Origin of the sequence: Pantoea sp. SM3640, from assembly GCF_015654165.1 — a bacterium.
Classification (GTDB): Bacteria; Pseudomonadota; Gammaproteobacteria; order Enterobacterales; family Enterobacteriaceae; genus Pantoea; species Pantoea vagans.
The window spans coordinates 804,267-861,937 of record NZ_CP064872.1 but is presented as its reverse complement, the minus strand read 5'-3'; the positions used below and the strand labels follow the sequence as shown (position 1 = coordinate 861,937).

49 protein-coding genes (1 of these 49 only partly in view) are annotated in these 57,671 nt (G+C 56.4%); 9 read left to right on the top strand and 40 right to left on the bottom strand.

Annotated elements, in window-relative coordinates; translation table 11 throughout:
- Positions 1-84 precede the first annotated feature (84 nt).
- From bamB to IV493_RS04020, 10 genes are all read right to left on the bottom strand, one after another.
- Positions 85-1,266: an outer membrane protein assembly factor BamB gene (gene bamB / locus IV493_RS04065; RefSeq protein ID WP_013358724.1), complete on the bottom strand. Its 1,182-nt coding sequence runs from the start codon at positions 1,264-1,266 to the stop codon at positions 85-87.
- A 19-nt stretch (positions 1,267-1,285) separates the two neighbouring features.
- Positions 1,286-1,903 (bottom strand): YfgM family protein, encoded by a 618-nt coding sequence (locus IV493_RS04060; protein ID WP_013358725.1) that lies wholly within the window; start codon positions 1,901-1,903, stop codon positions 1,286-1,288.
- Between the two features lie 39 nt (positions 1,904-1,942).
- Positions 1,943-3,217: a histidine--tRNA ligase gene (hisS, locus tag IV493_RS04055; protein ID WP_195857770.1), complete on the bottom strand. Its 1,275-nt coding sequence runs from the start codon at positions 3,215-3,217 to the stop codon at positions 1,943-1,945.
- Positions 3,218-3,322: 105 nt separating this feature from the next.
- Positions 3,323-4,444 carry a flavodoxin-dependent (E)-4-hydroxy-3-methylbut-2-enyl-diphosphate synthase gene (gene ispG, locus IV493_RS04050; protein WP_003848692.1) on the bottom strand — a complete coding sequence of 374 codons (1,122 nt, stop codon included), beginning with the start codon at positions 4,442-4,444 and terminating at the stop codon, positions 3,323-3,325.
- 37 nt (positions 4,445-4,481) lie between these two features.
- Positions 4,482-5,495 (bottom strand): cytoskeleton protein RodZ, encoded by a 1,014-nt coding sequence (rodZ, locus tag IV493_RS04045; RefSeq protein WP_195857769.1) that lies wholly within the window; start codon positions 5,493-5,495, stop codon positions 4,482-4,484.
- On the bottom strand, positions 5,485-6,219 hold the full coding sequence (pilW, locus tag IV493_RS04040) for a type IV pilus biogenesis/stability protein PilW (RefSeq protein ID WP_147789526.1): 735 nt from the start codon (positions 6,217-6,219) through the stop codon (positions 5,485-5,487). The genes rodZ and pilW overlap by 11 nt, the downstream gene beginning before the upstream one ends.
- Positions 6,220-6,299: 80 nt before the next feature.
- The gene (locus IV493_RS04035) at positions 6,300-7,463 is read right to left on the bottom strand and encodes a bifunctional tRNA (adenosine(37)-C2)-methyltransferase TrmG/ribosomal RNA large subunit methyltransferase RlmN (RefSeq protein WP_195857768.1); all 1,164 of its coding nucleotides are present in this window, start codon (positions 7,461-7,463) and stop codon (positions 6,300-6,302) included.
- A 187-nt stretch (positions 7,464-7,650) separates the two neighbouring features.
- Entirely contained in the window at positions 7,651-8,082 is a 432-nt protein-coding gene (gene ndk / locus IV493_RS04030) for a nucleoside-diphosphate kinase (RefSeq protein WP_003848684.1), read from the bottom strand.
- Positions 8,083-8,257: 175 nt separating this feature from the next.
- Positions 8,258-10,582, bottom strand: coding sequence for a peptidoglycan glycosyltransferase PbpC (gene pbpC / locus IV493_RS04025; RefSeq protein ID WP_195857767.1), 2,325 nt, complete (start codon positions 10,580-10,582; stop codon positions 8,258-8,260).
- A 12-nt stretch (positions 10,583-10,594) separates the two neighbouring features.
- Positions 10,595-15,487, bottom strand: coding sequence for an alpha-2-macroglobulin (locus IV493_RS04020; RefSeq protein ID WP_195857766.1), 4,893 nt, complete (start codon positions 15,485-15,487; stop codon positions 10,595-10,597).
- Between the two features lie 146 nt (positions 15,488-15,633).
- On the opposite strand from IV493_RS04020, the gene sseA reads away from it, so the two are divergent.
- Complete coding sequence (sseA, locus tag IV493_RS04015; RefSeq protein WP_095706795.1) at positions 15,634-16,476, top strand: 3-mercaptopyruvate sulfurtransferase; 843 nt, start codon at positions 15,634-15,636, stop codon at positions 16,474-16,476.
- Between the two features lie 40 nt (positions 16,477-16,516).
- On the opposite strand, the gene sseB is transcribed toward sseA, so the two are convergent.
- The 5 genes from sseB to trmJ all read right to left on the bottom strand — a co-directional run bounded on the left by sseB (position 16,517) and on the right by trmJ (position 21,403).
- Entirely contained in the window at positions 16,517-17,281 is a 765-nt protein-coding gene (gene sseB / locus IV493_RS04010) for an enhanced serine sensitivity protein SseB (RefSeq protein ID WP_033733530.1), read from the bottom strand.
- A gap of 46 nt (positions 17,282-17,327) precedes the next feature.
- Complete coding sequence (pepB, locus tag IV493_RS04005; protein WP_195857765.1) at positions 17,328-18,614, bottom strand: aminopeptidase PepB; 1,287 nt, start codon at positions 18,612-18,614, stop codon at positions 17,328-17,330.
- Positions 18,615-18,773: 159 nt separating this feature from the next.
- Positions 18,774-19,934: an IscS subfamily cysteine desulfurase gene (locus IV493_RS04000; RefSeq protein ID WP_195857764.1), complete on the bottom strand. Its 1,161-nt coding sequence runs from the start codon at positions 19,932-19,934 to the stop codon at positions 18,774-18,776.
- 88 nt (positions 19,935-20,022) lie between these two features.
- A complete protein-coding gene (iscR, locus tag IV493_RS03995; protein WP_013358736.1) occupies positions 20,023-20,520 on the bottom strand; it encodes a Fe-S cluster assembly transcriptional regulator IscR in 498 nt (165 codons plus the stop codon).
- Between the two features lie 130 nt (positions 20,521-20,650).
- On the bottom strand, positions 20,651-21,403 hold the full coding sequence (gene trmJ, locus IV493_RS03990; RefSeq protein ID WP_013358737.1) for a tRNA (cytosine(32)/uridine(32)-2'-O)-methyltransferase TrmJ: 753 nt from the start codon (positions 21,401-21,403) through the stop codon (positions 20,651-20,653).
- A 132-nt stretch (positions 21,404-21,535) separates the two neighbouring features.
- Between trmJ and suhB the strand changes: the two genes are divergently transcribed.
- Positions 21,536-22,339 (top strand): inositol-1-monophosphatase, encoded by an 804-nt coding sequence (suhB, locus tag IV493_RS03985; RefSeq protein ID WP_013358738.1) that lies wholly within the window; start codon positions 21,536-21,538, stop codon positions 22,337-22,339.
- Between the two features lie 63 nt (positions 22,340-22,402).
- Here the strand turns inward: suhB and IV493_RS03980 are convergent, their stop codons facing one another.
- The 3 genes from IV493_RS03980 to IV493_RS03970 all read right to left on the bottom strand — a co-directional run bounded on the left by IV493_RS03980 (position 22,403) and on the right by IV493_RS03970 (position 25,212).
- Positions 22,403-23,416, bottom strand: coding sequence for a TIGR04086 family membrane protein (locus tag IV493_RS03980; protein ID WP_013358739.1), 1,014 nt, complete (start codon positions 23,414-23,416; stop codon positions 22,403-22,405).
- Positions 23,417-23,620: 204 nt separating this feature from the next.
- On the bottom strand, positions 23,621-24,595 hold the full coding sequence (locus IV493_RS03975; RefSeq protein WP_095706790.1) for a nickel/cobalt transporter: 975 nt from the start codon (positions 24,593-24,595) through the stop codon (positions 23,621-23,623).
- Entirely contained in the window at positions 24,586-25,212 is a 627-nt protein-coding gene (locus IV493_RS03970) for a DUF1007 family protein (protein WP_013358741.1), read from the bottom strand. Before IV493_RS03970 ends, IV493_RS03975 begins: the two co-directional genes overlap by 10 nt.
- Positions 25,213-25,367: 155 nt before the next feature.
- Here IV493_RS03970 and csiE point away from each other — a divergent pair, with 155 nt between their 5' ends.
- On the top strand, positions 25,368-26,636 hold the full coding sequence (gene csiE / locus IV493_RS03965) for a stationary phase inducible protein CsiE (RefSeq protein ID WP_195857763.1): 1,269 nt from the start codon (positions 25,368-25,370) through the stop codon (positions 26,634-26,636).
- Here the strand turns inward: csiE and IV493_RS03960 are convergent.
- Both IV493_RS03960 and glyA read right to left on the bottom strand, forming a co-directional pair.
- Positions 26,618-27,766, bottom strand: a complete 1,149-nt coding sequence (locus IV493_RS03960) for a 3-phenylpropionate MFS transporter (protein WP_147789536.1) — start codon at positions 27,764-27,766, stop codon at positions 26,618-26,620. The genes csiE and IV493_RS03960 overlap by 19 nt on opposite strands.
- A gap of 128 nt (positions 27,767-27,894) precedes the next feature.
- Complete coding sequence (gene glyA / locus IV493_RS03955; protein ID WP_013358744.1) at positions 27,895-29,148, bottom strand: serine hydroxymethyltransferase; 1,254 nt, start codon at positions 29,146-29,148, stop codon at positions 27,895-27,897.
- Positions 29,149-29,475: 327 nt separating this feature from the next.
- On the opposite strand from glyA, the gene hmpA reads away from it, so the two are divergent.
- Positions 29,476-30,660, top strand: coding sequence for an NO-inducible flavohemoprotein (gene hmpA, locus IV493_RS03950; RefSeq protein WP_195857762.1), 1,185 nt, complete (start codon positions 29,476-29,478; stop codon positions 30,658-30,660).
- A gap of 280 nt (positions 30,661-30,940) precedes the next feature.
- Here the strand turns inward: hmpA and glnB are convergent, their stop codons facing one another.
- From glnB to purL, 5 genes are all read right to left on the bottom strand, one after another.
- Complete coding sequence (gene glnB / locus IV493_RS03945) at positions 30,941-31,279, bottom strand: nitrogen regulatory protein P-II (protein ID WP_003848647.1); 339 nt, start codon at positions 31,277-31,279, stop codon at positions 30,941-30,943.
- A gap of 184 nt (positions 31,280-31,463) precedes the next feature.
- Positions 31,464-32,798, bottom strand: a complete 1,335-nt coding sequence (glrR, locus tag IV493_RS03940; protein ID WP_061063753.1) for a two-component system response regulator GlrR — start codon at positions 32,796-32,798, stop codon at positions 31,464-31,466.
- Positions 32,798-33,466 (bottom strand): two-component system QseEF-associated lipoprotein QseG, encoded by a 669-nt coding sequence (gene qseG / locus IV493_RS03935; protein ID WP_013358748.1) that lies wholly within the window; start codon positions 33,464-33,466, stop codon positions 32,798-32,800. The genes glrR and qseG overlap by 1 nt, the downstream gene beginning before the upstream one ends.
- Before the next feature lie 3 nt (positions 33,467-33,469).
- Positions 33,470-34,897, bottom strand: coding sequence for a HAMP domain-containing sensor histidine kinase (locus tag IV493_RS03930; protein ID WP_013358749.1), 1,428 nt, complete (start codon positions 34,895-34,897; stop codon positions 33,470-33,472).
- A gap of 562 nt (positions 34,898-35,459) precedes the next feature.
- Positions 35,460-39,347: a phosphoribosylformylglycinamidine synthase gene (purL, locus tag IV493_RS03925; RefSeq protein ID WP_195857761.1), complete on the bottom strand. Its 3,888-nt coding sequence runs from the start codon at positions 39,345-39,347 to the stop codon at positions 35,460-35,462.
- Positions 39,348-39,614: 267 nt separating this feature from the next.
- Here purL and mltF point away from each other — a divergent pair, with 267 nt between their 5' ends.
- Positions 39,615-41,072, top strand: coding sequence for a membrane-bound lytic murein transglycosylase MltF (mltF, locus tag IV493_RS03920; protein ID WP_013358751.1), 1,458 nt, complete (start codon positions 39,615-39,617; stop codon positions 41,070-41,072).
- Here mltF and tadA read toward each other — a convergent pair.
- Both tadA and yfhb read right to left on the bottom strand, forming a co-directional pair.
- On the bottom strand, positions 41,069-41,536 hold the full coding sequence (tadA, locus tag IV493_RS03915; protein WP_033783906.1) for a tRNA adenosine(34) deaminase TadA: 468 nt from the start codon (positions 41,534-41,536) through the stop codon (positions 41,069-41,071). The genes mltF and tadA overlap by 4 nt on opposite strands.
- An 87-nt stretch (positions 41,537-41,623) precedes the next feature.
- Positions 41,624-42,262, bottom strand: a complete 639-nt coding sequence (yfhb, locus tag IV493_RS03910; protein ID WP_033783907.1) for a phosphatidylglycerophosphatase C — start codon at positions 42,260-42,262, stop codon at positions 41,624-41,626.
- Between the two features lie 155 nt (positions 42,263-42,417).
- Here yfhb and IV493_RS03905 point away from each other — a divergent pair, with 155 nt between their 5' ends.
- Complete coding sequence (locus IV493_RS03905; RefSeq protein WP_010257643.1) at positions 42,418-43,257, top strand: MurR/RpiR family transcriptional regulator; 840 nt, start codon at positions 42,418-42,420, stop codon at positions 43,255-43,257.
- Between the two features lie 55 nt (positions 43,258-43,312).
- On the top strand, positions 43,313-43,561 hold the full coding sequence (locus IV493_RS03900) for a YfhL family 4Fe-4S dicluster ferredoxin (protein ID WP_013358754.1): 249 nt from the start codon (positions 43,313-43,315) through the stop codon (positions 43,559-43,561).
- Here the strand turns inward: IV493_RS03900 and acpS are convergent.
- From acpS to rpoE, 11 genes are all read right to left on the bottom strand, one after another.
- Positions 43,558-43,938 carry a holo-ACP synthase gene (gene acpS, locus IV493_RS03895; RefSeq protein WP_013358755.1) on the bottom strand — a complete coding sequence of 127 codons (381 nt, stop codon included), beginning with the start codon at positions 43,936-43,938 and terminating at the stop codon, positions 43,558-43,560. The genes IV493_RS03900 and acpS overlap by 4 nt on opposite strands.
- Positions 43,938-44,669: a pyridoxine 5'-phosphate synthase gene (gene pdxJ, locus IV493_RS03890; RefSeq protein ID WP_147789541.1), complete on the bottom strand. Its 732-nt coding sequence runs from the start codon at positions 44,667-44,669 to the stop codon at positions 43,938-43,940. Before pdxJ ends, acpS begins: the two co-directional genes overlap by 1 nt.
- Before the next feature lie 72 nt (positions 44,670-44,741).
- On the bottom strand, positions 44,742-45,470 hold the full coding sequence (gene recO / locus IV493_RS03885) for a DNA repair protein RecO (RefSeq protein WP_033733548.1): 729 nt from the start codon (positions 45,468-45,470) through the stop codon (positions 44,742-44,744).
- Positions 45,471-45,474: 4 nt separating this feature from the next.
- Positions 45,475-46,380: a GTPase Era gene (gene era, locus IV493_RS03880; RefSeq protein WP_033733549.1), complete on the bottom strand. Its 906-nt coding sequence runs from the start codon at positions 46,378-46,380 to the stop codon at positions 45,475-45,477.
- 144 nt (positions 46,381-46,524) lie between these two features.
- Entirely contained in the window at positions 46,525-47,205 is a 681-nt protein-coding gene (gene rnc / locus IV493_RS03875) for a ribonuclease III (RefSeq protein WP_010257656.1), read from the bottom strand.
- Between the two features lie 131 nt (positions 47,206-47,336).
- Entirely contained in the window at positions 47,337-48,311 is a 975-nt protein-coding gene (gene lepB, locus IV493_RS03870; RefSeq protein WP_033733550.1) for a signal peptidase I, read from the bottom strand.
- A 9-nt stretch (positions 48,312-48,320) separates the two neighbouring features.
- A complete protein-coding gene (gene lepA / locus IV493_RS03865) occupies positions 48,321-50,120 on the bottom strand; it encodes a translation elongation factor 4 (RefSeq protein WP_013358760.1) in 1,800 nt (599 codons plus the stop codon).
- A gap of 218 nt (positions 50,121-50,338) precedes the next feature.
- Positions 50,339-50,803 carry a SoxR-reducing system protein RseC gene (gene rseC / locus IV493_RS03860; protein WP_033783909.1) on the bottom strand — a complete coding sequence of 155 codons (465 nt, stop codon included), beginning with the start codon at positions 50,801-50,803 and terminating at the stop codon, positions 50,339-50,341.
- Complete coding sequence (gene rseB / locus IV493_RS03855) at positions 50,800-51,756, bottom strand: sigma-E factor regulatory protein RseB (RefSeq protein ID WP_013358762.1); 957 nt, start codon at positions 51,754-51,756, stop codon at positions 50,800-50,802. Before rseB ends, rseC begins: the two co-directional genes overlap by 4 nt.
- The gene (gene rseA, locus IV493_RS03850) at positions 51,756-52,409 is read right to left on the bottom strand and encodes an anti-sigma-E factor RseA (RefSeq protein WP_013358763.1); all 654 of its coding nucleotides are present in this window, start codon (positions 52,407-52,409) and stop codon (positions 51,756-51,758) included. Before rseA ends, rseB begins: the two co-directional genes overlap by 1 nt.
- Positions 52,410-52,439: 30 nt before the next feature.
- Positions 52,440-53,015 carry an RNA polymerase sigma factor RpoE gene (gene rpoE / locus IV493_RS03845; RefSeq protein ID WP_013358764.1) on the bottom strand — a complete coding sequence of 192 codons (576 nt, stop codon included), beginning with the start codon at positions 53,013-53,015 and terminating at the stop codon, positions 52,440-52,442.
- A 414-nt stretch (positions 53,016-53,429) separates the two neighbouring features.
- On the opposite strand from rpoE, the gene nadB reads away from it, so the two are divergent.
- Positions 53,430-55,049, top strand: a complete 1,620-nt coding sequence (gene nadB, locus IV493_RS03840) for an L-aspartate oxidase (RefSeq protein WP_195858149.1) — start codon at positions 53,430-53,432, stop codon at positions 55,047-55,049.
- Here nadB and IV493_RS03835 read toward each other — a convergent pair.
- Complete coding sequence (locus IV493_RS03835; RefSeq protein WP_195857760.1) at positions 55,034-55,783, bottom strand: tRNA1(Val) (adenine(37)-N6)-methyltransferase; 750 nt, start codon at positions 55,781-55,783, stop codon at positions 55,034-55,036. The two genes, nadB and IV493_RS03835, sit on opposite strands and share 16 nt — an antisense overlap.
- A 164-nt stretch (positions 55,784-55,947) precedes the next feature.
- On the opposite strand from IV493_RS03835, the gene srmB reads away from it, so the two are divergent.
- Positions 55,948-57,276: an ATP-dependent RNA helicase SrmB gene (srmB, locus tag IV493_RS03830; RefSeq protein ID WP_033783912.1), complete on the top strand. Its 1,329-nt coding sequence runs from the start codon at positions 55,948-55,950 to the stop codon at positions 57,274-57,276.
- Positions 57,277-57,493: 217 nt separating this feature from the next.
- On the opposite strand, the gene grcA is transcribed toward srmB, so the two are convergent.
- Positions 57,494-57,671: the final stretch of an autonomous glycyl radical cofactor GrcA gene (gene grcA, locus IV493_RS03825; RefSeq protein WP_195857759.1), read on the bottom strand. It continues 206 nt past the right edge of the window; 178 of the gene's 384 nt are visible here — the last part of the coding sequence; its start codon lies off the right edge, out of view; its stop codon occupies positions 57,494-57,496.

Genomic DNA, 57,671 nt, shown 5'->3' with positions numbered 1-57,671 from the left:
CCATGCCTGACTAAAAACGAAACGGCCCCTGATTAAATCAGGAGCCGTCGGAACGGAGGATTTCACCTGCCAGACGTTTACCCGTTAACGGGTAATCGCATAAACCTCGCCGTCTTTCGACTGGATCAGCAGCTTATCGCTGGCAACCACCGGCTCAGTCTGGAAGCCTGAGCTATCCAGTTTCTGCTGTGCGACAAAACGACCATCGGTGGTGTTCAGCCAGTGCAGATAACCTTCACTGTCGCCGACCACCAGGTAGCCGTTGTAGAGCACCGGTGACGTCAGGTTGCGATGCAGCAGATCGCTCTGACGCCAGATGGCAACACCGCCATCAGCGTTCAGCGCAATCACACGGTCATCCTGATCGACCAGATAGATACGACCGGCATCGACAATCAGATCTTTCACACCGCCAATTTCGCGTTTCCACAAAATCTGGCCGGAACGCAGATCCAGCGCCGACAGGTTACCGTTGTAAGCGAGTGCATACACTACGCCATTAACGATAACCGGCGTGGTATCGACGTCATTAAGACGGTCGATCTCAGTGGCACCGCTGACCTGAGAAATACGCTGCTGCCAGATCAGCTGTCCCTGGTTCATCACCACGGCACTGACGCGACCGTTGTCGCCACCGACAATGGCGCCGCCAAATGCGACAGCAGGTGCAGATTCACCGCGCAGAGACAACGCTGGCATATCCAGATTGACGCTCCACTTCACCGCACCGCTGCTCTGATCCAGTCCCTGCAGCATGCCGTTACTGGTATGCACCAGTACCAGACCATCGCTGACAACAGGACGAGACAGCGCTTCACCTGCGACGCTGGTCTGCCAGGCCAGGCTGCCATCGCTGCTGTTCAGGGCATAAACTTTGCCGCGCTCGCTGCCGACATAAACCCGATCGCCATCAGCGGTCAGGCCGCCAGATAACAGCGCTGAGCGGTTTTTCGAGAAGAAGCCGGTTTTCTCAGAGAGATCGACTTTCCATTTTTCTTTACCGTCTGCCGCATCCAGCGCTTTGACAATACCAAAACGATCGGCTGCAAAAACAGTGTTGTCCTGCCAGGCCGGATGCAGATTTGAGTAGAAATCACCAACGCCATCGCCTACCGAGGTGTTCCACACTTTCTGTGGCGTGAACTGATTTTCTACCTTCGGCAACGGGGCCATTTTTACTACATCTTCTTCGCCGCTAAACAGCGAACAACCGCTGAGCAAAGTGACTGAAATCAGTCCTGGCAGCAGGTATTTACGTAATTCCATGTGCGCTCTCTTGACTGGCTTAGCTTAAGTTATTCATCTTCATCTGCATCATTTGCTTCAATGCCGGAGAGGCGTCAGATTCGACTCCTTTACTCCAGGCATCGCGCGCGCCCTGCTTGTCACCTTTGGTCAGCAGCGCTTCGCCACGAATATCGGCCACAATGGCTGTCCAGCCATCACCCTTCACACCGTCAAGGGTTTTAAGCGCCGCATCCGCTTGATTCTGTTGCAGTTGAATGCGTGCCAGGCGCAGGTTAATCACCGCCTGCAAATTGGCATCTTTGGTGTCTTTCAGTCCGTTTTGCAGCAGCGTTGCGGCCTTATCAAGCTGACCAGCGTCAACATACTGCTTCGCCAGATCCATCGCAGCCAGCGCACCGTAGGTATTGCTGTTTTCACTGGCAAAACGGCTGACCGCTTCCAGCGTTTCCGGTTTACCCGCCTGCATGGCGCTGGTGAGCTGCTGATACTGCGCGGACACGGATTTCGCCGTATCATCCTGATGACTGCTCCAGTAACGCCAGCCACCCAGCGCAGCAATGCCGATGACTACGCCAATGGCTAACGCTTTGCCATTACTGGCAAAAAAGTTGCGCAGCGCGTCGGTCTGCTCGTTCTCATTGCTATACACTTCCACGCAATCCCTCTCCTTTCTATGGTTGGTGCTGTGTCACGCTTACTGTAACAGCGTGCGCAATACAGCAGCAGCCTCTGCCTGATCCAGCGTTTGCTGCTCGCCACGGCGCAGATCTTTAATCACGACCTGACCGGCTTTAACTTCGTCTTCGCCTAACACCAGGGCAACGCGTGCGCCCCACTTGTCAGCACGGGCAAATTGCTTCTTGAAGTTGCCGCCGCCAAAGTTAGTCATCAGCCTCAGTTCCGGCGCCTCATCACGCAATTTCTCAGCCAGTTGCATCGCAGCAGACTGCACGCCCTGACCTGAAGCGATAACATAGACATCCACATTGCTCGTCGGTTCAAATTCAGGATTAACCGCCTGAACCAGCAGCACCAGACGCTCCATGCCCATGGCGAAACCTACGGCAGGCGTTGCACGGCCACCGAGCTGCTCAACCAGGCCATCATAGCGACCGCCGCCACACACCGTGCCCTGTGAACCCAGGCTATCGGTAACCCACTCAATCACAGTGCGGTTGTAGTAATCCAGACCGCGTACCAGACGCTGATTGACGGTGTAGCTAATGCCAGCGTCATCCAGCAGGGTACACAGGCCGCTGAAATGCTCGCGGGATTCGTCATCCAGATAGTCGCCAAGCTGTGGCGCATCATTCAGCAGTTGCTGAACATCAGGATTTTTGCTGTCAAGAACGCGCATCGGGTTACTGTACATGCGGCGTTTGCAATCCTCGTCCAGCACGTCTTTGTGCTGTTCAAGAAAGGCGACCAGCGCGTCACGATAGTGAGCACGGGCTTCCAGCGAACCGATAGAGTTAAGTTCCAGGCGAACGTGCTCAGAGATACCCAAGGCTTTCCACCAGCGGGCATTCAGCATGATCAGTTCAGCATCGATGTCCGGTCCCTGCAGACCAAAGACTTCCACACCAATCTGATAGAACTGACGATAGCGACCTTTCTGCGGACGTTCGTAGCGGAACATCGGTCCCATGTACCACAGGCGCTGTTCCTGATTGTAGAGTAAACCGTGTTCGATACCGGCGCGCACGCAGCCAGCCGTGCCTTCCGGACGCAGCGTCAGGCTTTCACCGTTGCGGTCATCGAAGGTATACATCTCTTTTTCAACCACGTCGGTGACTTCACCGATGGCGCGTTTAAACAGTGGGGTTTGCTCTACCAGCGGTAAGCGAATTTCGCTGTAACCGTAGCTCGCCAGCGTCTGCTTGAGAACGCCTTCAATCCGTTGCCAGAGGGCAGTATCCGCAGGCAGGTAGTCGTTCATCCCGCGAATTGCCTGAATATTCTTCGCCACGTTAAAATCTCTTAATGCAAAAAAACCTGTCCGGCATCATACCTTATGAGGATGAAACCGCACAGGTTCAGTCAAAAAAGTCACGTACGCAGGCCGCGCACGCCATTATTTTTCCAGATGCTGCACATCAATACGGCGGCTGGCATCCAGCATCGACGCTTTGGCACGAATGCGCGCTTCCAGCTGATCGATCATGTCATTGTTGTCGAGACGATCGCGCTGACGCACACCATCTTCGTAGAAACCACTCTTCTTGCTGCCGCCGGTAACGCCCAGCGTAGAGAGGGTCGCTTCGCCGGGTCCGTTGACTACACAGCCGATAATCGACACATCCATCGGCGTGATCAGATCTTCCAGACGCTGCTCCAGCGCGTTGACCGTGCCGATGACGTCAAACTCCTGACGTGAGCAGGTCGGACAGGCGATGAAATTGATACCACGAGAGCGAATGCGCAGTGACTTCAGGATATCAAAACCGACTTTCACTTCTTCAACCGGATCGGCCGCCAGCGAGATGCGCAACGTATCGCCGATCCCTTCTGACAGCAGCAGCCCCAGGCCAATCGCCGATTTCACCGCGCCCGCACGTGCGCCACCCGCTTCGGTGATGCCGAGATGCAGAGGCTGTTCGATCTGTTTCGCCAGCAGGCGATAAGATTCAACCGCGAGGAAGACGTCAGACGCTTTTACGCTGACTTTGAATTGATCAAAGTTAAGACGGTCGAGATGATCGACGTGTCGCATGGCAGATTCCAGCAGCGCCTGTGGCGTCGGCTCGCCATACTTTTCCTGCAGATCTTTTTCCAGCGAACCGGCGTTCACGCCAATTCGAATCGGAATATTGTTGTCGCGTGCGCAGTCGACCACCATACGGATGCGCTCATTGTTCCCGATATTACCAGGATTGATGCGCAGGCAGTCGACGCCATATTCGGCGACTTTCAGGGCGATGCGGTAGTCAAAATGAATATCTGCAACCAGCGGCACGTTTACCTGCTGTTTGATCAGTCTGAATGCTTCTGCGGCATCCATGGTAGGCACCGAGATACGCACGATGTCGACACCGACGCGCTCAAGGGCTTTGATCTGATTTACCGTCGCTTCCACGTCAGTGGTGCGGGTGTTGGTCATCGACTGTACGGCGATTGGCGCGCCGTCACCGACCGGCACCTTGCCGACGTAAATGCGTTTGGATTTACGGCGGATAATGGGTGCTTCGTTATGCATATTTCTTCTCCACAATTGCCCGGTACGCGATACGCTGTTATTGCGCACCCAACGTCAGGCGAGCAACCTGGTTATTACGGATAAAACGGCTTAAATCAACGGGCTGATTCTGATATTGCACCTGAACCGCGGAAGGCGCGCCAATTTTCAGACGATACGGAGGCGTTCCTGCGAGGCTGAGTTTACCACCACTGCGCTGAATACCGCTGAACAGTTTTTTACCGGTCGCATCACTCACTTCCAGCCAGCAGTCGGCGTTAAAGGTCATGACCACTGCGTTAGGGTCAGCAGCCGGTTCACTGACTGCGGCTGCGCCTACTGGCATCTGAGGTGATGTGCTGTTACCGGACTGGGTAGTTGCAGGGGCAGCCGCCGTGTTTTCCACAGGTGCCTGACTCGGCGATACCACCGCATTGCTGTTGGTGTCCTGCTGTGCGGCAGTCGCGCTATTGCTGGCGCTGGCGGCTGGAGCCGCGCTCGCTGGCGTGCTGGCCACGCTGTTGCTGGTAGTGGTATTGCTTTCGTCCGGCGCGGCAGGTGCCGCGCTGTCACCGCTGGATTCACCCAGCGGAATCGACTGGCCATTATCGCCGCTACTGCTGTTCTGATCGGTCATCGGCACCAGGTCATCCTGCGACGCCTTATGGTTCTGCCACCACCAGGCACCGGTCAGCCCCACTACCACAAACACCACCAGCCAGGTGAAAATCATCAGCCAGCCGTCGCGTTTTTTGCGACGCTTACCCAGTGAGAAACTTTGCATCGGTTCGATTTTTGCAGCCCGAACCGGTGTCTGTTTCGCCATCATTGGCAGCAGTTCCTCTTCAGGAATGTGCACCAGACGCGCGTAAGAACGAATGTAGCCGCGCAGGAACGTAGAGGCTAAATCGGCAGGCGATTTGTCTTCCTCAATGTCACGCACGGTAGAGAGTTTCAGGCACAGGCGCTCAGCGACGTTCTGCTGCGTCAGCCCCATCTGCTCACGGGCCAGACGCAGGCGTTCACCTGTTGAATGTAATGCAGAGTTTTCTTGAGTGGCTTCAGTATTCATTAGCTAAATAACGCTGGTACTGTATCGATTGCGGAAAACGTCGCGCTAACTGGTCGCCATAACGTGAAACGTCAGCGGCATTTCCCTGTAGCGCGGCGAAACGTAAGTGTAACGCCAGACTTCGTGCCGTTTCGGGCAACTGTTGCTGGTAAACGTCGAGCAAAACCTGCACCTTTGCCAGCTGGTTATCTGCCATCAGCTTTTCAGCTTCCGACAGCAGCGAATCCGCTTTGCGTCTGTCGGCCTCAAGGGCCTGGCGTAACGTCCTGCGGGCAGCGGCAACATCGCCCGCCTGCAGATAACAAAACCCTGCCAGCTCACGCGCGTCATTGCGTGCATCAAACTGAGGTGCAGCGCCTGCCCGACTAAACTGTTGATGCGCTTCGTCATACTGCCTTAAAGCGCAGAGAAACGCACCGTAATTGTTAGCAACAAAACCATTATCCGGGGCCTGCTGCTGTGCCAGTATAAACCGTGCCTGCGCCGCTGTCTGATTACCCTGCTGCTGCGCCAGCCGTGCCAGTGCAAGCGAGACCCGGTAGTCCTCGGGCGCGGCGGCCTGTGCACGCAGAAAGTTTCGCTCAGCTGCGGCATAGTCTCCACCGGCCAGATAGTGCATCCCTAACTGCAGACGCACCTCTTCAGCGCCGGGTTCATACGGCTGGCTGACACACCCGCTTACAACAAACAGCGCCAGTAAAACTGCAGGTAATCCGTTACGCATAATCGTTTCCATCCGGTTGACGTTGACAGGCTGCAGCCTGCCACGCGTCATCACTTCAGGAAACGCACTGTGTCACTCTTCTAGAGAGCCTTCACAGATATGGCTTCACCCGCCATTTTTTTACGCAGCGTTCGCTTAGTACGGTCGATCACTTCTCCGGCTAACTGACCACAGGCGGCATCAATATCGTCGCCACGGGTTTTACGCACGATGGTGGTAAAACCATAGTCCATCAGCACCTTGGAGAAACGATCGATGCGGCTGTTTGAGCTACGGCCATACGGCGCGCCCGGGAAGGGGTTCCACGGAATCAGGTTGATTTTACACGGTGTTTCTTTCAGTAATGCGGCAAGCTCATGCGCATCGTCGGTGCTGTCGTTGACGTGATCCAGCAACACGTACTCAATGGTCACACGTCCCTGATTGGCGTTGGATTTACCAATGTAGCGTTTCACCGCCGCCAGGAAGGTTTCGATATTGTACTTTTTGTTGATTGGCACGATGTCATCGCGCAGCTTATCGTTCGGCGCATGCAGGGAAATGGCCAGCGCGACGTCAATCATATCGCCCAGTTTATCCAGCGCAGGAACGACACCCGAAGTAGAGAGGGTCACGCGACGCTTCGACAGACCAAAGCCGAAGTCATCCAGCATGATCTCCATCGCCGGCACCACGTTATTGAGGTTGAGCAGCGGCTCGCCCATGCCCATCATCACCACGTTAGTGATAGGACGCTGGCCGGTGATTTTCGCTGCGCCGACAATTTTCGCCGCACGCCACACCTGACCAATAATTTCTGACACCCGCAGGTTACGGTTAAAGCCCTGCTGTGCGGTCGAACAGAATTTACACTCCAGCGCACACCCCACCTGTGAAGAGACACAGAGCGTAGCGCGGTCGCCTTCCGGGATATAGACCGTTTCCACCAGCTGGTCACCGACACGAATGGCCCATTTGATGGTGCCGTCGGTAGAGCGCATCTCTTCCGCCACTTCTGGCGCGCGGATCTCCGTCAGCTCCATCAGCCGGTTACGCAGCTTTTTGTTGATGTCGGTCATCTGCTCGAAGTCATCGCAGCAGTAGTGATAAATCCACTTCATGACCTGATCGGCGCGGAACGGCTTTTCACCCAGCGACAGGAAGAATTCGCGCATCTGCTGACGGTTGAGATCCAGCAGGTTGATTTTCTGGCTTTTGGGGGAGACGACAATAGGGGACGCGGACGTCACAATCTGTTCGGACATAATATTCTCTGGCCTCGTTGTTACACGTTATGGCGCTGTTCAGGGATAGGTGAAAAAAATTGCGCCTTCATTAAGCGATGTCAATGAAGGCGCAATATTGTACAACATCTGCGGCCTGATAACAGGCGGGAGTGACCTCCCCTACGCAGATTTTTGTAAAGCCGCTGTAACGTTTATCGCCAGGCGATTAACGGGTACGTGGGCAGATTTCGTTTTCGCCGAAGAAATAAGCGATTTCGCGGGCAGCGGATTCAGCAGAATCTGAACCGTGAGTCGCGTTTTCGGTGAAGCTGTCAGCGTAGTCAGCACGCAGTGTGCCAGCCAGTGCGTTTGCCGGGTTAGTGGCACCCATCAGGTCACGGTGACGCTGAACGGCATTTTCACCTTCCAGCACGGAAACAACAACCGGGCCAGAGGTCATGAATTCAACCAGACCATCGAAGAATGGCTTGCCCTGGTGCTCAGCGTAAAAGCCTTCAGCCTGCTCTTTGCTCAGCTGCAGCATTTTTGCGCCAACGATTTTGAAGCCTGCGCTTTCAAAACGGTTGTAGATAGCACCAATCACATTTTTAGCGACGGCGTTTGGCTTGATGATAGAAAAAGTACGTTCGATTGCCATGATGACCTCTGTCTTGACGTTCTGAAGAAACCGGTAGCGTCCGCCCCGGTTAAGAAACGGCGCCGATTATAGGGGCTGAGTCCGGCATTGCCTACCAGAGATCCCTGATTTGTTGAAAATTCTTGATCTGAGTCGAAGCAGAAGCGCAACGGTTATGATTTAGCGCAGAAAAGCGTCAGCCCCGACTAAAAGTGACCGAGACAAGCTGACCCTCTTCATCCATCACCACCAGCTGATACTCGCCCGGATGATCGAGATGCAGCGACATCTCTGCGGCATTTTGCGTTATGAGAGGCTCACCATTCAGGAACCACCAGCGCTGCGCACCCTGCCCGCCCTGCACCGCGACCGGGATCGTCAGCGCACTGTTGCCCGGCAGCGGCTTAACGATTTGCCCCTCAATGATGCCGGTAATGATCAGCGGTGCACTGCTGCTCTGCTGTAACGGTGGACAGTGCGTATCAACAGGTGGCAGACGCTGCGCTCGCCGCTCCTGAGGCGGCAGCCAGGCTTCCAGCGGCAGCGGCCAGACAAGCCGTTCGTGACGAGTGGCGCCGGGACAGTCGGCAGCAACGCGCAGTCCCTGCGCATTCTGCCAGTAACTCAGGCGTAATCCGCTGAGGCTCTCCTGGCCGGGTGCCAGCAGCGTTGGCGGCAGCGTATCCGAAGCAACCCAGCTTTGCCGCCGCTGACGACAGTTTTCGTCTTCGGCGGGCAGCGGCTGACCACCAGGCCAGCAGATGGTCGCGACCGTGACCGAGGCCGGACGCGGATCGCCTGGCACGTCACGCCTGCCGAGGCGGCTCATCAGCACGCTGTTAATCTGATTCATGATCGGCACGGCTGAGGCAAAACCAAACTGGCCGGCAACCGGCGTCGCATCAGGTCGTCCGACCCACACGCCAATCAGGTAACGGGGATTAATGCCTACCGACCAGGCGTCGCGATAGCCGTAACTGGTGCCGGTCTTCCAGGCCAGCGGCACTACGTCGGGCACGTTGCCATTACCGGCAGGCTGCGCTTCGCCGGCCAGGATACGCCGGATGATCCACGCCGACTCCTTTGATAGCAGCGGTCGCTGCTGCAACGGTTGATCGGGCATCCAGCGCAGCTGAGCGGCATTGCCGTGGCGGGCAAAAGCGCTGTAGGCCGCGACAATTTCATCCATGCGCGCCCCGGTGCCGCCGAGAATCAATGAAAGATTGGGTTCAGCGCCAGGCGGAAAACGTAAATTCAGACCCACATTGCGCAGACGCGCCGCGACGTTTTTCGGCCCCAGCGCCTCCAGCAGCTGAACGGCGGGCAGATTCAGGGAGCGCACCAGCGCGTCGCTGGCGCTGACCGGTCCGTGAAAGCCGGTGTCAAAGTTGCCGGGCCGGTAATCACCAAAGCGACGCGGCACATCCTGCAGCAGCGATTCGGCATGAATCAGTCCCTCGTCCAACGCCATGCCGTAGATAAAGGGTTTTAACACCGAACCTGGCGAGCGCACGCTGGCGATCATATCCACATGACCAAAACGGCTGTCATCGGTAAAGTCGGCCGAGCCGGCATAACCGCGAACGGCCATGGTGGTGTGATCCACCACCAGCATCGCCAGCGAGGTGCGCGGCGGCAGCTGGTTTTTAACGTTGAGCGCCAGGCTTTCCAGTTCGCGCTGCAGTGAAGGATCGAGCGTGGAAACAATCTTATCGCTGCGGCTGATCGACAGCAGCCGCCGGGCCAGCAGCGGTGCCATCTGCGGCATCTGTCGCGCCGGCAGCCACACCGGCTCCTGACGAATTTCCGCCACCTGTTCCGCGGACCAGATGTGGTATTCCGCCAGCCGATCCAGCACTTTATTGCGAGCGGCTTCCGCCCGCTCCGGCCAGCGATCGGGCCGCAGACGGCTGGGTGCCTGCGGCAACACGGCAAGCAACGCCGCTTCACCCGGCGTCAGCTGTGACGGGGCTTTGCCCAGCCAGCTCCAGCTTGCCGCGCCCACCCCTTCCAGCGTACCGCCAAAAGGCGCACGATTAAGATAGAGCGTCAGGATGTCTCGTTTGGAAAGATGCCACTCCAGCTGTAGCGCACGCCACGCCTGAATCAGCTTGCCCCGCAACGTGCGGGGTTGCGGGTCGACAAGGCGTGCCACCTGCATGGTCAGGGTGCTGCCGCCGGAAATCACACTCTGATGACGCAAATCCTGCCAGGCCGCGCGCACCAGCGCCAGGGGATTGATGCCGGGGTGATACCAGAACCAGCGATCTTCGTAGGTGAGCAGCGCCTGCAGATAGGCCGGTGCCACCTCTTCTGGTGTAACCGGATAGCGCCAGATGCCCTTGCTGTCAGCGAAGCGCCACAGCGGCGTACCGTCGCTGGCCACAATGACCCGCGCAGGCTGCACCTGTTTAAGCGGCAGCGGGAACAGCCGATCCAGTCCCCACGTCGCCAGCCATAACGCCAGAAAAAAAAGCGGCAGCGCGAGCCACCACTTTTTAAGGGTGCGAGGTTTTAACACGCGTCGCGTCACTTACTGGATATGCAGCTGCGGCGGCGTACTGCCGGTAGCGCGCCACTCTGGCACATACATCGACTCGACCTGCGGCGGCGGCATCAGGAAGCGACCCGGCGTGACCGCCCGCGCCAGATAGACCAGCGTTGCGGGACGATAAGTATCTACCGCCAGTGCCGCGACAAAGCGATCGTCGCGGAACTCAATATGCTTAATGTCAGCCTGCTGCATATCGCCCATACTCTCTTTCAGCGCATCCGCACTGTCGCCAAGACTGGCGCTGCTGTCGGCCAGATTCTGGTTTTCCAGCTCCAGACCGGCAGGCAGCAGATCCACCACCAGCGCATCGCTGATGCTGCGCTTTGACGAAACGGTCAGACGTACCACCAGCAACTCCCCGCTGCGCAGATTACTGAGATCGGCGGCTTTGCCATCCAGGGTAAAGTATTCACGTTTTATCCCGAGCACATTGCTCTCAGGCTGAGGCGCGGCCAGCGGATAACCGGTGACGTCCAGACGACCATACAGCGGCGCACTACCCGGATTACGGATGGCTAAGCCCTGTAACAGGCGGTCAGCCGCCAGCCCTTTATTGAGTGGCGCATCGCCCTGCAGCGGTTCAGGATTGCCCGACAATAGCGCCTGCCAGCTTCCGCCCTGCGCACGTTGCAGAGTGTGAGCTGCCAGATAAAGTGCGTTATTTTCCTGAGTCGAGAACCAGCGTTTGCCATTGACCTCTCTGGACAGTGACAGCAGCAGACTGTTTTGCACATCCGGCTGCAGCTTATTTTCCGCCAGCAACGCAATCATCATCCCCTGATCGCGCACCGTGCTGCCATAGTCGCCATACCACTCTTTATCCGAACGCGTCAGCGTGGCACCCTGCATGATCGCCTGCTGTGCACGCTGTCCGTCACCCATCAGCTTCAGCGCGACGCCAAGCTGCATCAGCGCCAGGCCGGAGCGGGACTTCTCACGTTGCTGATACAAGGCGCGCAGCGCACCCAGCGGGGCACGTTGCTGACGCGCCAGCACCAGCCCGGCGTAAGCCTGTACGCTGAACTGTAGCGCGGCGTTGTTATCACCGCCGCCGCTGATCTGCGAGGGATCCTGCAGATAGCGCAGCAGCCGGGCATTAGCGCGCTCCACCACATTATCCGGCAACGCATAGCCCGCCTCGCTGGCGCGCAGCAGGAAGTCCGTCACGTAAGGCGTCAGCCAGAACTCCTCTTCACTCTGTTTATCCCACAGCCCGAAGCTGCCGTTGGCGCGCTGCATGCCAGCCAGACGAGCAATGCCGGTGTCGACGGCGGCCCGTCGTGCTTCATCGCTGCTGGTTTTAATGCCCATCGCGGTCAGCTCAGCATGGCTGGTGTAAAGCGAAGGCCAGAGTCCGCTGCTGGTCTGTTCCAGACAGCCGTAGGGATAGGCGTAAAGCGCACTGATATAGCTGGCGATATTCAGCGGCGGACGATTGCTCAGCGTCAGCTGGCCGCTCAGGGTTTGTGCATCCAGCCCCGTCAGCGCCGCCGCCGCGATCTCCCAGGTCTGATCGGGATTGATTACGGCATCAAAGTTCAGCGTCTGCGCCGGATAAGGCGGTCTGACACCAATTTTCCACTGCTGTCTGCCAGGCTTCACCTGCTCACCCGGCAGATTCAGACCGGAAATCTGTACGGTAACCTCGCCGTCACCAAAGCCGGTTTTCGCCGTGACCGGAATCTGTAACGTGGTGCGTGCACCTTTAGCCAGCGTCACACTCTGGCTGGCAGCACCGGCCAGATCCACCAGGCCACTGCTGGAGAGATCAACCTTAAGGTTTTGCGGCAGATCGGTCAGGTTAGTGAGATCCAGCGCCAGTGATGCGGTATCGCCGCTGGCAAGGAAACGTGGGGTAGCCAGCTCGCTGATCAGCGGTGCCGCGACCACCAGTTTGCGCTCTGCGGCACCGAAGCTGTCATCGCTCCAGGCCTGCGTCATCAGCCGCAGTTCACCGTTAAAGGCCGGGATCGGCAGCGTAATCGATCCGTTGCCTTCTTTATTCAGCGTCACCGCCTGTAACTGCTGCGCGACGATATTGACGTGCGTCACCGGCTTTTTACCGCCGCGCGTCATCGATTCATCCTCGCCATCACCACCAAAACGCAGCGCCGCCAGCCGGCCGCCGCCTTCGATCAACTGACCGAAAACGTCGTACTGATCGACGTTGTAGCGTTTACGGCCAAAGAAAGCCTGCCATGGATCGGGCGTTTTAAAATCCGTCACGCTGAGTACGCCACTGTCCACGGCTGACAGCAGCACATTCACTTTTTCAGGCAGCGGACCGCCGTCACGACTGGCATGAACGTTGACCGTCAGGAGTTGCTCAGGACGGATTTTATCAGGTGCCGCAAGCGTCAGGTTTAAGCGACGTGCTTCGGTCGCCATCGGCAGGTGTAACAGCCCTACCGCGCGTTTGGGTGTGGCACCACTGACTTTATCGCCATCACGCACCACAATAGCGCTGAAGTAGAGATCGTGACGCTGCCAGCTCTCAGCCACCGGCACATCCACCGTGGTGCCGCCCTTTGGTACGGTCAGCGGCTGCCACCAGAGCGTGCCGCTGCTCGACTCCACCATCAGGTAGCCTTTACCGGCAGCCGGTGATTCGACCTGCAGATGCACGGTGTCACCCGGCTGGTAAGCGGCTTTATCCAGCTTCAGTCTGACCTGATCGGGGCGCAACGCACCCGTCCCGTTGGTGTTGTCCTGCCAGTCATAACCGGCCTGGAACCGCACGCTGCTGACGATCTTCTCGCCCGCCTGCACTTCCAGCCGATAGTGGCCCCACTCGACCGGGAAGCTGACTTTAGTGCTGCCGTCAGCCGGGATTGAGATGGCGCGTTCATCTTCCTGCAGATCTTTGTCGCCATACTGCGACTGCCAGCCTTCGCTGTCAGAGAAGCTCCAGTAGTAATCACGGCGCTCACGGATCAGACGCACGTCCAGCTTGTCTGCCGCCAGTTTCCTGCCCTGACTGTTGGCATAGACAATGTCGAATTCGGCCAGGCTCTCTTCCGGTACGGTAGGCTCATCGTGATAGCGGTCGCTGCGGTAGTCATAAACTGCCTTATTCCCAAATAACGGCCGGATGCCTGGCAGGGCGTCAGCGGGCCAGATAGCCTGGGTAGCGCGACGGGTGACCGGACGTCCGCCGGTCTCCAGCAGGCTGGCCTGCAGGATCAGGTTAAGCGGGGAGTGCAGCTGATCCCACTGATTCTCTACCGTAAGCTGCGCTTTACCGCTGGCATCGAGCTTGAGGTCCACTTCATCCAGCGTGCGCTTTAATCCCTCTTCGGTGATGTCACCAAACTGGTAGCCCGGCAGTGCAGCCACGGCTTCACGCGCCGGTCGCAGATAGAGTTGCCCCTGTAGCGTGTTACCCGCCGCCGGTGCGCCATAGAGGTAGCGTCCTTCAATACCGAACTCAACGCTGGCATCAGCAGGCTGCGGCTGAGGGTCATTTTTCAGGGTTAACGCCATGCGCTCCGGCAGGAAATCCTCAACGTGGAATTTCCACTCACGCTTAAGGTTATCGCCGGTATTAAGCCGCAGCATCCAGTCGCCGGTCATGGCGGACGCGGGCAGTGCCAGTCGCTGCTGGTAGAGTCCCGCTTCCGGCTGCCAGACAAAGGTTCGCATCACCTGGCCGTCAGGCTGCACCAGCTCCGCTTTAATCGGCTGTGTGGGAAGCGGGCGTCCGTCGGCATCGCGCAGCAGCGCATTAACAATGACGATTTCGCCGGGACGGTAGATATCGCGCGGCCCGAAGACAAACAGCTGTTTGTCATAGCCCTGCGGCCCGGCTACCGGAAACTCAGCCAGATCCAGCGCCGGACGCGCCAGGTCGATCATTGAGGTCTGTTCCCCCTGCACGGCCAGCAGGATCTTGCCTTTTTCATCCGCTTTCAGGCGCAGATGACCGGTGCTGTCACTGGTGTCGCTCTGCAGCACCTGCCCTTTCTCATCCAGCAACCTGACGCTGACGCCGGAGAGCGGCTGGCCATTTGCCAGACTCTGGGCGAAGAGTTCGAACTGAGTCGGGAAGCGGTGCAGTGACAGGCCAATATCGCTCAGAGTGAAAAGCGTAGCAGGCTGGCTGTAGTGATAAGTCCCTGCCTGCTTCATGACGGCCAGATAGACGCCCGGCTGCTGAAGTGCCTTGATGTCACTCATCGGCAGCTGCAGTTTTTCACGGGTGTTTCGCGCCGGATTAAGCTCAAAGCGTCCCGTATAGACCAGCTGGCTGCTTTTCAGCAGATCCTGTGACTGCCAGCTGGAAAGGTTATTGCCGTAATTCCACTGCGAGAGAAATTCCGCCAGGCCAGCATTCTTAATGCGGAAGAAATCGACATCTACCTGGTTAACATTCAGCGCCAGTACCGGCAGGCCCTGCGTGATACGCAGCGGCAGCAGTGAACCGCGGCTGGCAAAGCCCACCATCGGCTGGATATCGCTGGACGCAATTTTTTTACTGTAATCGGCGGCGAGCGTCTCACCGCTGGCCGCACGCAGTCCCGCATCCACCGTGACGGTGAAGTGGCGCGACGGTTCGGGATGGCGGAAGCGCAACGTTTTACGGTTAGCGGAAAGCTCCCAGCCGCCATCCACCCGACCCTGTTTATCATCGGTCAGCCTGACTTTCTGCGCGATATCCTGTTTGTCATCCAGCGGCTGACTGAAGGTTAAAACCAGCGCAGCGGCACCGTCGATCTGCAGTTCCGAGAGATCGATAATCGTCAGCGGTTTGCTGACATGTTTGGTTGCGGGTGCCTCTGCTGCCTGGAGAGGCAAAGCAGGTAACAGGGTCGCTGACAGCAGCGAGCCACCGATCAGCATGCTGAGCAGCAGCCGGGTAGTGCGTTTCTTCATGGTAGTTCCTTCACCGGGACGCAGGTAGTGTCGTTTGATTACGCTGCGCAATTTCATATCAATGCTCGCATTTAATCAACGCTTCTCTTGAGATGGTGCGCACATTCCCTGACACTGGTATGACAGATTGCTGAAATGAGGTTGTTATGACGACGCCACTGTTTGTGTCCGCCGACTGGTTACAAGAACACTACAACGATGAGCGACTTCAGGTGCTGGATGCACGTCTGTTGCCACCCGGAATGGAAGCGGTTCGCGATGTCCAGGCTGAATATCTGGCAGGTCATCTACCCGACGCCCCTTACTTTGATATTGAAGCGCTCTCCGATCACACCAGCCCTTATCCGCATATGCTGCCGCGTGCCGAGACCTTTGCCGTCGCGATGCGCGAGCTGGGCGTGAGCAGTGATAAGCATCTGGTGGTCTATGACGAGGGTAACCTCTTTTCCGCGCCACGCGCCTGGTGGATGCTGAAGACCTTTGGTGTGGCGCAGGTGTCGATTCTGGCCGGTGGTTTGCAGGGCTGGAAAGAGGCGGGTTTTGCGCTGGCAACCGGCAACGTGAATCTGCCAGAAGGTGAGTTTGAAGCGCACGCAGATGAAAGCCGGGTGAAACGTCTGACGGACGTGCTGCTGATCAGTCATGAAGGCGGTGCACAGATTGTTGATGCGCGTGCCGCTAATCGCTTTAATGCCGAAGTGGACGAACCGCGTCCCGGCCTGCATCGCGGACATATTCCCAACAGCCTGAATGTGCCGTGGAATACGCTGGTTGAGCAGGGAAAACTCAAGCCGGAAGCGGAACTGCGCAGGCTGTTTGCTAACGCAGGCGTCGATATCACCCAGCCGGTGGTCGCCAGCTGTGGCTCTGGCGTAACGGCGGTCGTATTGATTCTGGCGCTGACGGCGCTGGGCGCTCGGGATGCCACGCTGTATGACGGGTCCTGGGGCGAATGGGGCAGTCGCGACGACTTACCGATAGCGAAATAAAAATCAGGCGGCTGATAAGCCGCCTGTTTTTTTAAGTGAATCAGATAATCCGCTCACTGCCCTTGAAGTCACGCAGGAAACTGCCCCAGCGACGCTCATAAAATGGCGTGATGTGGGCGGTAAAGAAGTGGCTGATGCCACGGTCCTGCAGCGTGACTTCACAGATATCAATCGGTGCATCGTCTGGCAGCGTGTCTGTTGCCACACTGCCCGCCGCCTGAATAATCGCCTCAATGTTGCTGTCCGCTTCAATACCAATCAGCAGATTGGGCGCTTCGTCTGCCCGCTCACGAATGCTGGCGATAAACGCCCGGCGCACCTGTTTATGCTTACTGAACAGCTGCGTCAGCGAATCGATCATCTGCGCAGGCGGCTCGGCCACTTCAGACAACAGCAGGGACTGTCCGCCTTCCAGCACGGTTTGCTGACTTAGCGCACTGCCCTCTTCTGCCAGCAGATGAGTGATTTCGGCTGCAGTAAACTCTTTACCGGAAGGCAGTTTGGGATTGAGAAACAGCGTCTCGCCACGTGTAATCTCAAACAGCGTCCGGACCGGCAGACGCAGCCAGGACTGCTCACCGCTCACCGCTTCACTCATCGCCTCTTCAGACGTGAAAAAAGGAATGATGCTGCTGCCATCCTCTTTTTCCCAGTGCTGCAGATCAACGGGCGTGCTGGCATCAAGCTGTTGCGTGGTGCTTTCGCCTGGAACAAAGACATCAGACTCCAGCAGCAGTTGAAAAAATTCGGGCCGATGGGCAGGCTCGGTGGCTGCCAGCTTCAGCACCTCTTCAAGACGGTTCATAGTTTCCCTCTGAACAGCGGCGGCATCCGCCACCGCTGAGCCCTTCTTATTTCAGTAACAGATTAGCGATGGTTCGCACGCCAAGACCTGTTGCACCCGCCGCCCATTGATCAACTGCCCCTTTACGATAGGTGGCGGAACAGTCGATGTGCAGCCAGCCCTGCTGATAGTTGCTCACGAAGTGGGACAGGAACGCTGCCGCACTGCTGGCGCCTGCCGCATGAGACGGGCTGGCGATGTTATTGAGATCGGCGAAGTTAGACGGCAGATGGCTGCGATGGAATTCAGCCAGCGGCAGGCGCCAGAAAGGCTCGTTCTCACTTACCGCGCTGCCCATCAGCGACTGCGCCATCACATCATCAAAGGTAAACAGCGCATGATAGTCGTTGCCCAGCGCCGTTTTAGCCGCGCCGGTCAGCGTGGCAGCATCGATGATCAGCGTCGGGTTCTGCTCGCTGGCGTCGATTAAACCGTCGGCCAGGACAAGGCGACCTTCCGCATCGGTGTTCATGACTTCCACCGATTTGCCGTTGCGATAGCGAATGATGTCGCCGAGCTTGAAGGCGTTGCTGCTGACCATGTTATCGGCACAGCAGAGGTAGAGTTTGACGCGCTTGTTCAGGCCACGCGAAATCGCCATAGCCAGTGCGCCGGTAACGGTCGCCGCACCGCCCATGTCAGACTTCATCGAGTCCATGAAGCTGCTCTGCTTCAGGCTGTAGCCGCCGGTATCAAAGGTGATGCCTTTACCGACCAGACAGGCGTAGACCGGTGCATTCTCATCGCCGGTTGGGTTGTAGTCGAGCGCCAGGTAAACCGGCGGGCGATTTGAACCGCGTCCTACGGTGTGCAGGCCCATATAGCCCTGAACGCGCAGGTCGTCGCCTTTGGTAATGCGATAGCTCACGGCGCTGCCGCCCACTTCACTGATCAGATCGACGGCAGTATGCGCCAGCTGTTCCGGCCCCAGATCTTCTGCAGGCAGGTTAATGACGTTGCGGACCCAGTCGATGATTTTCAGACGGCGATCAAACTCCGCCTGCTCATGTTCGCCCAGCGCTGGCCACTCAACCTGACGCTGGCCTTTCGGGCCACAGAAGCCCTGCCAGAATGCCCAGCACTGCTCCAGGTGCCAGCCTTCGCCGGTCAGCGCCACGTGGCGGATGCCCTGGCTGTCGATTTTGTGCGCCGCACGCTGAATGGTATTCAGCGCATCCGCGCCGGTCAGATGCAGCGTCATGCCGCTGTCGTTGCTGCTCAGAATCGCTTTTTCGCCCCAGCGCGCATCAGCGGGCTGGCTGCTAAGCGTAATGTTCATGGATTGTGTGGTCATCGAAAAGCTCCGTAATCGTTATCTGTTTCATCCAGCCTGATTGTTATGACGGCTTTAATAAGATGTTAAATGTGTTTCGCAGAGACCTGATAACAGATTCCGCCGGACGTTGCCAGCGAAGCGCCCATATTGGCGCAGTTTCCGGACTATGACCGGGTATCAGGATTTCATTAAGGCCCGCAGCCGGGCTACCGACTTCTGCACCAGGGCGATGGCGTAGTCGATCTCTTCTTCGGTCGTGAAGCGTCCCAGCGAGAAGCGCAGCGAACTGTGCGCCAGCTCCTCACTTACGCCCAGCGCGCGTAAAACATAGGAAGGCTCCAGGCTGGCAGAGGTACAGGCCGAGCCGGAAGAGAGGGCCAGATCTTTCAGCGCCATAATCAGGGATTCACCCTCAACGTCAGCGAAACTGATGTTAAGAATGTTCGGCGCACACTGATGCGGATCGCCATTGAGGATAACGTCCGGCAGCGTGCTGATGCCCTGCCACAGACGATCGCGCAGCGCCTGCAGACGCGCCATCTCCGTTTCGCGCTCTTCTGCCGCGATACGATAGGCCTCGCCCATACCGACAATCTGATGCACCGGCAGGGTGCCGGAGCGCATTCCGCGTTCATGCCCGCCGCCGTGGATTTGCGCAGCAATCTGCACGCGCGGTTTACGCCGCACATAGAGCGCACCGATGCCTTTCGGACCATAGAGTTTGTGGGCTGAAAAGGACATCAAATCGACCGGTAACTGGCTGAGGTCGATGGGCAACTTACCGACGCTCTGGGTCGCATCCACATGAAGCAGAATCTCACGCTCGCGGCAGAGTTCGCCAAAGGCAGCGATATCCTGAACCACACCGGTTTCATTATTGACGTGCATGAGAGTAACCAGAATGGTGTCATCGCGCAGCGCCGCACGCAGCTGTTCAGGCGAGACAATGCCGTTAGCTGCCGGCGTCAGATACGTGACATCAAAACCTTCGCGCTCCAGCTGCTGACAGCTGTCGAGCACCGCTTTGTGTTCCGTCTGGCTGGTGATGATATGTTTGCCGCGCGCCTGATGGGCGTGGGCTGCGCCTTTAATCGCGAGGTTATCGGATTCGGTGGCGCCAGAGGTAAAGACGATTTCGCGCGGATCGGCGTTGACCAGTTCGGCAATCTGATTGCGGGCAACATCGACCGCTTCTTCAGACTGCCAGCCAAAACGGTGCGATCGCGAAGCCGGATTACCGAACGTGCCATCCAGCGTCAGAAACTGCATCATTTTGCTGGCTACACGCGGATCGGCCGGCGTGGTGGCGGCATAATCCAGGTAAATCGGTAATTTCATTGCGCTACAGCTCCGTATAGAAAATCATACGTCTTTATAGCAGATTCGGCCCTGACCGCGTTAGCAGTAAGGGCCGCAACAGCGGGGATTACGAGGCGCGCTGGTTGACGTTAATTTCCTGCGAACGCGGGCTCTGGAAGCGACGATTATCGATCGCATTCTGACGATCGGCCACATCCAGAATCTCCTGATTATTCACCAGCTCAGCCAGCGTAATATTGTTCAGGAAGTCACTGATACGCACGCTCAGATCGCGCCACAGCACGTGAGTCAGACAACGCTCACCGCCCTGGCAGCCTTCTTTACCCTGGCATTTGGTGGCATCAACTGACTCATCAACCGCAGTGATCACTTCGCCGACAGAGATGGTGTCTGACGCTTTACCCAGCAGATAACCGCCACCCGGGCCACGAACGCTGGAAACCAGGTCGTTTTTACGCAGTCGGGAGAATAACTGCTCCAGATAGGAGAGCGAGATGCCCTGACGTTCTGAAATATCAGCCAGCGGGACCGGACCTTCATGGGAGTGAAGGGCAACGTCCAGCATTGCAGTAACGGCATAACGTCCTTTGGATGTCAGTCTCATAGCGTACGACCTCAATAGCGTCCGGTTATCGGAGGATTAGCAACAGATGCCATGAAGTCTGACATTCCCGAGTAAATTGGTCAACTATTTAACCTGGTAAATTAGTCAGGTATTTAACCAGGTAATTTACTCAACTATTATCTGGTTCTTTTTTCTCGTTTTTTCGCTTTTCAAACGACGAAAGCATACCGCGCAGGATGTTCAGTTCATCACGTTCCGGACGGGCACGGGTATAAAGACGACGCAGTTTGCTCATCACCTGGCCTGGATTGGCTTCACGGATAAAGCCGCTGTTCAGCATCATCTGTTCCATATGCTGATAGAAGCGCTCAAGGTCATCCACCAGCGGATAAGGCGATTCTTCAAACTTTGGCGGCGGGCTGGCCTGCTCCTGCGACTGTAACCATGCCATGCGCACTTCATAGGCGATAATCTGTACTGCCATCGCCAGGTTCAGCGAGCTGTACTCCGGGTTAGCCTGAATCGCGACGTGATAATGACACTTCTGCAACTCTTCGTTGGTCAGGCCAACGCGTTCACGACCAAACACCAGCGCGACCGGTGCCTGCTGGCCCTCTTCCACACTTTTTACGCCGCATTCACGTGCATCCAGCATCGGCCAGGGCAGCGAACGTGAACGTGCACTGGTCCCGACCACCAGACTGCATCCGGCGATTGCTTCATCCAGTGAATCGACGATTTTTGCGTCGCCGATAACGTCACTGGCACCGGCGGCCAGGGAGATCGCCTGTGAGTCGGGTTTGACCAGCGGATTAACCAGATAGAGGTTGGTTAAGCCCATGGTTTTCATGGCGCGCGCAACGGAGCCCATGTTACCGGTGTGAGAAGTTTCGACCAGCACGATACGAATATTTTGCAACATGATTAGGGATACTCAGAAACGGGTCAGTAAAATCAGTGGAGAGAATCGTAACATAAAGCAGGACATTTACCGAACACGCTGCTATACTCCGCGCCGTTTTCCCCGTTCTTTAACATCCAGCGAGAGATACCGATGCATCCAATGCTCAACATTGCCGTGCGCGCAGCGCGCAAGGCCGGAAATTTAATTGCCAAATATTATGAAACCCCGGACGCCGTCGAAGCCAGCCAGAAAGGCAGCAACGACTTCGTAACCAATGTTGACCGCGAAGCAGAACGCCTGATTATCGAAATTATTCGTAAATCTTACCCGAAACATACCATCATCACTGAAGAAAGCGGTGAACTGGCGGGCGAAGATCAGGATGTTCAATGGGTTATCGATCCGCTGGATGGCACCTCCAACTTCATCAAACGTCTGCCCCACTTTGCTGTTTCAATCGCGGTGCGCATCAAAGGCCGCACTGAAGTCGCCGTCGTTTACGATCCAATGCGCAATGAACTGTTCACCTCTTCACGTGGCCAGGGCGCTCAGTTGAATGGCTATCGCCTGCGTGGCAGCATTGCGCGCGATCTGGATGGCACCGTTCTGGCAACGGGCTTCCCGTTCAAAATGAAGCAGCACGCGCCTGCTTACATGAACATCCTGACCAAACTCTTCACTCAGTGCGCTGACTTCCGTCGCACCGGTTCTGCTGCGCTGGATCTGGCCTATGTGGCTGCGGGTCGCGTAGATGGCTACTTTGAGATTGGCCTGAAGCCGTGGGATTTTGCGGCGGGTGAACTGCTGGTTCGTGAAGCGGGCGGCCTGGTCACTGACTTCACCGGTAACCACGGCTATCTGCTGTCAGGTAACCTGGTCGCGGGTAACCCGCGTGTGGTGAAAGCGATGCTGTCGAACATGCGTGATGAGCTGAGCGAAGCGTTAAAACGCTAAGTCTCAGTACAGAAAAAGGCGGCTTATCAGCCGCCTTTTTTATTGCCTGCTAATCAGTGATGATTAACGACGTTCGTGTGCCAGCACCTGACGGGGCTGAGTACGACGACCCACCATACCCATGACACCAGCCAGTACGGCTTCGATGATCAGCAGAATCAGGGCATACCAGCTCGCTTTAGCGGTCGCAGCAGCGGCTTTTTCACCCGCTTCACGTGCTTTCTGCTCAGCCTGCTGTTTCAGTTCATTATACTTCTGAACGGCCTGCTGATAGCTCTGCTCGGTTTTCGCAACGATCTGATCCACTTCCTCATCGCTTTTACCGGTGCGCGCTTTGATGATATTTTTCAGTGCGTCACGATCGGCTGCCTGCAGGGTATCTGAATGACGATCCATCACACCTTTTACCCAGTTGGTCAGATCGGTATCGGCTGTCTGCGGATGGTTCGCGGTGTTGTTAGCCTGGTTTTCCGCATTCTGCGCTTCTTTATTTGCGTCCTGCTTCAGATTCTCTGGCTGTAATTCCGGCTTACCGGTCTGGCGTAATGTGGTTTCAAGTTCGTTCTGCAGGTTGTCTAAATTAATATTATTTTCCTGCAGCTTTTCTTTTGCCATTTGCGTGACCGAAGGCGCAGCGGCGGAAATACCACTGCCCAGCGCCTGGAAGCCTGAACCCACAATATTCATCGCGCCACCTAATACGCTGGTTGCCAGCGCAATTGCCAGATAAATAGTGAAAATTGTGCTAAGGCCAAACATCAGTAAACCGTGCAGTGCGCCTTCACGCTGTGCCAGTCGACCGGCAACATAACTACCCGCCGCCATCGCGACCAGCATTTCAATGGCCGTCCAGACCAGCGCGCCTGTGCCAAGGCCGTCCAGCGGATTCTGTTCTTTCATCGGATCAATGGTGGTAGCACCAATGGCGGTTCCCAGCAGCGTCAGAATGATATGAACGATTAATGCACAAATAACACCGGCAAACACCGCGCTCCAGGAAATACGTTTTAACGGTAATCCTGCCGGCCCGGTCGCCAGCGTTTCGGTGTAGCCATTATTAATACGGGTATCGGCCATGAAATATACTCCTCGCAATAAACAGAAAACGGCTCTGATCTTTTATCATCCCGACGGCGGAATGCCGTTTTGGTATTAACAGCGTAGACAGGGAATAGTCATTTCTCCACTAAACTGCCCTGAGAAAAAAATAAAGAGATGAATTAAGAGATAATTAGCGAGGTAAGGATAACCGCGGGAATTTTATTCCCGCTGCGTTTATAATCAGAAAGGTCGAATTCCGCCGCCTGCCGTCAGCTGTGCTGACTGCCATAATGCGATGCCCGCCACAATTAAAATCAGGCTACCGGTTAAGGCCAGCGTTGGCAACAATAGTCGCGAGATGCCTGAGACTGCACCAGGCTGTGCCAGCCGTTGCGCCACCGAGCGCGCCTGCTGCACCAGCAGGCCAATCGCCGAAATGGTCAGCGCCGTGCCGACCGCCATCACGGCAGCAGAGAGAATGCCCCAGCCATAAACGCCAATCACTTTGGCAAACAGCAGCATCATAATCGCGCCGGAGCAGGGACGTAATCCCATCGACACCACCACCAGCAGCTGGGTTTTCCAGCTAACGTTGCCGCTCATCTGCTGCGGGGTTGGCAGATGCGCATGCCCGCAGCCGCAATGCTCATCATGCTGATGGTGGGGCCGGAAGGCACGAAATACCGGAGCTGGACGCAATGCCCGCCACAGTGAACGCAGCGCCCGATACCCGATCATCACGCCCAGCCCAATCACCAGCAGATAACTGCCCTTCTCCAGCCAGAAACTGCTGAGATGCAGCTGGCGCGACGAGGTTTTCAGCACCACCAGCATCACCGTCACCAGCCCAATCGCCACCGAACCCTGCAACAGCGAGGCGAGTAGCGTCAGCCTGATACTGGTTTTCACTTTTGCAGGATGAGTTGCCAGAAAGGTCGCGATCACCACTTTGCCGTGGCCCGGACCCAGCGCGTGCAGCACGCCATAGAGCAGGCTGAATATCACCAGCGAGAGGCCCGCCTTGTTGGGCTGCTCCGCCACCTGTTGTAACAGCTGGGTCATCTGGCGGTGCAGATCTTTCTGCCACAACACGCTCTGCAGCAGAATCTGCGACCAGTAAAGCCAGACCAGCAATGCGCCGCCGATGAAGAGTCCCGCCAGTAACCACAGCGGCCAGAGCCGGGAAGCCCGCAGGGGTGCGGAGATTACTGGCATGTCAGTACCACCGTTTGTGCGAACTGGCGACCTAAATCCATCTCCTCCGCAGGCGCATCGGCTTTATCCAGCGACAGCGCATACTGCTTCAGAGAGTCATTGGGTTTTGGCGTATTGAGCGCAAATTTACAGCGGGTCTGCAACGCCGGCGGCAGCGTTAACGCGCCGGGATTGTCATAGAACATATCGACGAAGTAAGTGGGATCGAAGGTCAGGATCTCAAAGCGCTGCCCGGCTAGCGTCGGGGGCTCCGCCAGCGGCAGAACAAATTCCAGCACCGCTTTGTGACCACTACGCGACAGATTATATTCCGTTGGCAGATTCAAAAACTTTACCCGCTGTTGGTTGTGCCAGATTTCAGAAAAGTAGTGCTGGCCCAGTACGTTCGCCATCACGCCCGCCGCCAGCTTTTTCCACACCACGCTGCCTGGCTTCGCCTCACCCGCGTCATACAGCAGGTCGGCGGAGGTGATCTCATCCATGGTCCAGGTCATCTTTAATCCGGTAAAGGTGTCACCCTGCACCACCAGCTCGGTTTTCATGTCGATGAAGCTGTGAGGATGGGCCAGCAGAGCCGGACTTAATACCATCAGTAAGGCAAAGAGTGCGCGTTTCATAATGTTATAAAGTAACGTTCCTGATGAAAAGAATCTATAAGTAACAAAATTTTGTGACCCGCCTTAAACCTCCGGCAAATAAACCGCGTAAACCGCGCGGGCGCTGACCGGGTTGACTACGCTTAGCTCAAAATAGCCTGCTGGAAATCTGATTGATGAGTTCTGCTACCCCTTTGGCACCACTCTTCACCCGTTCACAGCGTCAGTGCCATCTTTTATTGTTGCTGTTTCTGCCCGCACCCGTGCTTACGCTTGAAAAAATCTGCCAGCTGAATGGCATCGATCCTGCCGTTGCCCGACAGGATATCGCGGATGTAGGCCTTGAGATACAGCGATATCACCAGCTGGAATTGCATCAGATGGTGGATGGCAGCTTTCGTCTTCATGGTACAGAGCTGGACCGGCGCCTTTGTCTGCTGCACAACCTGCGACGCAGTCTGCGTTTATCGCAGGACTTTGTCTGCCAGCATTTTGCCACGCCGCTGCGTCAGCGCCTGAAGGTCATGAAGATTGAAAAAGCGTTGTGGGATGAGACCAATTTACAGGCGCTGATTCAGCACTGCAGCCTGCGTCTGAAACGTGATTTCAGCGAACGCGACCGGCTTTTTCTGCAGATATTTATGAAGTATGGCTTGTGCCAGCGTCAGCCGGTGCTGTTCAGTGAGGCGCAGTCTCTCTGGCTTCAGCAGAAGCCTGAGCGGCAGGCCGCCGAAGATGTGATACATCACTGGCGAAAACGCTGCCATCTTGCCCCGCACGTCAGTGAAATCGACTTCTGGACGCTGCTGTTCAGCCAGATTCATACGCCGGTCGTGGACGCAATTACCCATCCTGCTGAACAGCAGTTGATGAACGCGACGCAGCAACTGATCAATGACTTTGAAGCCTGCGCCGAAATCACTTTTGCTGACCGCGAAGAACTGCTGCACCAGCTCTATCCGCATCTGGCGCAGGCGCTCGATCGCACTCACTTTACTATCGGTATCGACAATAGTGTCGCACTGGATGTCAGCCGCCTCTATCCTCGCCTGCTGCGCACCACTCAGCAGGCCCTGCAGGCTTTTGAGCAGCACTACAACATTACTTTTACGCCGGAAGAGGTGAGTTTAATCACCATTATATTCGGTGCCTGGCTGATGCAGGAGAGTGCGCTGCAGGAGAAACAGGTGCTGATCCTGACCGGCGACGATGCCGACCTGGAGCAGGATGTGGAGCAGCAGATCCGGGAGATCACGCTGCTGCCTGTCAATATTTCCTATCTGGACGTGAAGCAGTTTCAGCGGGACGGCGCGCCGCGGGATGTCGACATCATCATTTCGCCCTACCCTACTTCGCTGCCCTTGTTCTCTCCGCCGCTGGTGCATGCGGAACTGCCGCTGACGCTGCACCATCAGCAGCGCATTCGTTATTTACTGGAGTCGTAGCCGGGACGCAGAAACAGTGCGGGCAGGGCCACCAGTGCCATCACCCAGAAAAGATGACCCTGCAGATGCGCGAACAGCACGCCGCAGATCATGGTCATTACTGCAATACCCCCGCCCATCGCCAGCGCGGAATAGAGCGACTGTAGCCGGATCACTTCTGCCCCCTGCCGCGCCGCGATAAAGCGCATCGCCGCCAGATGACAGACGGTGAAACTGCCACAGTGAAGGATTTGCGCCACAATCAGCAGCGGCAACGCGGTGCTGGCTCCCAGCAGGCCCCAGCGGATCAGCGCGCAGATGCCTGAAAGCAGCAGCAGGTCACGCGCGCTCCAGCGGCGGAACAGGCGGCTGCTCAGAGCGAACACGATAATTTCCGCCACCACGCCCAGCGACCAGAGATAACCCACCGTCGAGGCGGAGTAGCCGCTCTCCTGCCACCAGATAGCGCTGAAGCCGTAATAGGCAGCGTGCGCGCCCTGCAGCAGCGTTACGCAGAGCATAAATCGCCATACTGCATTTTCACGCAGCAAATCACGCCATTCCTGCCAGCCGCCGCCCGCAGCACTCTGACGCTCATGACCCTGTGGCTGGGTGGCCGGTCTCAGCATCATGCCAGCGAGCATGGCGATGACACCAACGGAAAGCAGCAGCAGAATAGCCTGAGAGGAGTAAGCACTGACCAGTACGCCGGTTAAAGCCGAGCTGATTACAAAGGCCAGCGATCCCCACAGCCGCACCGGCCCGTACGCCAGCCCAATCTGCTGTGTCCAGGTCGCGGCCAGCGCATCACTGAGCGGCACCAGCGGCGAGAAGAAGAGGTTAAAGCCGATCATCACAGTCAGCAGCCACATCCACTGCTCCCCTACCCAGAAACCGGCGGCGAACAGGCAGGTCATCAGCGCAAGCAGACGCAGCGCCGTAATCAAACGGCCGGGATTCTTAACCTGAGAAGCGATAAGCAGACTACCGACGAAGCGCGCGACCATACCACAGCCAAGCAGCAGGCCAATCTTCTCAGCATCCAGGCCGGTGCCTTTCAGCCACACGCCCCAGAATGGCAGATAGATGCCGTAACAGAAGAAGTAAGTGAAGTAGCCCAATCCGAGCCATCTGGCGGAGCCGATTGCCATATTCCCTCCAGCAAGTGTGCTGCCTCGCAGCATGAGTGGGCGCTACTCTGGCAGAGCGCCGCGGGACAGGCAATAAAAAAGGATGGCAGATGCCATCCTTTTTATGCTGTCTCACAACAGGTTAGCGATTAAGCGTAGACCGGCAGACGGCTGCAAATATCCAGCACTTTCTTCTTGGTGCGCTCAATGGTTGCTTCGTCATTGATGTTATCCAGCACATCGGCAATCCAGCCAGCCAGCTCACGCACGTCTGCTTCTTTGAAGCCACGACGGGTAACTGCTGGTGTACCGATACGGATACCGGACGTCACAAACGGGCTTTTCGGATCGTTTGGCACGCTGTTCTTGTTAACCGTGATATTGGCACGGCCCAGCGCCGCATCGGCTTCTTTACCGGTCAGGTTCTTGCTCACCAGATCGATCAGGAACAGATGGTTATGGGTGCCGCCAGACACGATGTCATAGCCACGCTCGATCAGCACTTCTACCATCGCTTTGGCGTTTTTTGCCACCTGCTGCTGGTAGGTTTTGAACTCTGGCTCCATCGCCTCTTTAAAGGCAACGGCTTTACCGGCGATAACGTGCATCAGTGGACCGCCCTGGCCGCCAGGGAAGACAGCAGAGTTCAGTTTCTTATAGAAATCTTCATCGCCGTTTTTCGCCAGAATGATGCCGCCACGCGGACCCGCCAGCGTTTTGTGGGTGGTGGAGGTCACGATGTGCGCATGTGGAATCGGGCTTGGATAGACTTCTGCGGCAATCAGGCCAGCAACGTGTGCCATATCGACAAACAGCCATGCACCTACGCTATCCGCGATTTCGCGCATTTTTGCCCAGTCGCAGACGCCGGAGTACGCAGAGAACCCGCCAACGATCATTTTTGGCTTGTGGGTTTTCGCCAGTTCAGCCAGTTCGTCATAGTCGATTTTACCGGTCTCATCGATACCGTAAGCCACTACGTTATAGAGTTTGCCGGACAGGTTAACCGGTGATCCGTGAGTCAGGTGTCCACCGTGCGCCAGGTTCATCCCGAGGATGGTATCGCCCGGCTGCAGCAGCGCGGTGTAAACCGCGAAGTTAGCCTGGGAACCAGAGTGTGGCTGCACGTTAGCGTAATCAGCGCCAAACAGTTCTTTTGCACGGTCGATCGCCAGTTGCTCAACGATATCAACGTACTCACAGCCGCCGTAGTAGCGTTTGCCCGGATAGCCTTCAGCGTATTTATTGGTGAGCTGAGAACCCTGCGCCTGCATAACACGCGGGCTGGTGTAGTTTTCAGAAGCAATCAGTTCAATGTGCTCTTCCTGACGCACTGTCTCCTGCTCCATTGCCTGCCACAACTCGGCATCGTAATCGGCAATGTTCATATCACGCTTTAACATCCGGATCTCCTGACTCAGCTAACTTTCTGACGGTATTTACCCCCCTTCAGGGGCGAAGGCCCACAGTGTAAACCGTTTTAACAGGTGAAGGTAGGGTGAACCGCCTCTTTTTACGCAAACGATTGGCTGGCTGCTGGCTCGGCATTTTTACACCTTTTTACCCCGTTCAGACGCCACGATTTTTCTTCAGACTGTGACGAAGGTTTTTCATGATGCACTAAAAAGTTGCCACTCAGACAACCAGAAAGTTCATTGGGTTATTTACACCGTAGACGGAGCGGCCATAAGATGCATTTAAAATACATGTTTATCTGAGAGGCTAATTCCATGCTTGATGCCCACACCATCGCTACCGTTAAATCGACCCTGCCTGCCATCGCTGCCTGCGGCCCAAAGCTTACGGCCCACTTCTATGACCGCATGCTGTCGCAGCATCCGGAACTCAAAAACGTCTTCAACATGAACAACCAGCGCAACGGCGATCAGCGTGAAGCGCTGTTCAACGCCATCTGTGCCTATGGCGCGAATCTGGAGAATCTGGCGGCGCTGCTGCCTGCGGTGGAAAAGATTGCGCAGAAACATACCAGCCTGAATATCCAGCCTGCGCAGTACGCCATCGTCGGTGAAAATCTGCTGGCAACCATTAAAGAGCTGCTGGATCCAGGCGAAGAGGCGCTGGCGGCATGGGGCAAAGCCTACGGCGTACTGGCGAGCGTATTCATCAATCGCGAAGAGGAAATTTATCAGGCCACGGAGCAGCAAACCGGCGGCTGGCGCGGCACCCGGGCGTTTCGCATCAGCGCAATTGCGCAGCAGAGCGATGTGATTAAAAGCTTTACCTTTACGCCGGTAGATGGCGGCCCGGTCGCCGCCTTTAAGCCCGGTCAGTATCTGACGGTGCATCTGCAGCCTGCCAGCTTCGAACATCACCAGATTCGTCAGTACTCTCTGACGCATCTCAGCAACGGCAAAGCGTATCGCATCGCGGTGAAACGTGAAGCGCAGGGCACCGTCTCCGGCTGGCTGCATCAGAATGGCAAGGTGGGTGATGAACTGATGCTCGCCGCACCGCACGGCGACTTCTTCCTTGAGGTCGATCCTGTCACGCCAGTCGCGCTGATTTCCGCAGGCGTGGGTCAGACGCCGATGCTGGCGATGCTCCATGCGCTGGCAGCAAGCCAGCACCGCGCGCCGGTCAGCTGGCTGCACGCCGCAGAGAACGGTAAACAGCATGCGTTTAGCGCGGAAGTTCGTGACACAGGCGCACAGCTCGCCGATTTCGTCAGTCATGTCTGGTACCGCTATCCCGCGGCTGAAGATGCCGGTCGCTATGACGCGCAGGGTCTGATGGATATCACCGCGCTTTCAGCTCGGCTCACCTTACCTGACACCCACTTCTATCTCTGTGGCCCGCTGCCTTTTATGCAACATGTGGTAGCGCAACTGCGTGATGCCGGTGTGGCAGATTCACACATCCATTACGAACTCTTTGGTCCGCACAAAGGTATGTGATTAAGCCATAAAAAAAGCTCGCAGCGCGTGTTTAAATTGCCAACAAATCCAATGTAAACCAGGCAGCCGCACATAAGTCTAAAGCGAAGGGAACACGGGCAGAGGAGGAAAGCGTCCCGCGACAGGACGTCGCGGGCCGAGCGTGCCATGGATGGCGGGTTTTGCGTCTTTCCGATCTGACCGTGTTCCCGGAGCGGGCTCGGTTTCAAAGCCAACCTCACCAAGTCCCAGCATAAAAAAAGCCCGCAGCGCGGGCTTCTTTATGCTGATAAAGAGGTTATCAGATCGCCTCTTCATCCTCTTCACCCGTACGGATACGCACTACGCGCGCCACGTCGAAGACGAAGATCTTACCATCACCGATTTTGCCGGTCTGCGCCGTGCGCATAATGGTCTCGACGCAGGTATCAACGATATCGTCGCCCACCACCATCTCGATTTTCACTTTAGGTAAAAAATCGACCATATACTCTGCGCCGCGGTACAGCTCAGTGTGCCCTTTCTGGCGACCAAAGCCCTTTACTTCACTCACGGTCATCCCGGTGATGCCCACTTCCGCTAAGGCTTCACGAACATCATCGAGTTTGAATGGTTTGATAATCGCATCAATCTTTTTCATGTCAGACCCTTTTTCACTCCCTCCATGGTCAGAGGGTTTATCAAGTATAAATGTTACTGGCGCTGTCGGGCGGTAATATCCGGGTTTCTTCAGGTTGCCGCAAGCGCTGTCAGATTGTGCTGACTGCAGCCATTCTGCGTCGGGCCTGATCAGTCAACCTCCCGGTATCACTTCGCCGCCCCCGCTACTCTTTGAAATCACTGGCGTCCAGTTCATGCCGGGACAGCAGCTTATAGAACTCCGTGCGATTACGCCCGGCCAGACGTGCGGCGTTGGTCACATTGCCTTTGGTCATCTGCAACAGCTTACGCAGATAGTTCAGCTCAAACTGATTGCGCGCCTCAGCAAAGGTCGGCAACGCGCTGTTCTCGCCGCTTAAGGCCTGCTCCACCAGCGCATCGCTAATCACCGGCGATGAACTCAGTGCCACGCATTGCTCAATCACGTTCACCAGCTGACGCACGTTGCCCGGCCAGCTGGCCGCCATCAGACGCTTCATCGCATCGACAGAAAAACTGCGAATCTGCGGTTTATGCCTTTCTGCCGCCTGACGTAACAGATGATTAGCCAGCAGCGGGATATCTTCGGTGCGCTGATGCAGCGCCGGAATCTTCAGATTCACCACATTCAGACGATAGAAGAGATCCTCACGGAATTCCTTCTTCTCCATCGCCTTTGGCAGATCGCGATGGGTAGCTGAAATGATGCGCACGTCGATCTCAATATCGTGATCGCTACCCAGCGGCCTGACCTTACGCTCCTGCAGCACCCGCAGCAATTTCACCTGCAGCGGTTGCGGCATATCGCCAATCTCATCCAGGAACAGCGTGCCGCCGCCAGCGGTTTTAAACAAACCGTCACGGGCACTGACCGCGCCGGTAAACGCCCCTTTAGCGTGACCGAACAGCTCTGATTCCAGCAGCTGCTCCGGCAGTGCGCCACAGTTAATGGCGACAAACGGCTTGCCGTTACGCGGGCTGGCGGCGTGAATTGCCTGCGCCAGCATCTCTTTACCGGTGCCGCTCTGACCGTTAATCAGCACGCTGACGTCGGACTGCGCCACCATGTGCGCCTGCTCCAGCAGCTTCAACATCAGCGGGCTGCGGGTGACAATCGCTTCGCGCCAGCGGTCATCGCTGACCGGTGCCTGCTGTGCCAGCGCCTCATCAATGGCTTTATAGAGCGCATCTTTGTCCACCGGCTTGGTCAGGAAGCTGAAGACGCCCTGCTGCGTGGCAGAGACCGCGTCCGGAATGGAGCCGTGCGCCGTCAGGATAATCACCGGCAGACCGGTGTGGCGCTTCTGGATTTCGCCAAACAGCGCCAGACCGTCCATCTCGTCCATCCGCAGATCGCTGATCACCAGCTCGATTTTCTCTTTCTGCAGCAGACGCAACGCTTCAGGTCCGCTGGCCGCAGTAGTGACCTGATATCCTTCGCTGCGAAGACGCATGCCCAGCAGCTTCAGCAGGCTGGGATCGTCATCCACCAGCAGCAATTTTGCCGCTTGTCTTACCATCATTGCTCCTCATCCTGCGGCAGTGCCGTGCCGTGACCGCTGTCAGACACATCCGGGGCTTTGCGTGATGAAAGCTGACGCTCGATGTCAGTCAGCCGCTCCAGCTTATGCTGCGTGTCGCTGAGCTGCTGCTGCTGTTTCACCATCTGCTGGCGTATCGCCTCAAGCTGCGTATCACTGCTCTGCTGCAGATGGGCATACCGGGTGCGCGCTTCACTGAGGTCAAGCTGCGCGGTCTGATTACTGCGCCACAGCTGAATCAGCGGGCGCACGGACTGCGGGAAATCGCTGCTGTAGCGATCCAGGGTTTCAACATAGCGACGACGTTCAACAGGCGTCACGTTGCCGTTGGACATCAGTACGCCCTGCTTGAAGGCGCGCGACCAGTTTTCAGCCGGCCAGCGATGGGCTTCGGCACGGGCCTCCGCGGGAGAAAGACGTTCGGCACAGTCGATCGCCCGCATCCAGTAGAGGGTGTTACCCAGCGCCGTATTATTTTCTATCGGCCACAGGTCACTGCAGCGGGTCGCCAGGTAATCAGCGATTCTGACCTCGGGTTCCGCCACCTGATGGCCTGATGGCAAAGAGGAGGTGGCCGGGGAGGTCGTACATCCGCTGAGGAGCAGCGTAGTCAGCGTGCTCAACAGCAAAGCGGGTAAATATTTCATCAGTCAGACTTTCCCGGCTGTGGTGTTAAGTTCAATTCGAAAACAGACGTCAGCCTGATCGCAGGAGACCAGCGTCAGGTCGCCCTGCATCCGGCGCAGGCAATCTTTGGCGATACTCAATCCCAGCCCGCTGCCTTTCACCGGCCCTTTACGCTGCTGGCTGCCCTGGTAGAACGGTTCGAAAATCATTGCCTGCTCTTCCGGCGGAATCGGCGAGCCGCTATTCGCGACCTCAATCCAGACCCGATCGCCCTGCTGCTGACTGCGAAGCCAGATGGTACCGGATTCGCTGCCGTAGTTCACGGCGTTCGAATAGAGGTTGTCGATGACCCGCATCAGTAACATCGGTTCTGCCAGGCAGTGATTGACCTTAAGATCGACGACCGTCTGCATCAGTTTGGCGCGCGCCGAGAGCGCATGTGCGTTAACGACATCTTCCACAATCTCCGCCACGCTGACCGGCTCCAGCGCGATCGGGCCATCCGCCAGTTTGCGGTTGTAATCGAGCAACTGTTCAATCAGCTGCTGCAGATGGCGGCTGCTGCTGTCGAGGATAGTGACCACCTCTTTTTGATCGGCATTCAGCGAGCCGGCGACTTCGTCCGCCAGCAGTTCCGTGCCTTCACGCAGGCTGGCCAGCGGCGTTTTCAGCTCGTGAGAGAGATGGCGAAGAAATTCATGACGCTGCGATTCCAGCCACTGAAGCCGCTCGCTGAGCCAGACGATGCGCTGTCCCAGCGATCGCAATTCGCGCGGACCGCGAAATGTCCCGCTGTTACCCAGTGCCCGCCCTTCGCCAAGCCGGTTGATCATCCGTTCAATACGCTTAACAGGACCGATAATCATGCCGGTAAACAGCGTCATCAGTGCCAGACTGATGATAAACAGAATCAGCGCCTGCCAGCCAAAAAACTGGCCCCGATCGGCAATTTCGCGCTGCAACTGTAAGCCACGCGAAAAGACCACCTCGCGCGTGTCCTGCACCATCTGCGCATTGGTCGCAGAAAAGCGATCCAGCGCCTCTGCGGCAACCGGCACCGGATTGCCATTGTCACATTTCAGTGGCGTCAGCAGCGGCAGTGTCGCCTGTAAGGTCTGGAATGCGGGCAGTTCGGGCAGGCTGGCGCTGTGTGAGCTCAGCATCTGACTGTAGCGGGTATGCTGAGTCTGATAGAGGCGCGCCAGCGAGGCATCATCCAGCACGCAGTACTGGCGATAGCTACGCTCCAGCTCAACTGCCGTTCGCGCCATCGCCTCACTTCTGCGTACATCGGTAAAGGTATTGCGGTTGGTGTCCGCAGCCTGTTCGCTTAATGCAGAGAGACTTTCCCACGCCTGCCAGGCCAGTACCAGCAGGGGCAGCAGCACCAGGACAAACGCCATCAGCACCAGCTGACGCAGAGAACGGGGAAATAAACGCCATTTTTTCACGCAGCCGCTTCCTTAAGATTCGCTGTCTGGATGCTAGCGGACTCTGTCTGCGGAAGAAAGGGGAACAAAAGAAAACGGCAGGCTCAATGGCCTGCCGCTGGCACGACGCGTAGTGCATCGCGTAAGAATGGGTGGAGCCTTACTCAACGTTACGTCCGGTGTTTGATAACGCAAGCGATTATCGGTCAGGTGGACGGCAGGCTCCGTTTGGTGCGTCATTCGGGCTTTATGAGCTCTTATCCGCTAAGCGGGGCAATCATAAACAGGTGAATGAGCAGCTGCATGAGTATAGCAAGTTCCATGCCAGAAAATAAATCATTATATTTTTCAGCAAATTGAGCAGGCCCGCCCGCTGACTGTCGCGAAAAATCTTATATAAGCACAGGCTGTCTGTCTCCGTAAGGCGACACTAAAACCAGTCTGATAATCACACATTAAAAATCAACGAGATAAATGTCGCCATAAAGAGACAGTGCAATGACTCTGTTGTCGCCATTTGCCAACAACGGCGCAAAAAAGAACAGGAGGCACGCTGGCCTCCTGTTCATTTCAGTGGATTAAATTAACCCAGCTGTCTGCGCGCATTGCGGAAAATGCGCATCCACGGACTGTCTTCGCCCCACTCGGCCGGATGCCAGGAGTTACTGACGGTACGGAACACGCGCTCCGGATGCGGCATCATAATGGTGACGCGGCCACTTTCATTGGTCACGGCGGTAATGCCGTTCGGAGAACCGTTCGGGTTAGCCGGATAGGTTTCTGTCACCTTGCCGAAGTTATCGACGAAGCGCAGTGCCACCAGTCCTTTCGACTCCAGCGCTGCCAGATGCGTCGCATCACGGACTTCGACAAAGCCTTCACCGTGCGACACCGCGATAGGCATATGCGAACCGGCCATGCCGTCCAGCAGCAGTGACGGACTGGCGGCCACCTCGACCAGGCTAAAGCGTGCTTCAAAGCGCTCAGACTGGTTACGCACGAAGCGCGGCCAGAGATCGCTGCCCGGGATCAGTTCGCGCAGGTTGGACATCATCTGGCAACCGTTGCAGACGCCCAGCGCCAGGGTTTGCGGACGGTGGAAGAAGGTTTCGAACTCGTCACGCACGCGCGGGTTGAACAAAATCGATTTCGCCCAGCCCTCACCGGCACCGAGCACATCACCGTAAGAGAAGCCGCCACAGGCCACCAGCGCCTGGAACTCTTCCAGGCCGCGACGTCCGGCCAGCAGATCGCTCATGTGAACGTCAATGGCGGTAAAGCCAGCCCGGTCAAAGGCGGCGGCCATCTCGACGTGTGAGTTCACGCCCTGCTCACGCAGCACCGCGACGCGTGGACGTGCGCCCGTAGCGATCATCGGCGCCGCCACATCTTCCTGCGGATTGAAGGTCAGATTCACATTCAGGCCAGGGTCGCTGTCGTTCTTCTTCGCTTCATGCTCCTGATCGGCACACGCCGGGTTGTCACGCAGGCGCTGCATCTGCCAGGTGGTTTCCGCCCACCAGGTGCGCAGCGTGGTACGGCTTTCGCTGTAAACCGCGCTGTCACCGGCACGGATCACAAAGCGATCGCCCGGCTGTGCGCTGCCCAACAGATGCGTCGAGGCGGCAAGGCCGTGATCCGCCAGGATCTGCTCAACCGCCGCGCGATCGGCGGCATTGATCTGGATCACCGCACCCAGCTCTTCGGTAAACAGAGCAGCCAGCGCATCGTTGCCCAGCGAGGCGATATCAACGTCGATACCGCAGTGACCGGCAAACGCCATCTCGGCGAGCGTCACCAACAGACCGCCGTCAGAGCGGTCGTGGTAGGCCAGCAGTTTCTGCTCAGCCACCAGCGCCTGAATCGCATTGAAGAAGCCCGCCAGCTGTGTGGCATCACGCACGTCGGCAGGTCTGTCGCCGAGCTGACGATAGACCTGTGACAGCGCGGTTGCGCCCAGCGTATTCGCGCCGTTGCCCAGGTCAATCAGCAGCAGCAGGTTATCCTGATCAGCCTGCAGCTGTGGCGTGACGGTACGACGAACATCTTCGACGCGAGCAAACGCGGTAATCACCAGCGACAGCGGTGAGGTCATCTCACGCTGTTCGGTGCCTTCCTGCCAGCGGGTTTTCATCGACATCGAATCTTTACCGACCGGGATAGTGATCCCCAGCGCCGGGCAAAGCTCTTCGCCGACCGCTTTCACCGCCGCATATAAACCGGCATCTTCGCCCGGATGACCGGCTGCAGACATCCAGTTAGCCGAGAGTTTCACGCGTTTCAGCGAACCAATCTGCGTTGCCGCCAGGTTAGTCAGTGCTTCACCCACCGCCAGACGGCCCGACGCCGCGAAGTCCAGCAGCGCAACCGGAGAACGTTCGCCCAGGGCAAAGGCTTCGCCGTGGTAGCTGTCGAGACTGGCGGTAGTCACCGCACAGTTGGCAACCGGGATCTGCCACGGGCCGACCATCTGATCGCGCGCTACCATGCCGGTCACGCTGCGGTCACCGATGGTGATCAGGAAGGTTTTCTCCGCTACGGCAGGCAGATGCAGCACGCGATTCACCGCATCGACCAGCGTAATGCCGTCGCGCTGCAGTTCGGTCCCCTGTGCCTGCTGTGTCACCACATCACGCGTCATTTTCGGCGTTTTGCCCAGCAGCACGTCAAGCGGCATGTCGATTGGCTTATTATCGAAATGACTATCTTCCAGGCTCAGGTGCAGTTCTTCGGTCGCTTCACCAATCACCGCGAACGGAGCGCGTTCGCGCTGGCAGATCGCCTCAAACTGTGCCAGCTGATCGGGTGCGACGGCCATCACATAACGTTCCTGTGATTCGTTACACCAGACTTCCAGCGGGCTCATGCCTGGCTCGTCACTCAGGATGTCACGCAGGTTAAACCGGCCACCGCGGCCACCATCGCTAACCAGCTCCGGCATGGCGTTGGAAAGGCCGCCCGCGCCTACGTCGTGAATAAACAGAATCGGGTTCTCATCGCCCAGCTGCCAGCAGCGGTCGATCACTTCCTGGCAACGGCGTTCCATTTCCGGGTTATCACGCTGAACCGAGGCGAAGTCGAGATCGGCATCCGACTGGCCCGAGGCCATGGAGGATGCTGCGCCGCCGCCCAGGCCGATGTTCATAGCCGGTCCACCCAGCACCACCAGCTTCGCGCCGACGGTGATTTCGCCTTTCTGCACATGATCGGCACGGATGTTACCGATGCCGCCCGCCAGCATAATCGGCTTGTGATAGCCGCGCAGCTCGGTGCCGTTGTGGCTGGTGACCTGCTCTTCATAGGTACGGAAGTAGCCGTTCAGCGCCGGACGACCAAATTCATTGTTAAACGCAGCGCCGCCCAGAGGCCCGTCGGTCATGATTTCCAGTGCGCTGACGATGCGCGCCGGTTTGCCGAAATCCTCTTCCCACGGCTGTTCAAAGCCAGGGATGCGCAGGTTAGAAACCGAGAATCCAACCAGGCCCGCTTTGGGCTTGGAGCCGCGTCCGGTTGCGCCTTCATCACGGATCTCACCACCGGAACCGGTCGCGGCGCCTGGCCACGGCGAGATGGCCGTTGGATGGTTATGCGTTTCCACCTTCATCAGGATGTGCGCGGCTTCCTGATGCCAGCGGTATTCGCTCTCGCCGGCGTCAGCAAAGAAGCGGCCAACCTCTGACCCTTCCATCACGGCGGCGTTATCTTTATAAGCAGAGAGCACGAAGTCCGGCGTCTGCTCCATGGTGTTTTTGATCATCTTAAACAGCGACTTCGGCTGTTTCTCGCCGTCGATAATCCAGTCGGCGTTGAAGATCTTGTGACGACAGTGCTCAGAGTTCGCCTGCGCAAACATATAGAGTTCAATGTCGTTGGGATTGCGGCCCAGCGCGGTAAATGCCGCCACCAGGTAGTCAATTTCATCGTCTGCCAGCGCCAGACCCAGCGAGATATTTGCCTGAACCAGCGCCTGACGGCCCTCACCCAGCAGATCGACGCTCTTCACCGGCTGCGGCGTATGGTGCGCAAACAGCTGCTCAGCCTGCGCCAGATCGCTATAGACCGTCTCCATCATCCTATCGTGCAGCAGTGTACCCAGCGTCTGCCACTGCACTTCTGTCAGTTGCGGAGCCTGCACATAAAAAGCCAGACCGCGTTCCAGACGACGTACCTGCGGCAGGCCGCAGTTATGAGCAATGTCGGTGGCTTTGGATGACCAGGGCGAAATGGTACCGGGACGTGGTGTCACCAGCAGCAGACGTCCCTGTGGGGCATGTTCAGCGAGAGAGGGACCATACTTCAGCAGGCGTTGCAGGCGGCTCTGTTCGTCAGCGGTTAAAGGCGTACTGACATCAGCAAAATGGATGTACTCAGCGTAAATATCACTCACCGGCAGATGAGCGTCCTGAAAGCGGGTCAGCAGTTTGTTTACACGAAATGCCGACAGGGCGGGCGAACCACGCAGAATTTCCATTAATAAGTCTCTCGTCAGGGCGCCGGGCGACGCTTGATTGGGCGCAACAGGGAAAACGGGGCGTATTATAGAGAAAGCGACCTCGTGACGAAACCGTTTGCGCACAATTTTTGGCAACCCGGATTTGCCTGAATTTTGCGCAAAAGCTGCTATAAAAGTTGCTCAGTGTGATTTTGTTGCGCAAAATGCCCCTCGCTCTGGGAGTTCAAAGAAGATAAATACTGCCTTTAAAAGACAGAGGCCTTAGAGCCAGCGAGAGATAACTATTTGAAACGCCTAAAATTTAATTATCTGTTTATCGGTCTGGTTGCCGTGCTGTTAGCGTTAGCGCTGTGGCCATCCATTCCCTGGTATGGGGGTGGGCAGGACAGGATTTCACAGATTAAATCACGGGGAGTCCTGCGGGTCAGTACCATCAACTCCCCATTAACGTACTACACAGTTAACCAGTTACCGGCCGGTATGGATTATGAGCTGGCAAAACGCTTCGCCGATTATCTTGGCGTCAAACTGAAGGTGACGGTTCGTCCTAACCTGAGCGATCTGTTTGATGATCTTGACGAGGGTAAAGCCGATTTGCTGGCCGCTGGCCTGAACTACAACAATGAACGCCTGACGCGCTATCAGACCGGGCCAGGTTACTACAACGTTTCACAACAGCTGGTCTATCGCGTGGATAAGCCACGCCCTAAAAACCTCGGTGACTTAAAGGGGCGGCTGACAGTTGCGTCCGGATCGGCCTATCTGTCCACGCTCAAGAGCGCCCGTTCCAATCAGTTCCCCGATCTGGACTGGGCGATCTCCACCGATCAGAGTCCTAAGGCCCTGCTGGAAGCGGTCGCCGACGGCAAGCTCGACTACACCATTGGTGACTCGGTGACCATCGCCCTGCTGCAGCGCATCTATCCGCAGCTGGCGGTGGCGTTCGACGTTACCGATGAAGAGCCGGTGACCTGGTATGTGCGGCACAGCGATGACGACAGTCTGAATGCAGCAATGCTCGACTTTTTTAATGGTATGGGCGAAGAAGGCGCGATGGCGCGGCTGGAGGAGAAATATCTCGGTCACGTCGGTACCTTTGACTATGTTGATACCCGCACATTCCTGCGCGCCATCGACAATACGCTGCCCGACATCAAGCCGCTGTTTGAGAAGTACGCCACCAGCATCGACTGGCGGCTGCTGGCGGCGATCTCTTATCAGGAGTCGCACTGGAACCCGCAGGCTACCTCACCGACCGGCGTGCGCGGCATGATGATGCTGACGCGTAACACCGCTGATAGCCTGGATGTGGGCGATCGAACCGATCCCGAACAGAGCATTCGCGGCGGCAGTCAGTATCTGCAGGATATGATGGCGAAGGTGCCGCAGACCATCCCGGAAGATGAGCGCATCTGGTTTGCGCTGGCAGCTTATAACATGGGTTATGCCCACATGCTTGACGTCCGCAAGCTGACGGCACGCCAGGGCGGTAATCCGGACAGCTGGGCGGATGTGAAGCTGCGTCTGCCCATGTTAAGCCAGAAGCGCTACTACACGCAGACAGCGTATGGCTATGCCCGTGGACATGAAGCCTATAACTACGTGGAGAATATCCGCAAGTATCAGATAAGCCTGGTGGGTTATCTGCAGGAGCAGGAGAAGCGTCTGGCGCGGCAGGCTGAAGCACAGGCCGAACTGGCGAAGGGCTACCCGGCGGTTGAACCGAAGATCGCCATGAACTAACCCTGGCGTTGCGCCTGACGCAGCACTTTTTTCTGCTCACGACGCATACGGAAGAAGTCGCTCAGCATGGCGGCACACTCTTCAGCCAGCACGCCGCTATGCAGTTCAACCTGATGATTCATGCCAGGATGGCCCAGCACATCCAGCAGCGATCCCGCTGCCCCACTTTTAATATCGTGCGCACCATAGACCAGTCGGCTAATACGGCTGTGAACCATGGCACCGGCACACATCACACACGGCTCCAGCGTGACGTAAAGCGTTGTATCCAGCAGGCGGTAATTTTCCAGTATTTTACCGCCCTGCCGCAGCGCCATGATCTCTGCATGCGCGGTCGGATCGTGCTGGCCGATGGGCCGGTTCCAGCCTTCCCCAATCACCCGGTCGTTCTGAACCAGCACGGCCCCCACCGGCACTTCGCCCTGCTCCCAGGCGCGACGCGCCAGGCTCAGCGCGTGGCGCATCCAGTATTCATCTTGTTGTTTCACGCTGACCACTCCGGGCGACTGAAAAGCGGCGCATTATAGCGATCTCTGCGAGCGTGTCGAAACTTATTCCAGCTGCTGCAGTTCACCCGCCGGGGTTACACGCCAGCGATGCTGACAGAAGAACAGTAACGGGTTGTCCTGTTTGCTGTCGCTGTAGCCACTGTAGAGCTGTAACGGCGTGCCGATTTTCTCTTCAAGTTGGGCCACTTTCTCATGACCGAGGCAGCGCATCGCCAGCACACGCCCGCCCCAGCCGCGACGCATCTGACTGGCAATCAGCTTCACGCGTGGCAGAAACGCGGAGTCATAATAGACCTGCTCCACCAGCGACTGTGGCGATCCGGTGATCAGCCAGACGTCAGCGTCATCACTGCCGAGGTAATCCGTCAGACGCTGCTGCACCATCGGAAAGGCCTTTACGCGCAGGCGAAACCACTGGGCAAACTCGGCTTCGAGGCGCAGCAATGTCTGCTCGGAGCGGCCAAAGGTAATTGACCAGAGCAGCAGGCTCATGGGCCAGCGTGCCGCGCGGCCTTTAAACAGCAGACCGATGCCCACCACCGGCAGTAACGGCACCACCAGCAGCAGATTAAGCGGGCGGCGACGCAGCAGATAGCGCATAAAGGTGCCGAACATGTCCTGCTGATGCAAAGTGCCATCGAGGTCGAAAAATACGATGCGACGTTGTGTTCCCCTGGTCAAACAACTCTCCTTAACGGCTGATTCCGGGATGATAAAGAGTAGTGTAGCCATCATCAGGCGGTACGGCGATGACGGTCATTTTTAATTCCGATGACTACAATGCCCGATGAATAGTTTATTCTTCACTGATTATCCCTGAATTACGAGGATTGGGCATGAGTTCATTGCTGCGCATTCGCCAGCTTTATCCACGTCTGGCATTGAACGAGCGTCGGCTGGCGGATTTTTTACTGTCGCAACCCGATCGGGCACGTCATCTGAGTTCGCAAAAGCTGGCGGAAGAGTCGGGCGTCAGCCAGTCGAGCGTGGTGAAATTTGCTCAGAAGCTGGGATATAAAGGCTTTCCGGCGCTTAAGCTGGCTCTGAGTGAGTCACTGGCGGACAAGGATGCCATTACCGTGCATAACCATATTCTCAGCGACGATCCGCTTAAAATGGTGGGCGAAAAGCTGCTGACCGAAAAGCTCTCGGCGATCCGCGCCACGCTGGATATCAATAGCGAAGAGAAGCTCAACGATGTGTTACAGCTGCTGAAAAATGCCCGGCGCATTTTACTGGTCGGCATCGGCGCATCGGGCCTGGTGGCAAAGGACTTCTCCTGGAAGCTGATGAAGATCGGGATTAATGCGGTGGCGGAACAGGACATGCACGCCCTGCTGGCCAGCGTACAGGCGATGGGGCCAGGCGATGTGCTGCTCGCCATCTCCTACACCGGGGAACGGCGCGAGATTAATCTGGCGGCGCAGGAAGCGGTTCAGGTTGGGGCCGATGTGGTGGCGTTTACCGGCTTTACGCCGAACACCCTGCAACAGAGTGCCAGCTACTGTCTCTACACGGTGGCGGAAGAGCAGAGCACCCGCAGCGCGGCAATCTCCTCGACCACAGCGCAGCTGGCCCTGACCGATCTGCTGTTTATGGCGCTGGTGCAAAACGATCCGGAACGTGCGTCGAGTCATATTCGTCACAGCGAAGCGCTGGTGAAAAAGCTGGTCTGATCAGTGGCAGCGCGTATAATACCCGCGTTTTTTCTGTTGTTACCAGGTGGGATAAATGGCGCTGTTGATTACGTCCAGATGCATTAACTGCGATATGTGTGAACCGGAGTGCCCGAACCAGGCGATTTCACTGGGCGATGCGATCTATGAGATTGATGTCAGCCGCTGCACGGAATGCGTCGGGCATTACGAAGCGCCAACCTGTCAGCGGGTCTGCCCCATCGACAACACCATTATCAGTGACCCACAGCACACCGAATCACGCGATGCGCTGTGGGATAAGTTCGTGCTGCTGCACGGCTAGCTTTCAATGATCACCGTGGCGCAGGCGTAGTGACGCTCATCGGCCAGCGTTACGTGAACGTGGTTAACGCCCAGCTTCTCTGCCACGTCAGCGGCCTGCTGAAAGAAGCGTAACCCCGGTTTACCCAGCGCATCGTTGTAAACTTCGAACTGATTAAATGCCAGACCACCGCGAATGCCGGTGCCGAAGGCTTTGGCTGCCGCCTCTTTAACCGCAAAGCGTTTGGCGAGAAAGCGCACCGGCTGTTTGTGCGCCTGATACTGCTGCCATTCGGCTTCACTCAGCACCCGACGCGCCAGCCTGTCGCCGGAGCGCGCTATCACGTCGGCGATGCGTTCAATCTCAACGATGTCGCTGCCCAGACCCAGAATAGCCATCAGCGGCGGGCTTCACGTAGCAGTTGCTTCATCTCTTTGACCGCATCCGGCAGGCCACTCATCACCGCACGGCCGATAATCGCATGGCCGATATTCAGCTCATGCATTTCCGGCAGCGCCGCAATCGGCAGCACGTTATGGTAGGTCAGACCGTGACCGGCATTCACCTTCAGCCCCAGGCTGGCGGCAAAGGTCGCGGCATGGCGAATGCGTGCCAGCTCTGCGTCACGCGCCCTTCCCTCGGGAGCCTCAGCATAAGCGCCGGTATGAATTTCGATGTAAGGCGCACCGGTAGCAACGGCCGCTTCGATCTGGCGGTGGTCGGCATCAATAAACAGTGAAACCAGAATGCCCGCGTCACTCAGCAGTCGTACGGCCGCGTTCATCTTCTCCTGCTGCCCTGCCACATCCAGTCCGCCTTCCGTAGTCACTTCCTGACGCTTTTCCGGCACCAGGCAGCAGAAATGGGGCTGGATATCACAGGCGATGCCGATCATCTCATCAGTGACCGCCATCTCCAGATTCATGCGCGTCTGGATGGTGTCCCGCAGAATTCGCACGTCGCGGTCGGTAATGTGACGGCGATCTTCGCGCAGGTGCACTGTAATGCCGTCTGCGCCTGCCTGCTCGGCGATGAACGCTGCCTGCACCGGATCGGGATAGTTTGTCCCACGGGCGTTACGCACCGTGGCAATGTGATCGATATTGACGCCTAACAGCAACTCAGCCATAACCATCCTCACTTCTTTTCCATCGTGATGTTGAGTGTACCGCGCAACTATAAACCGTCAGTACACCCTGCGCTATTCATCTGCCTGTTCGGGCTTTTTCTTCGGGATAAACTGGCGGAACAGCTCCTGACTTTTCAGCGGCTTGCCACCCAGGTAGGGCTTCAGGGCAATACGGGTAAACCGCTTCGCAGCGCGCAGCGTGTCGGCATCGGGAAACTCACGTTCGCACAGGGCGTGCAACTCACGGCCGGTAAAGCTGCGCTGATTAACCACCAGACTGGCGATAAAGCCACGCTCTTCACGGTAACTGTACGTCATGTCGTCGCTGACCGGCTCGCCGCTGCCGGCACAATGCAGGAAGTCGACGCCGTAGCCCAGGTGACCGAGCAGCGCCAGTTCAAAACGACGCAGTGCCGGTTCGGGCTTGCCGTGCGTTGAGGCTAATGCCTGAAGGCAGTTGAGATAGTCGAAGAAGAGTTCCTGGAAAGGCGATTCCGGCTGCAGTACGCGAGAGACCAGCTCATTGACGTAGAGACCGCAGTAGAGCGTAATGCCGCTGAGCGGTAAAGCCAGCGACACCGCTTCGGCGTTGCGTAGGGTTTTGACGTCCCCGCGCCCGCTCCAGCGAACCAGCAGCGGGGTAAAAGGCTGTAACGCACCTTTCAGCTGGGAGCGCCGCGAGCGTGCGCCCTTGGCCAGCACCCGGACCCGCCCTTCGTTTTCACTGAACAGGTCGAGCAGCAGGCTGGTTTCGCTGAAGGGACGACTATGCAGCACAAAGGCGCGTTGCCAGCCTTCCATTGAATCAGAGATCGTCTGTATAACCCAGGCTGCGCAGCGCTCGTTCGTCATCTGCCCAGCCGGATTTCACTTTCACCCACAGTTCGAGATGCACTTTCGCTTCGAACATCTCTTCCATGTCCCTGCGCGCTTCTGTTCCGATGACTTTGATTTTGGCACCTTTGTTGCCAATCACCATCTTCTTCTGCCCTTCGCGCTCGACCAGAATCAGACCATGGATGTCATAACCGCCGCGTTCGTTGGTCACGAAGCGCTCAATCTCCACGGTGACCGAGTAAGGCAGTTCAGCGCCCAGGAAGCGCATCAGTTTTTCACGGATCATCTCTGACGCCATGAAACGCTGAGAGCGATCGGTGATGTAATCTTCCGGGAAGTGATGATCGGCCTGCGGCAGATGCTTGCGGGTAATCGCCGCAATGGTATCGACGTTTTTGCCGCTCTCCGCAGAGATTGGCACGATATCAAGGAAGTTCATCTGCTGGCTGAGGAACTGCAGATGCGGCAGCAGAATGGTTTTATCCTGGATGTTGTCGACTTTATTCACAGCCAGCACAACCGGCACTTTATTGTCGCGCAGTTTGTTTAACACCATCTCATCATCTGGCGTCCAGCGGGTACCTTCAACGACGAAGATCACCAGCTCTACGTCGCCAATTGAACTGCTGGCTGCGCGGTTCATCAGACGGTTAATGGCGCGCTTCTCTTCCATGTGCAGTCCGGGGGTATCGACGTAAATCGCCTGATAGTTGCCCTCAGTATGAATGCCCATGATGCGGTGGCGCGTGGTTTGCGGCTTACGCGAGGTGATCGACACCTTCTGCCCCAGCAACTGGTTCAGTAAGGTGGATTTACCGACGTTCGGTCGGCCAACAATCGCGACAAAGCCGCAATAAGTAACGTTTTCGCTCATTCGAGTCCTGAATTGTTCAGCGCCTGATGCGGCGCCGAAGAGTGCTATTTGAGTCATGTGTCATTCAGCGTCTTCTGACGCCGGGATAGAGCTGTCAGAGGGTGATTGATTCAGCGCCGGTCCGGCACTGTCACCCCGACAGACCTATTCGAGACCTAATTTTATCAGTGCCTGTTCAGCCGCTGCCTGCTCGGCTTTACGACGGCTGGAGCCGACGCCGACGACCGGCTCGGCCATGCCACTCACCTGACAGTGAATGGTAAATTCCTGATCGTGGGCTTCGCCACGCACCTGCACCACCAGATAACTTGGCAGCGGCAGATGACGTCCCTGCAGATACTCCTGCAGGCGCGTTTTGGGATCTTTTTGTTTGTCGCCAGGACTGATTTCATCCAGGCGCGTCTGATACCAGTCGAGGATCAGCTGCTCTACCCGCTCGATGCTGCTGTCGAGGAAGATGCCTCCAATCAGCGCTTCCACCGTATCCGCCAGGATCGATTCGCGACGGAAACCGCCGCTTTTCAGCTCACCCGGCCCTAAGCGCAGGCACTCGCCAAGATCAAATTCGCGAGCCATTTCAGCCAGCGTATTGCCACGCACCAGCGTGGCACGCATGCGGCTCATGTCACCTTCATCAACACGCGGGAAGCGGTGATAAAGGGCATTCGCAATCACATAGCTAAGAATAGAATCGCCCAGAAATTCCAGGCGCTCGTTGTGCTTACTGCTGGCGCTGCGGTGAGTCAGGGCCTGCTGTAACAGTTCCGAATGAGTAAAAGTGTAGCCCAGTTTGCGCTGAAGCTTGTTAATCAGGATGGGGTTCATGCGATTCCAGTTCTTTGTTGCGTCTGTGACTCTGCATACCAAACGGGGCTGGCAGTCCAACACGTTCCGTTTGGTGTGCAGTGGCCTCCCTGAGGAGGCCACCCGATTTGCCTGTTAATCAGACAAAATTATTAGTGGATACCGCCGATGCGACTGAATCGCACGCCGGTTGGCCACTGACCTTCTTGTTTCTCAAAGCTCATCCAGATAGCGACCGCTTTGCCGACCAGATTACGCTCAGGGACAAAGCCCCAGTAGCGGCTGTCGGCGCTGTTATCACGGTTGTCGCCCATCATGAAGTATTGCCCTTTCGGCACGACCCAGCTCGCCTGCGGCTGACCCGGCTGCTGATAATACATGCCTGCCTGACTCTGCGCTTCGTTAACCAGCAGAATGTCATGCGTCACGTTACCGATTGTCTCTTTGCGGGTTCCCAGGCGCAGACCACCGCGCAGGGTATCGCCCTGTGGCACCTGATAAAAACCGTTGCCGGTTTCGTTGCCATCAAAGCCGCTAAAGGTCTGAATAAAATTGCTTGGCTCAACGTCGGTGTAAGTCACTGCTAACGCTGTGTCGCAGGCTTTATCATCACCACAGGTCGGTTTCACCGTCAGCGTTTTGCTGTAAGGATCATAGATGACTTTATCGCCTGGCAGGCCAATAACGCGCTTAATGTAGTCCAGGCTCGGATCTTTCGGGTATTTAAATACCGCAATGTCGCCACGCTTCGGCTGACCGGTTGGGATCAGCGTCGTCTGGGTAATCGGATCTTTAATGCCGTAAGCAAACTTCTCCACCAGGATAAAGTCGCCAATCAGCAGTGTTGGCATCATCGAGCCAGAGGGAATCTGGAACGGTTCGTAAATAAACGAACGCACGATGAAAACCACGGCCAGCACCGGGAATACAGACGCGGTGGTCTCAACCCAGCCTGGCTGTGAAGAGACTTTCGCCAGCGTTTTGCTGTCAAGCGCGTTACCGGTCTGGGCCTGCGCCGCCGCCTGTTTCGCGCGACGCTCGGGTGCCCATTTGAAACGATCAATTACCCAGACGATGCCAGTAATCAGCGTCGCTATCGCCAGAATCAGGGCGAACATATTAGCCATTGGAAATCCTTATTTGCTGTCCTTACCGACATGCAGAATGGCGAGGAACGCTTCCTGTGGCAGCTCAACGTTACCAACCTGCTTCATACGCTTCTTACCATCTTTCTGTTTCTGCAACAGTTTCTTCTTACGACTGACGTCACCGCCATAACACTTGGCGAGAACGTTTTTACGCAGCTGTTTAACGGTTGAACGCGCGATAATGTGGTTACCAATCGCAGCCTGAATCGCAATATCAAACTGCTGACGCGGGATGAGCTCTTTCATTTTCTCAACCAGATCGCGGCCGCGATAAGGCGCATTGTCGCGGTGGGTAATCAGCGCCAGCGCATCCACACGTTCAGAGTTAATCAGTACGTCGACGCGCACCATGTCTGAAGGCTGGAAACGTTTGAAGTTGTAATCCAGCGAGGCATAACCGCGCGAGGTAGATTTCAGACGGTCAAAGAAGTCGAGGACCACTTCTGCCATCGGAATTTCATACGTCAGTGCAACCTGATTGCCGTGGTAAACCATGTTGGTCTGCACGCCACGCTTCTCAATACAGAGCGTGATAACGTTGCCCAGATACTCCTGCGGCAGCAGCATGTGACATTCCGCGATCGGCTCACGCAGTTCTTCGATGTTATTCAGTGGCGGCAGCTTGGATGGGCTGTCGACATGAACAATTTCGCCGCCGGTGGTCACGACTTCATACACTACCGTCGGTGCAGTGGTAATCAGATCGAGGTCGTATTCGCGCTCCAGACGCTCCTGGATGATTTCCATGTGCAGCAGACCGAGGAAGCCACAGCGGAAACCAAAGCCCAGCGCCGTTGAGCTTTCTGGCTCATAGAACAGCGAGGCATCGTTCAGACTCAGCTTGCCAAGCGCATCACGGAACGCTTCATAGTCGTCAGAGCTGATCGGGAACAGACCGGCATAAACCTGCGGCTTCACTTTTTTAAAGCCTGGCAGCGCTTTGTCTGCCGGGTTGCGGGCGGTGGTCAGGGTATCCCCCACCGGTGCGCCGAGGATATCTTTAATGGCGCAGACCAGCCAGCCGACTTCACCGCAGTTCAGTTCATTACGATCGACACGTTTCGGGGTAAAGATACCCAGGCGATCAGCGTTATAGACCTGGCCGGTGCTGAGGACTTTGATCTTGTCACCTTTACGCATGGTGCCGTTTTTCACACGCACCAGCGAGACAACGCCCAGGTAGTTATCAAACCAGGAATCGATAATCAGCGCCTGCAGCGGGCCTTCCGGATCGCCTTCCGGCGGCGGAATATCGCGCACTAAGCGTTCCAGCACGTCCGGAACGCCGACGCCGGTTTTAGCGGAGCAGCGCACCGCATCAGCCGCATCAATGCCGACGATATCTTCAATCTCCTGCGCAGCGCGATCGGGGTCGGCGGCCGGCAGGTCAATTTTGTTCAGAACCGGCACTACTTCCAGATCCATCTCCATCGCGGTGTAGCAGTTCGCCAGTGTCTGCGCTTCAACACCCTGACCCGCATCCACCACCAGCAATGCACCTTCGCAGGCAGCCAGTGAGCGGGAAACTTCATAAGAGAAGTCTACGTGGCCCGGAGTATCGATGAAATTGAGCTGGTAAGTTTCGCCGTCTTTCGCGTGGTAATCGAGTGTGACGCTCTGTGCTTTGATAGTAATGCCACGCTCCCGCTCCAGATCCATAGAGTCAAGAACCTGCGCAGCCATTTCACGGTCAGAGAGGCCACCGCAGATCTGAATAAGGCGGTCAGAGAGCGTAGATTTACCATGGTCGATATGAGCGATGATGGAGAAATTTCTTATGTGCTTCATTTATAGGGATATCTTCGCTTAAAATTCAGTTGAAAATCTGAGCACAGACACATTCAGGAAGATCGCTCTTTACCCACAATCCTGTCAGCCTCATTAATGACGACGCATATTACACTGTTAACGCCGCGCATAAAAGAATGGAACGTGGTGGAAGCGAAACAGATATCTGCGCAAGGCAGAACGGACAAAGGCCGCGGGATGCGCGGCCTGGACGTACATTACGCTTCGCTTTCAACACGCAGCGCATCGGGAGGGAGGGCAATGTTCAGAATGACCGGCTGAAAGGCTTCGCGATCGCCAAATTTCATTGAAACGCCTTTCGCGACAATAAAACCGCCGATGCCGCCCAGCAGTGCGCCACAGGCGGCCGCCAGATCGCTGCTGAACAGCGACTGAAACAATCCGGCAACCACAAACAGGCCAAACAGCGGCGTCATATAGACCAGCAGCGCCGAACCCAGCAGGCTGCTCTCTTTGATGCCTAACTCAATGCGCTGTCCCGGCTGCAGCGGCTTGCTGCTGGCAATCTGCATCACGTGAGCATTCTTCGGACCGAGTTTGTTCAGCATATGGCTGCCACAGCCTTTGCGTGCCTGGCAGCTGTTGCAGGACGTTTTTGCTTCAGTGTGCAGTGTGGCAATGCCATCCTGCCATGCCACCACGGTGGCCCATTCTCTCATCATTTTTGTGACCCCAGGTCGATGCTGTCCGCAATACGTTTTGCGGTTGAGGGCGGTAATTCGCCGATCACCGCAATTTCGTTATTATTGCGCACAACGGTCTGGACCGTACGACGCCCAGTGCGCAATGTCTGGGTTGTGCTGCTTTTATCAGCTGGCGTCACGTTGATCGCGAAACTAAACAGACCATCGCTGTAGAGCTTCGACTCAATATTTTTGTTCAGCCCCGGCAGCGTGCGACGATTCTGCGACACCAGCGACATGCCTGCGGGTATCCAGCCTGGCTGCCAGGCGACGGTAACTGCGTCCCCTTTCGGCACGGACAGCGACGGTGGCAGATTCGCTTTCTCCAGCCCCTGCATCAGATTGCGCACCCCTTCATCCACCGCAAAGCTGATAACGCGGAACTGCTCCAGCGTTTCACCGTCACGATCGAGCAGGTCGATGCGCAGCGGCAGCTTGGTATCGACATCCAGCCAGACCACATAGCTGTAACGCGTACCATCGCGTGACACGATGCGCAATACATCACACATCTGATCGGCAATGCGCGAGCGTCCCACGGTAATAAAATCGTAGGCAGTGGCGAGTTTGGTGAAGTCAGCAAAAATCACTGACGGCAAAGCGTCAATAATGTGATTGCCAGGGAGCGAAAAGGGATCAAGGCCGGGTTCGAAGTAGCTGATATCGTTGCCACGCTGGATCACTTCCCGACGTGGCCCGTCCATCTGCAACAGCTGCGCGAATATCCGGTTATCGATCACAGCATGACGATAACGCAGCGATTCAATGCCAATGCGCGAGACGTTGATATAGGCAAATTCGTAGTTAAGGTTCTGACTTGCCTGCTCCATCTGCTGCAATAGCGCCCCGGACGCAGTAGTTTGCGCCGGGGCGGCAGATGACCACAACAGGCTGCCTGTCAGCAGGCTAACAGCATACCAAAACGGCTTCATTACTGCTGCTGCTGTCCTAATGACTGGTTTCCGGGAACATCAACCTGCGCCTGTTTTGGCGCATCGGTTTCAAACTGCAGCTGATCAGCATGCAGACGACGTTGCAGTTCATAGTCCTGCAGCATGGCGTTCACGCGACGACGCTGATCCTGAACCTGCTGATTAGAGCTGTTGGTGTCAAAGGCATCAGACGGCACACCCAGGCTCACAGGTGAAGCTTTACCCATCATCGGCAGCGTATTAAACACCGGAGAGTCAGAGGTCTGCGTGGCGCTACCCTGCGGCTGGTTGTAGTGCTGAACACCCACGATCACGGCCAGTGACACACAGGCAGCTACGCCTACCTGAGTCAGTTGCGCAGCCCACGGGCGCGCTTTTTTCCAGAACGGCATCTTTTCCCAGCGGGAAGGTTCTGGCTGAGCTTCAGGGATCAGCGTGGTAACCGTACGCAACGGTTCTTTTTCGATAGCAGCAGCGACGCGCGCAGAGATATCAAAATGCAGGACATCGCCCACATCACCGCGCATGGTATCGCGAATCAGGTGATAGCTCGCCCAGCTTTTCTGTAGTTCTGCGTCCTTAGACAAGGCGGAAAACAGCTCGTTATCTAAGGTCTCACCATCCATTAAAGCGGAAAGTTTTTCTTTCTGCATGCCTATGTACCCTTCCAGTAGCCGTTATCACTAACGTTGGATAAGCGGTTGAACTTTGTTATCAATGGCCTCTCGCGCACGAAAGATACGTGATCGAACAGTGCCTACCGGGCAATCCATAATGACGGCGATCTCTTCATAACTCAGACCGTCCAGTTCCCTGAGGGTGATTGCCATACGCAAGTCCTCGGGTAGCGCCTCGATGGTACGAAAGACAATTTGTTTCAATTCGTCAGACAACATTAAGTTCTCAGGGTTCGAAATTTCTTTTAATGCACCCGCACTTTCGAAATTTTCTGCGTCAATCGCATCCACATCGCTGGATGGCGGACGACGCCCCTGAGCAACCAGGTAATTTTTCGCTGTGTTTACCGCAATGCGGTACAGCCAGGTATAAAACGCGCTATCGCCCCGGAAAGAGTCCAGTGCGCGATACGCTTTAATAAACGATTCCTGTACTACATCAGGTACGTCGCCCGAGGGAACATAGCGTGAAACCAAACTCGCCACTTTATGCTGGTAACGAATCACCAGTAAGTTGAACGCTTTTTGATCTCCCTTCTGTACCCGCTCGACAAGGACCTGATCCGTTAACTGCTCGCTCATCCGAGGTAATGTCTCCCCAAATTTTTCATATGCATAAAGTAACTGCCAGCACATCTCATGTTTCTGAGCAAGCATGCGCTTAGAGTTGTGATGTGGTGCGAAGTTCACTTCCCGCCGTGATATTTACCGCTCCGATGGAGATAACACAGGTTGTTCGTTTTCGTTCAGTGTCAGGAGCGTAAATCGCAGGCAGAGTAACCTATGACAACAGCTTTTTCATCATTAAATCCTTTAGGTTTAATAAGTTTGCTATAAAAAACCACGGCTGAAGCGGCATGTTTTTAACTTACTGATTATAGGTGACTTTAGATAATTGTCAGATTAACGCGCGCACCTCATGTTTAAAATACTTCACAGAACTCCCTGTTAGGCTTATGCTCAGGCCTGGTCTTGTTTAGTAAATTAAACACTATGATGAATGCGAACCCGGATTATCAGTGTGATGTGTTGATTGTGGGCAGCGGTGCGGCTGGACTGTCGCTGGCGTTACGGCTGGCAAAACAGTATCAGGTGACCGTTCTCAGTAAAGCGCAGGTCAATGAAGGGTCAACCCTTTATGCGCAGGGCGGTATTGCTGCGGTATTTGATGAGACGGACAGCATCGAGTCACATATCGAAGACACGCTGATTGCCGGCGCGGGATTATGCGACCGTGAGGCCGTGTCGTTTATTGCCAGTAATGCCCGGCATTGTGTGCAGTGGCTGATCGACAACGGCGTTGCGTTTGATCTCGATCCGCAGGCGGCGGGTGACATGCGCTATCACCTGACGCGCGAAGGCGGCCACAGTCATCGCCGCATTCTGCACAGTGCTGACGCCACCGGCCATGCGGTAGAAACCACGCTGGTGAGCCAGGCATTAAGCCACCCTAACATCCGGATTCTGGAGCGCACCAACGCGGTCGATCTGATTCTTTCAGATAAAATCGGCCTGCCTGGCGCTCGGCGAGTGGTGGGTGCGTGGATCTGGAATCGCAATCGCGAGCAGGTCGAAACCTGTCGGGCGCGGGCCGTCGTCGTTGCAACGGGCGGGGCCGCCAAAGTCTATCAATATACTACTAACCCTGACATCGCCTCTGGTGATGGCATCGCGATGGCGTGGCGCGCGGGTTGCCGGGTAGCCAATCTGGAATTTAACCAGTTTCATCCGACCTGCCTGTTTCATCCGCAGGCGCAGAATTTCCTGTTAACCGAAGCGTTACGCGGAGAAGGTGCCTGGCTGTTACGTCCCGATGGCAGTCGTTTTATGCCCGACTTCGATGAACGCGCCGAACTGGCCCCGCGCGATATTGTTGCCCGCGCTATCGATCACGAGATGAAACGGCTGGGTGTGGACTGTATGTATCTGGATATCAGCCACCAGCCTGAAGAATTTGTGCGCGCACACTTCCCGATGATCTATGAGAAGTTGCTGGCCTTTGGCTTTGACCTGACCAAAGAGCCGATTCCGATCGTGCCCGCCGCGCACTACACCTGCGGTGGCGTCGTCGTCGATCAGCACGGTCAGACCGACGTCAGTGGCCTGTATGCCATTGGTGAAGTGAGTTATACCGGCCTGCATGGCGCTAACCGCATGGCCTCCAATTCGCTGCTGGAGTGTCTGGTGTATGGCTGGTCCGCGTCAGAGGAGCTGATGCGTACCCTGCCCGGCATTGAAGCCGTCACTGCCCTTCCTGCATGGGATGAGAGTCAGGTTGATGACGCCGATGAACGCGTAGTAATCCAGCATAACTGGCACGAGTTACGGTTATTCATGTGGGATTACATGGGAATCGTCCGCACCACCCGGCGGCTGGAACGGGCGTTACGCCGCATCAATCTGCTTCAGCAGGAGATCGATGAGTATTATCACCACTTCCGCCTCTCCAATAATCTGCTGGAGCTGCGGAATCTGGTGCAGGTCGCTGACCTGATGGTGCGCTGCGCGCTGGAGCGAAAAGAGAGTCGCGGCCTGCACTATATCCGTGACTATCCGGACTTGCTGCCAGAAGCGCTGCCGACTATTCTGACCCCGCTGGGTTACATGAAGAGGTAAAAGTCCTGCGTCAGGCTACACCACTCATCGGAATAGCGGGTGTCTGGTGCGCGGATTGCGAGACGCTCCAGCAGCGTTTCCCCAGCCTGCGGCGACAGACCCAGTACGACGCGGTGCGGCGGACGATGGGCATATTCCGCCACGTCCAGCCGGAAACGCAGATGCCAGCCATCGGCCTGCGCCAGGGTGATAAACGTCTGCCCAATATCGACGGGCAGCACCACGCAGAACATCCCCTCTTCTTCAATTAATAAGGCTGCACTGCGTAACAGCGTCTGATGATCGAGCGAGGCTGTCGCGCGTGCATTGTCCCGTGCCACGGTAGAACAGGCTACGCCCGGCGTAAAATAAGGGGGATTGCTGACAATCAGCGAGTAACGTTTATCGCACTGCTCAGCCCAGCTGGCGATATCCTGCTGATGAACCTGAATACGTTCAGGCCACGGCGACTGCTGCATATTCTTCTGCGCCTGCTGTGCGGCTTCAGGTTCTAACTCCACCGCATCGATTTGGACCTGTGACGGCGTGCGCTGCGCCAGCATCAGTGCGATTAATCCGCTGCCACTGCCAATATCCAGAATGCGTCTGACTCCGGCGACCGGCGCCCAGGCACCAAGCAGAATGGCATCGGTGCCCACTTTCATCGCACAGCGATCGTGGGCAACAAAAAATTGTTTAAAGGTAAATCCGTTCTTGTTTAACTGAGGCCGTTCACGCGGCTTATCCTGCATCATTCGTCACTACCATCGTTTTTTCCTGCCGCACGGCAGCGCATGAGTGTAACGTGACGACAGTGGGAATTCACGCAGCAGACAACCCCAGGCGCAGCGGAAACGGATTAACAGATGAAGATTCAGTCTGATCTGTCTATAATCAGCGCCCCAAACTGAGGTAGACCATGACAGTAACCACATTTTCCGAACTCGAACTCGACGAAAGCCTGCTACAAGCGTTGCAGGAAAAAGGCTTTACGCGCCCAACAGTGATCCAGGCTGCTGCAATTCCGCCCGCGCTGGAGGGCCGTGACGTTCTGGGTTCGGCACCTACAGGAACCGGGAAAACCGCCGCGTATCTGTTACCGGCGCTGCAGCACCTGCTTGATTTTCCGCGCAAGAAATCCGGGCCGCCACGCATCCTCATTGTGACCCCGACCCGTGAACTGGCGATGCAGGTTGCCGATCATGCGCGTGAGCTGGCGAAACATACGCATCTGGACATCGCCACGATCACCGGCGGCGTGGCTTACATGAACCATGCCGAAGTCTTCAGCGAAAACCAGGATATCGTGGTCGCGACCACCGGACGTCTGCTGCAGTACATCAAAGAAGAGAACTTTGACTGCCGCGCCGTAGAAACGCTGGTGCTGGATGAAGCGGACCGCATGCTTGATATGGGCTTTGCTCAGGATATCGAAACCATCGCGGCTGAAACGCGCTGGCGCAAGCAAACCATGCTGTTTTCCGCCACGCTGGAAGGCGACAATATCCGTGACTTCGCCGAACGTCTGCTGAACGAACCGGTTGAACTGGAAGCGGATCCGAGCCGTCGCGAGCGCAAAAAGATCCAGCAGTGGTACTACCGCGCTGATGATCTGCAGCATAAAACCAAATTACTGATTCATCTGCTGAAGCAGCCGGATGTAACGCGCAGCATTGTGTTCGTACGTAAGCGTGAACGTCTGCATGAACTGGTGAGCTGGCTGCACGAAGCGGGGATTCGTAGCAGCTATCTTGAAGGTGAAATGGTGCAGGCCAAGCGTAACGAAGCGATTAAGCGTCTGAGTGAAGGCCGCGTAAACGTGCTGGTAGCAACGGATATCGCCGCGCGCGGCATCGATGTTGAAGATGTCAGCCACGTCTTCAACTATGATATGCCGCGTACCGCCGACACCTATCTGCACCGCATCGGTCGTACCGGTCGTGCGGGGCGTAAAGGCATCGCCATTTCGCTGGTTGAAGCGCATGACTTCGTGCTGCTGGGCAAAATAACACGCTACGTGAACGAGCCGATCAAAGCGCGTGTGATTGATGAGCTGCGTCCTGAGACGCGTGCGCCTGGTGCTAAAACCACGGGTAAACCGTCGAAAAAGGTGCTGGCAAAGCGTGCAGAGAAGAAAGCGAGCGAAACAGAAAAACCGCGCGTGAAAAAACGCCATCGTGATGCCAAAAATGTCGGCAAACGCCGCAAGGCAAGCGGCACTACGCCAGCTAACGAGAATGCGGAATAAAACATCACACGCATAAAAAAATCGCCTCACAAGAGGCGATTTTTTTTATCTGATAATCAGTTACGGCCTTTTCAGAATGTTTTTTCTGCCAGTTCCCTTTCTTCACAACACTGGCATCAGCATGCCGGGTAATTAACTGCTTATCTCTTTCATAATACGAATAAAAATTGCTGTGTGTGCTTTGCGCTAATTTTCAGCGCCCGATAATTCAGGCGGCTTACAAACTTTCGGTAAAGGTACGGGTGATCACGTCGCGTTGTTGCTCTGGCGTCAGTGAGTTAAAACGCACGGCATAGCCTGAAACACGAATGGTCAGCTGCGGGTAGTTTTCAGGATGTTTTACCGCATCTTCCAGTGTTTCGCGACGCAGAACGTTGACGTTCAGATGCTGTCCG

Excerpts from the sequence above, each read along its gene's own strand:
- recO (WP_033733548.1), bottom strand. The coding sequence starts at position 45,470 with ATGGAAGGCTGGCAACGCGCCTTTGTGCTGCATAGTCGTCCCTTCAGC.
- glnB (WP_003848647.1), bottom strand. The coding sequence starts at position 31,279 with ATGAAAAAGATTGATGCGATTATCAAACCATTCAAACTCGATGATGTT.
- sseA (WP_095706795.1), top strand. The coding sequence starts at position 15,634 with ATGACGACGCCACTGTTTGTGTCCGCCGACTGGTTACAAGAACACTAC.
- lepB (WP_033733550.1), bottom strand. The coding sequence starts at position 48,311 with ATGGCTAATATGTTCGCCCTGATTCTGGCGATAGCGACGCTGATTACT.
- glyA (WP_013358744.1), bottom strand. The coding sequence starts at position 29,148 with ATGTTAAAGCGTGATATGAACATTGCCGATTACGATGCCGAGTTGTGG.
- rpoE (WP_013358764.1), bottom strand. The coding sequence starts at position 53,015 with ATGAGCGAGCAGTTAACGGATCAGGTCCTTGTCGAGCGGGTACAGAAG.
- IV493_RS03835 (WP_195857760.1), bottom strand. The coding sequence starts at position 55,783 with ATGATGCAGGATAAGCCGCGTGAACGGCCTCAGTTAAACAAGAACGGA.
- era (WP_033733549.1), bottom strand. The coding sequence starts at position 46,380 with ATGAGCGAAAACGTTACTTATTGCGGCTTTGTCGCGATTGTTGGCCGA.
- IV493_RS03975 (WP_095706790.1), bottom strand. The coding sequence starts at position 24,595 with ATGCCAGTAATCTCCGCACCCCTGCGGGCTTCCCGGCTCTGGCCGCTG.
- suhB (WP_013358738.1), top strand. The coding sequence starts at position 21,536 with ATGCATCCAATGCTCAACATTGCCGTGCGCGCAGCGCGCAAGGCCGGA.
- qseG (WP_013358748.1), bottom strand. The coding sequence starts at position 33,466 with ATGAAATATTTACCCGCTTTGCTGTTGAGCACGCTGACTACGCTGCTC.
- csiE (WP_195857763.1), top strand. The coding sequence starts at position 25,368 with ATGAGTTCTGCTACCCCTTTGGCACCACTCTTCACCCGTTCACAGCGT.
- lepA (WP_013358760.1), bottom strand. The coding sequence starts at position 50,120 with ATGAAGCACATAAGAAATTTCTCCATCATCGCTCATATCGACCATGGT.
- pdxJ (WP_147789541.1), bottom strand. The coding sequence starts at position 44,669 with ATGGCTGAGTTGCTGTTAGGCGTCAATATCGATCACATTGCCACGGTG.
- rseA (WP_013358763.1), bottom strand. The coding sequence starts at position 52,409 with ATGCAGAAAGAAAAACTTTCCGCTTTAATGGATGGTGAGACCTTAGAT.
- IV493_RS03960 (WP_147789536.1), bottom strand. The coding sequence starts at position 27,766 with ATGGCAATCGGCTCCGCCAGATGGCTCGGATTGGGCTACTTCACTTAC.
- acpS (WP_013358755.1), bottom strand. The coding sequence starts at position 43,938 with ATGGCTATTCTGGGTCTGGGCAGCGACATCGTTGAGATTGAACGCATC.
- IV493_RS04000 (WP_195857764.1), bottom strand. The coding sequence starts at position 19,934 with ATGAAATTACCGATTTACCTGGATTATGCCGCCACCACGCCGGCCGAT.
- sseB (WP_033733530.1), bottom strand. The coding sequence starts at position 17,281 with ATGAACCGTCTTGAAGAGGTGCTGAAGCTGGCAGCCACCGAGCCTGCC.
- IV493_RS03970 (WP_013358741.1), bottom strand. The coding sequence starts at position 25,212 with ATGAAACGCGCACTCTTTGCCTTACTGATGGTATTAAGTCCGGCTCTG.
- trmJ (WP_013358737.1), bottom strand. The coding sequence starts at position 21,403 with ATGTTGCAAAATATTCGTATCGTGCTGGTCGAAACTTCTCACACCGGT.
- IV493_RS03980 (WP_013358739.1), bottom strand. The coding sequence starts at position 23,416 with ATGGCCGATACCCGTATTAATAATGGCTACACCGAAACGCTGGCGACC.
- nadB (WP_195858149.1), top strand. The coding sequence starts at position 53,430 with ATGAATGCGAACCCGGATTATCAGTGTGATGTGTTGATTGTGGGCAGC.
- rseB (WP_013358762.1), bottom strand. The coding sequence starts at position 51,756 with ATGAAGCCGTTTTGGTATGCTGTTAGCCTGCTGACAGGCAGCCTGTTG.
- IV493_RS04035 (WP_195857768.1), bottom strand. The coding sequence starts at position 7,463 with ATGTCCGAACAGATTGTGACGTCCGCGTCCCCTATTGTCGTCTCCCCC.
- hmpA (WP_195857762.1), top strand. The coding sequence starts at position 29,476 with ATGCTTGATGCCCACACCATCGCTACCGTTAAATCGACCCTGCCTGCC.
- rseC (WP_033783909.1), bottom strand. The coding sequence starts at position 50,803 with ATGATGAGAGAATGGGCCACCGTGGTGGCATGGCAGGATGGCATTGCC.
- IV493_RS03905 (WP_010257643.1), top strand. The coding sequence starts at position 42,418 with ATGAGTTCATTGCTGCGCATTCGCCAGCTTTATCCACGTCTGGCATTG.
- ispG (WP_003848692.1), bottom strand. The coding sequence starts at position 4,444 with ATGCATAACGAAGCACCCATTATCCGCCGTAAATCCAAACGCATTTAC.
- bamB (WP_013358724.1), bottom strand. The coding sequence starts at position 1,266 with ATGGAATTACGTAAATACCTGCTGCCAGGACTGATTTCAGTCACTTTG.
- iscR (WP_013358736.1), bottom strand. The coding sequence starts at position 20,520 with ATGAGACTGACATCCAAAGGACGTTATGCCGTTACTGCAATGCTGGAC.
- pepB (WP_195857765.1), bottom strand. The coding sequence starts at position 18,614 with ATGACCACACAATCCATGAACATTACGCTTAGCAGCCAGCCCGCTGAT.
- purL (WP_195857761.1), bottom strand. The coding sequence starts at position 39,347 with ATGGAAATTCTGCGTGGTTCGCCCGCCCTGTCGGCATTTCGTGTAAAC.
- tadA (WP_033783906.1), bottom strand. The coding sequence starts at position 41,536 with ATGCGCCACGCGCTGAGCCTGGCGCGTCGCGCCTGGGAGCAGGGCGAA.
- rnc (WP_010257656.1), bottom strand. The coding sequence starts at position 47,205 with ATGAACCCCATCCTGATTAACAAGCTTCAGCGCAAACTGGGCTACACT.
- ndk (WP_003848684.1), bottom strand. The coding sequence starts at position 8,082 with ATGGCAATCGAACGTACTTTTTCTATCATCAAGCCAAACGCCGTCGCT.
- rodZ (WP_195857769.1), bottom strand. The coding sequence starts at position 5,495 with ATGAATACTGAAGCCACTCAAGAAAACTCTGCATTACATTCAACAGGT.
- glrR (WP_061063753.1), bottom strand. The coding sequence starts at position 32,798 with ATGGTAAGACAAGCGGCAAAATTGCTGCTGGTGGATGACGATCCCAGC.
- IV493_RS04020 (WP_195857766.1), bottom strand. The coding sequence starts at position 15,487 with ATGAAGAAACGCACTACCCGGCTGCTGCTCAGCATGCTGATCGGTGGC.
- IV493_RS03900 (WP_013358754.1), top strand. The coding sequence starts at position 43,313 with ATGGCGCTGTTGATTACGTCCAGATGCATTAACTGCGATATGTGTGAA.
- srmB (WP_033783912.1), top strand. The coding sequence starts at position 55,948 with ATGACAGTAACCACATTTTCCGAACTCGAACTCGACGAAAGCCTGCTA.
- pilW (WP_147789526.1), bottom strand. The coding sequence starts at position 6,219 with ATGCGTAACGGATTACCTGCAGTTTTACTGGCGCTGTTTGTTGTAAGC.